Source organism: Actinomadura sp. K4S16, assembly GCF_008327685.1.
Taxonomy (GTDB): Bacteria; Actinomycetota; Actinomycetes; order Streptosporangiales; family Streptosporangiaceae; genus Spirillospora.
Genome location: NZ_BDDE01000030.1, coordinates 1 through 55681, shown reverse-complemented (window position 1 = coordinate 55681; position 55681 = coordinate 1). Strand labels below are relative to the sequence as shown.

The window sequence follows — 55681 nt, the reverse complement described above, 5'->3', positions numbered from 1 at the left end:
CGGCGCGCTCCCGCACCTGCGCCTCTCCTTCGACCAGGTCCGGGCGGTTGCGCTCGGCCAGCCGGCGCGGATCGGGCGCGAACGGGAGGACCGCCGGTTCCAGACCTCCCGCCCCTGGCAGGGGCCGTGCGGCGCCGCCCGGTCGGCCGTGGGGGCGCGGACCGGGCTCGGGCTCGACCACCCCGGCGTCCGCCACCCGCGCAAGGGCGTCGCGCAGGGACCCGGCGGGGGCCACGACCGCGACGCGCGCCATCCGCACCGGCCACAGGCTCTCAGGCCACCTCATCGTAGGCCTCCGCCGATCCGCCGCCGAGCGCCGCCGCCTCCAGCGCGGCGCGGACCCGCCGGACGTCGGCGGCCATCACGGCCACCGCCCCGACGACCGGCTCCATGCCGAACGCGGAGCTGCGCAGCATCGCCTCGCCGTCCCGCTCCAGCCGCCGCCAGCAGCGGATCTCGGCCCGCCAGAGGTCCGCCGCGTCGTCGACGCCCTCAAGGGGCCGGCGGGCGTTCCGGCCCAGGCGGTCGGCCATGGCGGGCAGGGTGGGCGCCTCCAGCGCCGCCCGGCCGAGCAGCCGCGCCGCCCGTCCGGAGGCGTTCTCGGGGAGCTCGCGGCCGTCGCCGAACCGCTCGCCGGCGACGAGCACGGCCGCCGCCCCCGCCGCCCAGGCGCCGGCGCGCGCCCCGAGGCCGGAGACGCGCGAGGCCCACGACAGCCTGAGGAACAGCCGGACGTCGTACGGGTCGGCCGACCCGGGATCGCCCCACGGCGAGGCGGCGAGGCGTTCGCGCACCGCCCCCGCGTCCGGCGCGTCCGCCAGGTGCGGCCACGCGGTGGCGAGCGCCCCGAGCGCGTACGGTTCCTCGGCGGGCCGGTCCTCCAGTCGCTGGAGCAGGCCGTCGACGTTCGCGACCTCGAACCATCCGGCCATGGCCCGCATGGCGGCCACGGCCCGGGGCGGAAGCCAGCCCGCCAGGACGCGCAGATGCCAGAGCAGCGAGCCGGCGACCGCGTGCTGCGCCGCGTCCAGCCCGGGCGCCGCCGGAAGCCGCTTCCCGTAGGGCGTCGCGGCCAGGCCCGCCAGCGCCTCGGCCAGAGAGCCCGCCTGCGCGAGCGCTCTGCCCCGGCCCGGGCCGAGCACGTTCCGCGCGAGCGCCCGGGCGCGGACCTGGCCGGCGACGAAGCCCGCGGTCATGGCGCCGCCCTCGTCTCGTCCAGGAGGCCGCCGACGAACCCCATGGCGCGGGCCACCAGGCCGTCCAGCCGGGTCGCCGCGGCCTCCCGGACCCGTCGGGCCTCGTCCTCCGCGGCGGCCCGCAGGGCCTCTCCCTCCTCCTCGGCGGCCCGCAGCGCCTCGGCCGCGGCCGAGGCCCGGACGCCGGCGGCCGCGGCGCGCGCCCGCTCCACCAGGCCGGCCGCCTCCTCGCGGGCCGCCTCGGTGAGGTCCCGCGCCCGGTCGTGCGCCGCCGCGACGACGCGCCTCCGGTCCTCCTCGGCTTCCGCCAACCGGGCGAAGACCGGTTCCAGCTCGTCCTCCACGGGCCGGCGCTCCGCCGGGGCGGCCGCCGCCGGGCCCGGCGCTCCCGCCGGACGGAACCGCTGCAGAAGGTCGTGGAGTGCCGGCACCCGCGCCTCCCCCTGGACTCGTCTGCTCGGTCTCCCCGCCGGCCTTGAACGCGCCGCACGCCGCCGCGGCCGGATGACTCCCTCCGCAGCACGAAGATCCCCTTCACGCGGCGACACAAACAGCGAGCAGGAGATCACACTCGGCGATCAATGGTGAGGCGTGCCCGGGCGATCACGCCGCCCGGCCGCTGACGCGGTCGTCCGCCGGGGAGCCGACGACGTCCTCGGCGAGGAGGTTCTCCAGTGCCGTCATGTGGCCCCTCTGGGCGGCGTCGAGGAAGACCGCCAGGAAGCGCCGGTAGTCGTCGACGTCGATCGGCTCCCGCCGGGCGCTGCCCAGGTGCCTGCGCGCGCGGCTCACCAGCTGGCGGACGTTGACCGGGCTGACCTGGATGATCTCCGCGATCCGCTCGTAGGGGTAGACGAAGGCCTCGCGCAGGACGTAGGCCGCCCGCTGGGCCGGGGTGAGCCTCTCCAGCAGCACCAGCAGGGCGCGTTCGAGCGCCTCGCCCCGCTCGGCCCCGACGGCGGGATCGTTGCCGGGGTCGACCAGTTCGGGCAGCAGGGAGCCCAGGGAGGTCACGCTGCGGACCCGCGCGGACCGCGCGGTGTTGATGGACAGCCGGGTCGTGATCAAAGCCAGGAACGCCGGCGGGTTGACGATCGTCGCGCGGTCGGAGCCCTGCCAGCGCAGCCAGGTCTCCTGGACGATGTCCTCGGCCTCCGCCGGGTCGGCGAGCACCCGGTAGGCGATGCCGAAGAGGCGCGAACGCACCTCGGTGAACGTCTCGGCGGCCTGGTCGAGGGAGTCCGCCCGGTCTCGTTCCTCAAGAGCAATGCTCATTCCAACCTCACGACGATAGTGTCCGATTCCGCCTGTCAAGCCGTTCTCCGAGTGGCCGTATCCGTGGGTTGCGCTCCTCATGCACTCACCATCTCGTCTAGGGTCGAATGGGGCATGACACAAATGCATGAGATCGCGTAGGTGCAGCTCAGAGCACGAGTAGGAGCTGTCACAGCAGAATTGTCAAGGCAGCACCGAAAGGCTGGAAGCGCACCGCCGATACGGTTCCAGCCTTCCTTTCAGGAATGGTCAGCCCGCGTCGCGCTCCAGGTAGGCGCGCGCCAATTCCACGCGGGAGTTCACGCCGAGTTTGCGGAACGTGTGCATGACGTGAGTGCCGACCGTGGCGGGCGACAGGAAGAGCCGTTCGGCGGCCTGGCGGTTGGTCGCCCCCGTCGCCACGAGCGCGGCGACCCGGCGCTCGGCGGGCGTGAGCGCGTCCCATCCCTGCACTCGGCCCGCCTCGACTGCCCTCTCGGATGCAGCCGCGGGAACTGTCTTCGGCGCCGTCCCGCCGAGAGCGCCCAGGAGGAGGTCGTGCCGGAACGTGAGGGGGTCCGTAGGACGGACGAGACCGGCGTCGACGGCTTCCTGGAGGGCCGCCACGACCTCGGCGAGGGTGCGCCCGGCGAGGTCGGCGAGCTGGCGGGCCTCCAGGTCGCGGCCGAGCGACGACGCGAGCCGGATCACGTCCTGGGCGGGCGGGGACAGGTGGCCCAGCAGGCGTTCCGCGGAGCCGTAGGAGGGGACCGGGGAGCGCCGGCCGGTCAGGTGCGCGACCGCGCCCGTCCGGGTCACGGCGCCCTCGCGGAGGAGTCCGCGGACCGTCCCGGTCACCAGCTCCGGCAAACCCTCGGCCTGCCGGAGCAGGTCGAGGACGTCGCGGCCCGGTTCGGCGCAGAGCAGATCCCGGGCGATCTCGGCGACCGCGTCCTCCGGCAGCCGGTCGAGACGCATCGTCCGGGCGCCCGCGTCGGCGAGCCGGGCGAGCGTCGCCCGCACGTCGGCGCCGGGGGAACCGGTGCGGACGGCGAGCAGCCAGCGGATCGGGAGGGAGCGGAGCCGGGCCGGCAGGATGCGCAGCGCCAGGAGCGTCCCGGCGTCGCACCACTGAAGGTCGTCGATCACGACGAGGAGCGGCCCGTCCAGCGCCGCCTGACGCAACCGGTCCTGCACCGTCCGGACCAGCCAGAAGCGGTGCTCGGGCGACTCGGACAGCGTCCGGAGGTCGGCCGCGCCGGGGAGGGGGGGACCACCGGACGCCAGCGTCCCCAGCAGCGCGCTGAACGGGACGCTCTGCCGCTCCCGCTCCCCCGTCCCCCTGAGAACGCGGATCGCGAGGTGCTCCGCGAAGGTCCGGGCCTCCTCCGCGAGGCGGCTCTTACCGGCTCCCGGGTGTCCCTCGACCAGCAGGACCCCTCCGCGTCCGTCGCGCGACCGCGAGATCCATCCGGCCAGTTCGGCGGCCTCGGCTTCGCGACCCCGCAGCGGCCCCGTCTCGTGCTCGACCGCCATGGCTCCTCCGTTCGGCCTTCCCGGCGGCACCCCACCACCGGCACGATCCACTGTGGCCGGGAGCGCCTCGCGGTCGCATCGGGGAGAGTCCCTTGCCCGCACCCCTGGGGGACCCCCGGGGCACCCGGGGGTCCCCCAGGGAGTGCGCGCGGACCACACCCGGGAGCCATGACCCCGGAGCCCGGGCCGCCACCCAGCACCAATTACCGCCCAGACAGGGCGATCACCAAAGAACTAGCGCTGACCAGCGCGAACGCCCCGGGAGCCGCCTCGAACAAAGCCTGTTCGCACGACTGCCCCCACTCCCGGAGCCGGCGCGCGGCCTCCTGCTACCGGGCCACGGCCCCAACCGGTGACCCCGGGGGCTGCGGCGAGCGCGGCCCTAGGCGTGGCGGACATAGAGGTCGCCAAGGCGCTCGTCGCCAGCGCGCGCGTCAGCTTCCGCCCCCTGGTGCGATCGGCCATCTACCGGGCGACGGCGCCGCGCGCCTGTACGCGAGCGCCCGCGCCCGTCGGGCACCCAATCGGCGCAAGCAGCTCGCGCCCGATCAGGTCGACGAGGCCCTTTGGGTCGGCCTTTTGGGGGCGGGGCCGCCTGCCTCGTGTGACAGGACGAGGCGGGTGAGGTCGACGCGGGAGCGGATGCCCCATTTGGCGAAGATGCTCCGCAGGTGGGTGTTCACCGTGTGCCGCGACAGGAACAGCTGCTCGGCGACCTGGCGGTTGGTCGCGCCCTGCGCCACCAGCCGGGCCACGCGCGCCTCCGCCGCGGTCAGGCCCCATCGGGCCTCGTCCCCGACCTCTCGGAGGCGCGGCGGACGGCGCACGCCGAGCAGGCGCAGCCGCCTCCGCACGCGGGCAGCGTCGCGGGCGGCGCCCGACTCCTCGTACAGGTCGAGGGCGGCGTCCAGGTAGTCCGGCGCGGCGGGGTCGCCGTCCGCGCCGAGGGCGCGTCCCGCGTCCTCGGCCGCGGACGCGTGGACCAGCGGGCGCTCGGCGTCCTTGAGCAGTTTGACGGCGTGCTGAAGCAGGTCGGGGTCGTCGTCGACGATTCCGCGCGCCTGGAGGGCGAGGCCGCGCAGGAGGGGCACCGCCGGGTCGAGCCCTGCCGAGTCGAGTGCGGCGGCGCGGTCCGCGGCGGCGGCCGCGAGGCCGGGCAGCCCGGCGGCCGGCGCGAGGCGCGCGAGCACGACATGGTCGGCCGGGTCGGGCGGAGCGCCGGGCGCCGGGCCCGCGGCGTCCGCCCCCTGCCAGGCGAACTCGACCAGCTCGGCGACGCGGGCGGTGTCGCCGAGGGCGTCGGCTGCCAGCGCGGCCAGCCATGCACCGGTGCGCCGCACCGCCGGCGCCTCGGCGGCCATCATCCGCGCGCCGTCGGCGGCGCAGCGGCGGAGGCCGTCCCGGTCCCCCAAATGCACCGCCGCCCGGCCGAGCGCGTACCGGGCCGTGGCGTCGGCGAAGTCGCCCGCCTCCGGGTCTCCGGCGGAGTCGAGGGCGGCGGCGGCCTCGGCACGGGCGGCGGCGAGCCGGCCCGCGTCGAGCAGGACCCGCGCGCGAGTCATCGACCACGGAAGGGCCGCGGCCGCGTGCCCGAACCGCCGGGCCCCGCGTACGCCCTCATCGGCCTCCCGCAATGCCGCCCCGACCTGCCCCGACGCGGTGAGGAGCAGCGCGCGCCCGCAGGCCTCCGGGGTCCCGGGCACGAGCTCGGCCCGCGCCGGGACGGCGGTGTCCGCCGCCCCGGCGCCCTGGGCGAGACGAACCTCCGCCGCCTGGCGCCTCAGGGAGCGGCGCAGCGCCGAAGGGAGGGCCTCCCAGAGCGCCTCCCGGACCAGGTCGTGCCGGAAGTCCAGGAGAGTGCCCGTTCGGGTGAGGAGTCCCGCGCCGACCGCCTCGTCAGCCACCGCTGCGGTCTCGCCGGCCGAGGCCCCCGTGAGCCCGGCCAGTTCGTCGGCGGTGAAGGCCCGGCCGAACACGGAGGCCGCTTGCAGGCCGTGCCGGGCGGGCGGCGACAGCTGGTCGAACCGGCGCCGGACGAGGTCGAGGAACCGGCGCGGGATCGCCTCGGCGGCCGTCGAGGCGACACCGGCCCGAACCGTGATGAGCCCCTCCTCCCGCATGCCGAGGAGCAGTTCGGCGACCAGTTGCGGTATGCCGTGCGCACGCCGCGCCACGCGCATCACGTCGTCGCCCGGCTCGGCTTGGAGCAGATCGGCCGCCAGTGCCCTGACATCGTGGTCGGACAGCGGCCCGAGGACGATCCGGTAGTCCTCTCCGGGACGCCTCGGCAGTGAGAACGCCTCGTCCGCGCCGCCGGGACCTGGACTCACTGCGAGCACCCAGAGGAGGGGGAGGTCTATCAAGCTCACCCGCAACGTCGCCAGCGCCTCCAGGGTCACCGGATCGCACCACTGCACGTCGTCGAGGCAGACCACCAGCGGCCTTTCAGCCGCACTCCGCGCCAGCCTGTCCCGGATCTCCCGCAGCGTCCATGACCGCAGGTCCGCCGCGCCGACGGCGGGGAGCGCGAGGGGGTCCGGCAGCGGCTCCGGACCGGCGGACAGGGCCTCCAGCAGCGGGCCGAAGGGGACCGGGAGGCCGCCGGGCACCCCGGCCCCGTGCAGGCAGGGCAGGCCCGCGGCGACGGCCAGGGCACGGGTCTCCGCGAGCAGCCGCGACCTCCCCGAACCCGCGGGCCCCTCCACCACGACCACCCCGCCCTCTCTTGCGCCCAGCGCGGCGAGCCGCTCCCCCAGCAGCCCCGCCTCGGCCTCGCGGCCGCGCAACGGAAGGTCGCCCCGCTCCGGAATCGTCCCCTCGACCGTCATGACTCCTCCGTTCGCACTGCCGCGAATGCGCCTCGCCGACACGCCATCGCCGGCAAGAGAAACTGTGGCCGGGCCCGTGTCGCGCTCGCATCGGGGACATGCCCTGGCGCGGGTCCCTGGTGGGGATCCATCCCCCGGGCCCGTGCCTGGTCGGGCCACTCCCGGTACGGGGCACGCGCGTCACTCACGGGTGCGGCCGGTCCGGGCGGAAGACGCCTCGGTCAGGTCGCGATCAAGCCTTCGGTGGTGGATCGGCCGTCGTCCCTCGGGTTCCTGCCCGTGGAGGCGTCGCGCGGCGCCGTGGGCCGTCCGGCACCGCGCGGCGCAGCCGCGGCTCCGCTCACTCCCCGGCGTCGACGGCCTCGATGATGGAGGCGGCGACGGCGTCCGGCTGGGAGGCGGCGACGGCGTGCGAGGCGCCGGCGATCTCCCGGGTCCCCCGCGAGGAGGCGCGGTCGGCCATGAACCGGATCGCCTCGGCGGGGATGTTGCGGTCGCTCCCCCCGAAGACGAACCAGGACGGCTTGGTGCGCCAGGCCGGCTCCGCCGCGCCCAGCCCGTCGGTCAGGGCACGCTCGGTCACCGGGCGCTGGGTCACCGCCATCAGCGCGGCCTCGCCGGCGTCCAGGTCGGCGCAGAACTGGCCGTGGTACTTCTCCTCGTCGATCCGGAACTCGTTGCCCCCGGACGCGACCGGATAGGCCACCAGCGCGTCGCCCAGGGTGCTGCCCGCGAACTTGCCCGACAGCGCCAGGGCGCTCTCGCCGGTGTCGGGCGTGAAGGCGCCGACGTAGACCAGGGAGCGGACGGCCGGGACGCCGGCCGCCGCCTGGCTGATCACCATGCCGGCGTAGGAGTGGCCGACCAGGACGACCGGCCGGTCGAGGCCCAGGATCACGTCCCGGACGTAGGCGGCGTCGCCCGCCAGGTCGCGCAGCGGGTTCGCCGCGGCGACGGCGCGCAGCCCGCGGCCGTGCAGGCGTTCGATCACCCGGTTCCAGCTGGCCGACTCGGCGAAGGCTCCGTGGACGAGGACGACGACGGGATTCTCGGTGGTGCTCATGAGTCTTCCTTTCGGGTCTGCAGCGCGGCCTTGAGGGTCGCGATGGCTTGCGCGGTCGCTGCCCGTGCGGCGTTGGTGTCGCGGACGGGGTTGAGCATCATGAAGTCGTGGAGCGTGCCGTTGTAGCGGACGCTGGTGGTGGGCACGCCGGCCTGGGTGAGGCGGCGGGCGTAGGCCTCGCCCTCGTCGCGCAGCACGTCGTTCTCGTCCACGATCACGAAGGCGGGCGGGAGCCCGGCCAGGTCCTCCAGGGTGGCGCGCAGCGGCGAGGCGGTGATCTCGGCGCGCTCTTCGGGACTGGTGGTGTAGGCGTCCCAGAACCACGCCATCGCCTTGGCGGTCAGGTGCGGGCCGTCGGCGAACTCGCGGTAGCTGCCGGTGTCCTGCGCGGCGTCGGTGACCGGGTAGTACAGCGACTGGTGCACGAAGGACACGTCGCCGCGGCGCTTGGCCAGGATGGCCAGCGCGGCCGCCATGTTCCCCCCGACCGAGTCCCCCGCAACCGCCATGCGGGAGGGGTCCAGGCCCTCGGCCGCGCCGTTGGCGCCGATCCACTGCGCGGCGGCGTACGCCTGCTCGATCGCGACGGGGTAGCGGGCCTCGGGCGAGCGGTCGTACTCCACGAACGCCACCGCGGCGCCCGCCCCGACGGCCAGTTCGCGCACCAGGCGGTCATGGGTGCCGGCGTTGCCCAGCACCCACCCGCCGCCGTGGACGTACAGCACGACCGGCAGCGCACCGGCCGCCCCGATCGGCCGCACCAGGCGGACCCGCACGTCACCCGCCGCAGCCGGCGCCGTGATCCACTTCTCGTCCACCTCGGGCATCTCCACCGGCCCGGCCTGGACCTCGTCCAGGAGCCTCCGGGCGCCCTCCACACCCCGCTCGTACAGCAGCGGCGGCTTGGCGGCCGCCTCGCCGAACTCCTGCGCGGCCGGTTCCAGAATGGGTTTGCTCATGCTCGTCTTCCTTTCTCAGTGGTGCTCCCGTCATCGGCCGGTCGGGGCTCCGGCCCCGTCCCGTCCTCACGGAAGTCGATCTCTCGGTGGGTTCCGTCGCACAGCGGCTTGTTCGCGGAATGGCCGCAGCGGCACAGCGTCATCCGGTTGCGGGTCTCCAGCGGGAGCCCGTCCGCGCGCTCGACCGGGACGCCGCCGGTGACCCACAGCGCGCTGGCCAGGCCGTGCTCCTCCTCCAGGACCGATACGGCCCGCGGGAGGTCCGGCTCGATCGACTCGCCGCCGCGCCGCAGGGCGTAGCTGTAGGACCCGGAGGGGCAGTGGTCGATCCGCCCCATGATGTCGGCGCGCACGTCGCTGTCCTCGGTGTCGGCGAGCATCGCGGCGATCGGCCTGGTGCGTCCGATGCAGAACGCGGCGTGGATGCACAGCTCGCCGACGCGCTGGGCCGAGATGCCGACCCCGTCGTGCACGTGCTGCAGCTCCTTGTACGGGCGGACGTCGGCCGTCTCGGTGCCGTCGAACCCGATCAGGGCGTGGGTCCCGTCGCAGAAGGGCTTCGCGCCCGACCGGCCGCAGCGGCACAGTGCGTAGGTGTCCTCGGTGGCGAGGGTCTCGCCGGTCTGCCAGGTCAGCGCGTCGTCCTCGGCGGAGACGATCTTGCGCTTGCGCCTGAGCGGCACCCTGCCGTAGACGAGGTAGGGGCCGTCCGGGAGCACGACGATCCGCTGCCGGTCGTCGGTGCTCCAGCGCCGGCGCTCGGGCGGGACGTAGGTGAACGTGGGTCCGGCCCTCATGCCCTCCACGTCGGGCATCCGCATGAGGGCCTGCGCCTGCGCCCTGAGCCCGTACATGGTGCCGGTGGCCACCGCGAGCAGCCTCGGGCTGCCGTTGAACGCCTGCTCCAGCAGGTGCAGGACGGCGCAGTAGGTGTGGTCGAACTCCTCCTGGGCCGTGCGGATCGCGCTGCCCGGAGCGTGGTCGGCGAGTCGCGGGTCGCGCCTCATCGGCAGGACGCCCGCGGGGTCCACGGCGATCGCCTCGCCGGTGGGCCCGGACCGCGGGGTGTCGCCCCGCCGGTAGCGCCGCCCGGCTCTGAGCTCCTGGAAGCGGTAGTAGTGGGCGACCTCGTCCCGCTCGGGGTGGTGGACGTCCTGGTCGCCGTCCCAGACCTCGCCGCGGGACGACCCCTCCCCCTCCTCGACGATCTCCCGCAGCGCGGTCAGCGCCGAGGCCAGATCGCCGACCGCGACCAGCCGGCCGGCGGTGTGCCGGAAATGCCCGGCGTGGACCTGGCGGGCCGGGTCCCCGGTGAAGACCTCCCGCTCGCCGAGCCGGTCGCACAGGTGGCGCAGCCCGTCCTCGACCGCGTCGTAGAACTGCCCGATCGTCTCGTAGGCGTCGCCCTCCGGCGGGGCCCCGGGCGGCGCCGGCCGTTCGAGCCTCAGGAACATGTCGAGCGCCTCTGGACCGAACGGAAGCAGCGACAGCACCAGCGAGGGGTCCGCGTGGGGCAGCCGCCGGGGGTGCGGCGGCAGCATCCGCGGCATGTCCAGCCTCGGGCGGCCGCCGACGGCGTTGAGCAGGTTCGCGGCCAGCGCCAGGTGGAGCATCTCCTCGACGAAGACGCCGGCCACCGCCTCGGCGGCCTCGGGGTTGCGCTCGGCGTCGAGCGAATAGAGCGCGCACAGGTACGGCGGCAGGGTGGCGTGCTCCAGCTCGATCGCCCACTGCAGATGCTCACGGAGCTCGTCGAGCGTGGCGATCCTCGCGGACCCGGCGGGCGCCGCGCGATGCCGTCCCTGCGGGGGACGGTTCATGGTGTCTCGGTTCATGGCGTCTCGTCCCGGAGGTCGTCGGTCTCCAGCTCCTGGGCCGCACCGAGCAGGTTGCGGAGCCCGAGCTGTTCGCGCCCCGCGTCGGCCGGGTCGAACAGCCACTCCGAGACCGGCAGGGCCGCGACCTGCTCGGCGTCGCTCGACGCCACCAGGTCCAGCTCGGCCTGGACCTCCGCCTCGAACTCGATTTCGAACTCGTTGTCACCGGTCGGACCGTTCATGGCTCCTCCACGCGTGGCCGGGGCGGACGGCGCCCCGAGCGGACGTCCGTCCGCATGGATCAGTTGCATCGAGATCTGTCCGGTGGCGAACAGACGGGTGAGGCTCCGGCTCTGGCGGACCGCCAGCGCGTGCGCGCGGTCGGCCCCGTGCTCGGCGGCGACCAGCGCGGCGGCCCGTTCGGCGCGGCGCGTCCACGACAGCGGCGCGCCGCCGGGCCGGTCGATCCGCTCGATCACTTCGAAGCCGGTGCCGGCGAGCAGCTCGTCGAGTTCCCGGCGGGTGGGGAACAGGTTGCCCTCCGGGGCCGGGAAGTCCTGCGAGTCCCAGGCGTCCAGCGGGTCGCGGGCCACGACGGCCAGGAGCCCCAGGGGCGCCCCGGGCCGCAGGACCCTGTGGATCTCCCGGAGCACGGCGGCCTTGTCCTGGACGGTGTCCAGCACCCCCAGGCACCAGGCGGCGTCGACGGACCCGCCGCGGAGCGGGATCCGGCCGCCGTCCGCCGTGACGACCGGCAGTCCGAACAGCCGGGCGGCGGCCCGGCAGGCGGCCGGCATCGGGTCCAGCAGGATCGGCCGGACCCCGAACCTCTCGGCCGCCCAGGCCGCCGGACCGCCGGCGCCCGCGCCCACGTCCAGCAGCCTGGTCCCGGCTCCCAGCTCGCACGCCTCCGCCAGCCAGGCCAGCCCCGCCGGGTCCGCGCTGCCGCGGCAGGCCGCCGGGATCGCGTACCCCTCGCCGAGGTGCTCGACGGCGTCGGCGGTCCATCCGGCGACGTCGCCGAACTCCGCGGCCATGGCCGATGCGATCATCGTGAATCCCCCCGTCCGGTCGCCCGCACCGGCATTCGCGCCGGGCCCACCGGGTCTTCGTGCGGTTGTCCGCCGTGCGGCTGTCAGGCGTGCGGTCGTCAAGAACGCCTGGGCGCCCGCAGATGCGCGCGCCGGGCGAGCTCCGCCTCGTCGACCAGGGTCAGCATCGGATCCCCCGGTGCGCAGAGCATCGTGACGACGAATCGGAGCGGCAGGTCCTCGCGGTTGTTGCCGTCCTGGTAGTGGACGACGTCGCCGCCCGGCTCCCAGAACGCCTCGCCCGCGGGTACGGGCCGCTCCGGCTCCCCCTCGATCTCCAGAAGCATCTCCCCCTCCAGTACGTACCCGAAGGCGGGACCCGAGTGCCGGTGCGGCGGTGCGCCGGGGTCGCCGGGCGGGTACTCGATGACCACGGTCATCGCGTGCGCGTCGGCGGGGACGAAGGGCGGCGCGGCCTCCTGGACCATCGTGAGCGCCGTCTGCCACGCGTTGGAGCGCGCCTTCGGCTCCGCGGCGGCCTGCTCGGTACCTGCCATGGGGTGTCTCCTTGACTCGTGGGTGTGCGGCCGGGGCGGGTGTCACGCGGCGGCGCTGCCCGCCAGCCAGTCGGCGTACTTGATCTCGCCGAGGGTCGCGGGGCCTACCGGCACGAGGTCGTGCTCGCGCATCTCGGCCCCGAAGTAGTGCGCATGCGGGTCGGTGACCACCTCGCGCGGGTCGCCCCAGGCCGCGAGGGCGCCGCGGAAGAACTCGTCCATGCGGAACCGCTCGGGGCCGGCGACCTCGGTCCGCCCGTTCAGCGGCGCGCCGGCCGCGGCCCTGCCGACCGCCTGGGCGACCTCGTCGCCCGCGATGGGCTGGAACAGCACCGGGGGCATCCGGACCGCACCGCCGTCGGCGGCCCCGTCGGCGATCCTGCGGGCGAACTCGAAGAACTGCGTCGCGTGCACGATCGAGAACGGGATCCCGGAGTCCTCGATCTGCTTCTCCTGGGCGAGCTTCGCCCGGAAGTAGCCGACGTCGGGCCGCCGCTCGGTGCCCACGACCGACAGCGCGACGTGGTGCCCTACCCCCGCCTCCTTCTCCGCGGCCAGCAGGTTGCCGGTGGAGGTCCTGAAGAAGGACAGCACCGCGGCGTCCTCGAAGGACGGGGAGTTGGACACGTCGACCACCACCGACGCGCCGGTCAGTACCTCGGCGAGTCCTTCGCCGGTGAGCGTGTTGACACCGGTGTCGGGCGCGGCCGGCACCGCCTCGTGGCCGTGCTCGCCCAGCCTCGCCGCGACCTTCGACCCGATCAGGCCGGTACCACCGATGATCACGATCTTCATGCCGCCTCCTGGTGCTCGGGATCCCGGTTCCGCCCGGTCGGCAGCTAAGACAGGGCACCCGCCCGCCCTGTGACAGCTCGCGGGAGAAACCGGCGAAAGCGGCCGCGTGCGGCGTTCGCTGTCACAACCGGGTGCACCGGCCTGTCTTAGCCGCAGGACGGGTCTGTCCCGCCAGGACGGACCCACGGGAAGACGGGAGCGAACCTGTGCCGCCAGAAGGTGCCGGATGCCGGATCCGGGTCCGGATGACCGCGCGCGCCATCGACGAGCCGCACCGCGCCTCGAGCCAGCTCGAGCTGCTGTTCGACCTCACGTTCGTGGTGGCGGTGGCGGCCGTCACCGCCGAGTTCGCGCACGACATCGCCGAGGGGCGCGCCCTGGCCGGGCTCGTGCCTTTCCTCCAGGTCTTCTTCGCGGTGTGGTGGGCGTGGATGAACTTCACCTGGTTCGCCTCGTCGTACGACACCGACGACGTCCCCTACCGGCTGCTGACCATGGTGCAGATGGCCGGCGTCCTGGTCATCGCCGCGGGCGTGCCGGCCGCGGCCGACCACGCCGACTACCGCGCCGTCGCGGCCGGCTACCTGGTCATGCGGGCCGCCCTCGTCGGGCAGTGGCTGCGGGCCGGGGCCGAGGACCCGGCGGGCCGCCGCACCGCGCTGCGCTACGCCCTCGGCATCACCGTCGCGCAGGCGGGCTGGCTGCTCTGGCTCGCCGCCTCGGCGGCGGGCGCCGTCCCCTCGGCGGCCCAGGTGCCGTGCTTCGCCGGCCTCGCCCTCCTGGAGCTCGCGGTGCCGCGGTGGGCGGAGCGCGCCGCCCCCACCGCCTGGCACCCGCACCACATCGCCGAGCGCTACGGCCTGTTCACGATCATCCTCTTCGGGGAGAGCGTCCTCGCCGCGTCCAACGGCCTCGGCGGGGCGCTCGAAGAAAGCGAGATCGGCGGGCCGCTCGTCGTCATCGCGGTATCGGGCCTCGTCCTGCTGTTCTCCCTCTGGTGGCTCTACTTCCTCGCCCCCGCCGGGGACGCGCTCGACGACCGCCGGCACCTGTCCTACCTCTGGGGCTACGGCCACTACGGGATCTTCGCCGGCCTGGCGGCCCTCGGCGCCGGACTCGAGGTGGCCGTCGAGCAGACCGGGCACGGGATCCAGGCGTCGCCGCTCGCGATCTGCTACGCCGTGGCGCTCCCGACCGCGCTGTTCGTCCTGATGCTCTGGACCGTCCACAAGCCCCTTCTGGCCGACCCGGTCCTGCGTCCCGCCGTGGTGCTGTGCGGGACCGCCGCCGTCCTGCTCCTGCCGCCGGCGGCGCCGCGGACCGGAACCGTCGCGGTCGTCGCGGCGATCGCCGCCGTCTGCGTCCTGATGACCGGCACCACCCTGGTCCTCATCCGGAGGGGGGCGTCGACCGGTCGCCGCGCCGACCGCGTCCGGCACCGCTCCCCGATCGGGTCTCCTCGCGAAGGAGCATGAAGAGGCCGGGGATCTGGCTCCAGCCCACCAGGTCCATGAGCTCGGCCAGATGGGGGGCGACCGATCGCAGGACCAGCCGCCGGTCCTGGAGTCCCAGCCGGCACGCTGCTGCGGCCAGGGCCCTGAGCCCGGCGACGTCGATGAAGTCGAGCTTCTCCACGTCCACCCAGACGTCGCCGGACCCGCGGGCCAGGACGCTGGACAGCGCGGTGGTGAAAGCGTCGAGTGTGGCCAAGTCGATCTCTCCGTCGACGACCAGGCGCGGCGGCTCGAAGGTGCCGTCCAGGCGCAGCAGCGCGCTGCGCACCCGCACCCCCTCGCTCGCGAAGCCCGGGCCGCTCCACGTCGGCAGGCGATCCCTGTGGCCGCTCATCCGGTCTGGCGAACGCTCGACGGTCTGGCCGGTCATCGTCGTCTCCATGGTCATGCTCGCTGTCGCTTTGCTGTTTGCACTTTTCTCACCGTCTCCTATCAGGCACCGATTCCGGCGCCCGCCGCCTCTGTTCGCAATGCCGACAGAGCGGCGTGAATTCTGACGAAAGCAAAGGCCGGCGCTCGCTTCCATAGTTGCGCGAAGTCCCACGGTGCCGCCCGTCACCTTCCGAAGCTAAGACAGATCGGCAGCGCGGTCTGTGACAGCTTGAAGGGAAAGCCGAATGGTGGAACAGCCGCCGGCCCTGGATCGCTTCCTTGTCAAACTGGGTGTCACAGCCTGCACGGCAGCCCTGTCTTAAAGGGTGAGGGGATTGGTCCGCGTCCACTCGCCAGGGAGGTAATTCCATGCCGGAGACCCCGTCGATTGCCGCCGAACAAAGGGCGTCGGCCGATGTATGCGCATTGGCGGCGCCCATGTCCGAGGGAGTGGATTTCCCTGCCGATCCGGAGAGCGGACGACAGCCCGCGACAACGGTCGAGGAGTCCCTCGATCCGGCTGCGGCGCAGGCGGCGGTCGCGCCGGAGCCGGCCGGCCGGGAGGCCGAGCGGCTGGCCGTGCTGGAGGAGCGGGACCGCATCGCCAGGGAATTGCACGACACCGTCGTCCGGCGGCTGCTGGCCACCACCATGATCCTGATGAGCGCGACCAAGGCCGCACAGAGGGCGGATGTCGCGTCCCGGCTGCGGCGGGCGGCGGACGAGTTGGACGCCGCCGTCCGGCAGCTCCGCTCGGCGGTCTTCGACATGCGGCCCGCCCCCGAAGACGAGGGCCTGCGCAGCCGGCTGCGAAGGGTGATCGACCACGCGGCCGCCGGTCTCGGTTCCGCGCCCTCGGTGCGGCTGGACGGCCTGCTGGACACCGCCGTGTCCGGCGGGACGGCCGAACACCTCCTGGCCGCCGCGGGCGAGGCGCTGGCCAACGTCGCCCTGCAGCCGCGGGTCACCTCGGTGCAGGTGACCGCCGAGCTCTGCGATCTCGGGGTGGCGCTGCGCGTGGAGGACGACGGAGCCGGCGTCCCCGACGGCAGGCGGCTCGGCGGCCTCGGCTCCCTGGCAGGCCGGGCGGCGGAGCTCGGCGGCTTCTTCCGAGCGCGCCCCCGCCCAGGAGGCGGAACGACCCTGCTGTGGTGGGTCCCTCCCGACGCCGCGGACGGCCGGAGCGAGAGCCGTTCCCCCCGGTCAGAGCCGGGTCACTGCTCCCAGAAGTAGCTGACCCGGACGCGCAGGTCGGCGCTCCATTCGATGTTCGCCCAGACCTGGACGCCCCCCTGGTACGGCCGGACGTTGTGGACGGTCATGCGGGCCGCTCCGATGAACGGGGCGTCGGCGTTGTCGACCTCCACGATGGAGGCGGTGACGCGCGTGTCGGGGGTGAACAGGTTCGAGGTGGCGTTGAGGATCACCTGGCCGTGCGCGACGAAGATGACGGTGGCGGAGAGAACGGCCGCGACGGAGCGCTCGGAGGGTGTCTCCATGCTCGAGTCGATCGTTTGCAGGTCCATATGCCCCTTTCTCTGCGGACTATATGGACAGTGTGCACCTGATCTATTACATAGCGTTATCTCGTGGGAGCCATAAGCGCCTTCCGAGGGACGAGACGTCCACCGGAAGGCGCCTTTCAGGTCCGCGCCGTCAGCGCAGGAGGGGGTGGCGGCGGATCACGGGGAGCCGTCCCCAGACCCGCCCGAGCCCGAGCGTGGTGCCGGCGTCGGCGAGCGCGGCGGCGACCAGCGTCGAGGCATAGATCCAGTGCATGTCCATGAAGGGGTTGGCGTCCGGCCACAGGGAGGCCGCCCACAGCATGGCGAGCAGCACGGTGCCGCCGATCGCGGCGAGCCGGAGGCAGATCCCGAGGAGGAGCGCGACGCCGAGGCCGCCGAGCCCGAACATGAAGAGGGCATCGACCCAGACCTTCCCCGCCATCGCGTGGAAGACCTCCTTGAACGGGCCGTCGGCATGGCCGAGGAAGCCCTTGGACGGCGAGACGCCGGACAGCCAGCCCTTCTCGGCGGGCTTGCCGAGGCCGAGGAGCTTGTCGGCGAAGGCCCAGATGAAGATCCAGCCCAGGAAGAGCCGTCCGGCGGCGAGGGCGTAGCGGGCGGGATGCTCGGCTGTCGCGGCCGAAGGGGGCCGCACAGGGGTCTCAACGGACATGGGAGAGGTCCTTGGGGCGGGGGGTATTGATAGTTAAGTTTCCTATTAATTAGCTTCCGGAGTCAAGAGGCCGCCGGGGCCTCAGTCGGCCGCGTTCCATAGGTCCGGGCCGAACACCTCGTAGTGGATGCGCTCGTCCGAGACTCCGGCGGCGGCCAGTCCGCGCCGGATCTCCCGCATGAACGGGATCGGCCCGCACATGAAGACGCGCGCCTTGCGCGGAAGCGGGAGCACGGCGACGTCGATCCGGCCGGGCCGGATGCCCTCGCCCTCGGCCCCGCCGGTGTCCTCGTACCAGGTCAGCTGCTGGAAGTCGGCCATCCGGGCGCCCGCGTCGGCGATCTGCCGCCGCAGCGCGTGCGTGCGCGGGCTCCGGTCGGCGTGCACGGCGAGGACGCGGCGGCCCGGCTCCACGGCGGCCAGATGGTCGACCATCGCGGCGACGGGGGTGATGCCGATGCCGGCGCTGACCAGGACCAGCGGATCGCCGTCGGCCTCCATCACCACGTCCCCGAACGGCGGGGACACCTCCAGCACGTCCCCTGCCTCGACGTGCTCGAACAGGAACGTCGAGACGGCGCCGTCGGGCGCGGGGCCGTCGCCGCGGACCCGCCGCAGCGTGATCTGGACCGTGTCCCCCGCCGTCCGCGACAGCGTGTACTGGCGGGGCTGGCGCAACCCGTCCGGGAGCGTGACCGCGACGGAGACGTACTGGCCGGGCCGGTGCGCGGGCACCGCGCCGCCGTCCGCGGGGGCGAGGACGAGCGAGACCGTGTCCTCCGCCTCGTCCCGCCGCTCCGTGACCCGCCACGGCCGGTACGGCGCGGCCGGATCGCATGCGGCCTCCTGGTACAGCCGGGCCTCCTCCGCGATGAGCAGCGTCGCGAACAGCCAGTACACCTCGGACCAGGCCGCGTGCACCTCCGGCGTCACCGCGTCGCCGAGCACCTTGGCGACCGCGTCCATCAGGTGGCGTCCCACGATGGTGTACTGCTCGGGACGGATGCCGAGCGAGGCGTGCTTGTGCGCGATGCGGGACAGGATCTGCTGGAACGGGATGGCCGACTCCTCGGCGACCAGGTGCTGGGCGAACGCGGCCACCGAGCCCGCCAGCGCCCGGCGCTGCTCGCCGTTGGCCTGGTTGCCCTGGTTGAACAGGTGCCGCAGCTCGGGGTGCGCGGCGAACATGGCGGAGTAGAACTCGCCGGTGATCGCGGTGCCGTTGGCGGCGACGGCGGGCAGCGTGGCCCGCACGGTCTCGGCGTGGTCGGAAGAGAGCATCAGAGACCTTCCTCTGCGGGGGACGCGGCGGCGGGCGCCGGCCGCGTCAGGGAGAGCGGGACCGGTTCGAGGGGATCGGTCGCCAACTCGCCCAGTCGCACCTGGTTCAGCGAAGCCAGGAAGGCCTCCTGCGCCGTCCGCAGCGCCCCGCGCAGGCGGCAGCCGCCGCGCAGGGGGCAGGGCGGACTGTCGCATTCGACCGCCTCCCCGGGACCTTCCAGCTCTCGGACGATCTCACCGACCGGGGTTTCGGTCACCCCGTCGGCGAGGACGACGCCGCCGCCCCGGCCGCGGGTCGTCCTGACGAACCCGGCGCGCCGGAGCCGCTGCACGATCTTCGCCATGTGCTGCGGCGGGACGCGCAGGCGCTCGGCCAGCTCGGCGGCGGACCGCCGCTCGTTCCGCGCGGCCAGCAGCATCAGCACGCGCAGGCCCAGATCGGTCGACTGAGTCAGGTGCACGGCTTGATCGTAGTTGAATCGGAATTCCAGAGTCTGATTTAGGCGTGTGGGGATCACCACAGGGTTTTCCGTGGGCCGTTTCAGCTGGTCCGGCGTATTTCGGGCAGGTTTGGGGGGCAGATTCGGGCCCCCCGAGCCGGGTAGGGACCTCGCGAGAGTCACGGCGGGGGAAATCGTGAAACAGCATGAGCCTTCTCGGGATGGCCGTCGCGGTCGTGGCGGCCTGCCTCATCGGCCTGGGGTTCGTGGCGCAGCAGCACGCGGCGTTCCAGGAGCCGCTGGGGCGGATCCTGCATCCGCGCCTGCTGCTGGACCTGCTGCACAGCCGGCTGTGGTTGGGCGGGATCGGCCTGATGATCGCGGGCCAGCTCGTCTTCGCGTTCGCGCTGAACCTCGTCGGCGTCGCGCAGGCCACGCCGGTGCTCACCCTGAACCTCGTCTTCGCACTGATCGCCGCGCATGTGATCTACCGGGAGCCGCTCGGCGCCAGGACGCTGCTGGGGTCGCTGACGCTGACCGGCGGGGTCGCGCTGTTCCTGTTCATCGGGCGGCCGCACGGAGGCACGCCGCCCGGCGAGCTGTCCTTCCGCTGGGTGGGCGGGGCGGTCGTGCTGGGCCTCGCCATGGTGGTCGCGCTGGGCGGAGGCCACAAGGACCTCCGCGTGCGCGCGATGCTGCTCGCCTCGGCCGCCGGACTCCTCTACGGCCTCCAGGACACGCTGACCCGCAGCGTCGTGCTGCTGTTCGACAAGGGGGTCGGCGGCGCCTTCACGACGTGGCAGCCCTACGGCCTGGTGGGCATCGGCGCGCTCGCCCTGCTCTTCGCGCAGAGCGCCTTCGACGCCGCGCCGCTGCGCATCTCGCTGCCGGCCAGCACGGCGGCCGAGCCGCTGACCGGGATAGCGCTGGGAATCGTGGTCTTCGGCGAGAAGGTCCGGCTGTCCACGATTGACCTGGCCCTGGGGGCGCTGGGGCTGGCGGGCATGGTCGCGGGCATCGTCGTCCTCGGCCGGTCGCCGTATCTCGGGAAGCCGGAGGAGCTGGCATCGCGGGACGGGGGCGGACGCTCATGATCGCCATCATCCTGAGCCTGCTGGCCGCCGCGTCCAACGCCCTGGCGTCGGTGCTCCAGCGCCGGGCCACCGTGGCCGCGCCGGAGGCCGACGCCTTCAAACCGTCCCTCATCCTCGACCTGCTGCGGCAGCCGCTGTGGCTCGGCGGGGTCGGCGCGCTCATCGCCGCGTTCCTCCTCCAGGCCGCCGCGCTGTCGATGGCGGGGCTGGCGCTGGTCCAGCCGCTGCTGGCCGCCGAGCTGCCGTTCACCATGATCATCATCGCCTGGCTGCCGCCGCGCGGGCTGCGCCGGGTGCCGTGGGCGGGCGTCGCGGCACTCACCGCGGGCCTGGCCGGGTTCCTCGTCGCGGCGGCCCCCAGCGGAGGCAAGGGCGTTCCGGGCACCGGCGAGTGGATCGTCGCGACGGCCGCCACGGTCGGCTGCGCCGCCGTCCTGGTGACGGTGGCGTGGCCCATGCGCGGACCGTTCCGCGGGGTGCTGCTGGGCGTGACGACGTCCCTGGGCTTCGCGCTGACCGCCGCGTTCATGAGGACGGCCACCCGCGCCTTCTCCGACGGCGTCGTGACCTCCTGGGAGCTCTACGCGATGGCCGCGGCGGGGGTCACCAGCCTGTTCCTGCTCCAGAACGCGCTGCAGAGCGGCACCCTGGTGGCCGTGCAGCCCGCCCTGACGGTCACCGACCCCGTCGCCAGCATCCTGCTGGGCGTCGGCCTCTTCGGCGAGCACCTCCGGACCGGCGGGTGGATCGCCATGGAGGCCGTGGGCATCGTGCTGGTCGCGCTCGGCAGCGTGCTCATCACCCGCTCCCCCCTGCTGCACGGAGAGCGCGCCGTCACCCCAGCGCGGCGCGGATGACGTGCTCGGCCCGGACGGCGTCGAACAGCGTCCCCACCCGCTGCGCCCAGGCCTTGCGCACCTGCTCGCTCCCCAGGAGGTCCAACGTCTCGACGAGTCCGGCGGGCGACCGCGCGAACGCGCTCAGCCCCGCCCGTGCCATCGCCTCGGCGCCGTCGCGGCCGTGGCCGGGGATGGGCCGGTAGGAGACCACCGGCAGCCCGCACGCGAACGCCTCCCGGCACGTCTGGCCCGCCGCGTTGTCGACCAGCGCGTACGCGCCCGCCATCAGCCCTGGCATGTCGTCCCGCCAGCCGAGGGCGTACCCGATCCCGCCCTCCCGGATCCGGGCGCGCAGCCGCCCGTTCCGTCCGCACAGCACGACCGGCAGGTACCGGCCGGACGCCGCGAGCCCGCGGGCCGTCTCGGTCACCCGGCCGACGCCCCAGGCCCCCGCCGAGACCAGCACGACCCGTTCCCCTGGCCGCGCGCCGGCCTCGGCCCGGAGCCGTCCGCCGTCGTGCGCGCGCAGGAACCCCGGCCGCACCACGGGCGCGACCCGCTCGGCCGGACGCCCCGTCCGCTCCGCCACCGAGCGCGCCGAGGCCTCGTCCGGGCACAGGTAGCGGTCGTTGCCCGGGTGCAGCCACATCCGGTGGGCGGCGAAGTCGGTCACCAGGACGAGCGACGGCGCGTCCAGCCGCCCCCTCAGGCGCATCAGCCCCGCGGCCTGCGCCGCGACATGGAAAGTCGACACCACGGCGTCCGGGGGCGGTCCCGGCAGCCGCCGCTCGAGCCCCCTGGCGATCAGCGCCGTCAGCGGCGACGCGGGCGGCGGGCGCGGCGACACGAAGAACGCCTGGTAGACCCCCTCGTACAGCCACGGCGCCCCGCGGAGCATCGCCTCGTACATCCTCCTCAGCCCGTGCCCGAGCCGCAGGGGAACGAGCTCCAGCACGTCGAGGACGCACACCTCCACGCCCCGCCGCGCGACCCGGCGCGCCAGCTCCCCCGCGACGGCGTCGTGGCCCGCGCCCATGGCCGCCGTGAGAATGAGGAGTCGTTTGCCCATGCGATTCGATCCCCCTGTGAGACTGGTCCCATGTCGCACCTGACCAGGGGACTCGCCGCGGCCCTCCTGGCGCACGCCCTGCCCGCCGCGACCTGGCTTCCTCCGGTCCGCCGCCTGACGCCCCGCCTCGCCGGCCGCGGCGGCGCCCGCCATGTCGCGCTCACCCTCGACGACGGGCCCGATGCCCGCTCCACGCCCCTCTTCCTGGACGAGCTGGCCCGTCTCGGCTGCAACGCGACCTTCTTCGTCCTCGGCACGATGCTCCAGCGCAGCCCTGCCCTCGGGCTGCGCATCGTCGCCGAGGGACACGAGATCGCCGTCCACGGATGGCACCACGACAACCCCCTCGGGACCCGCCCCGGCCGTGTCGCCGCCGGGATTCACCGCACCGTCCGCCTCATCGAGGACGTCTGCGGCGTCTCCCCCGCCTGGTACCGCCCCCCGTACGGCGCCCTCAGTGCCGAGGCTCTCGTCGCAGCCCGCCGCGCCGGACTCCGGCCCGTCCTGTGGACGGCTTGGGGCAAGGACTGGACGGCCTCCGCGACGCCCCGTTCCGTGCTCGCCGCTCTTTCGCCGGGCCTGGTCGGCGGCGCGACGCTCCTGCTGCACGACAGCGACGCCACCTCGGCGCCGGGCGCCTGGAGAGCGTCCCTCGGCGCCCTCCCGGACGTGGTGGCGACCTGTCGCGCCACCGGCCTGGCCGTCGGCCCGCTGCGCGATCACGAGGTCCACTCGTCAAGGGCGTCACCTGATCACTCTTAACCAGCCGATGTCGCTCCATGCCGCCGACGCTCCGATCGTCCCAGTTCAGGGGCCGTGCGGCCGGAGCCCAGGGCGGTCCGGCGCCGACGATGCGGCACCGGACCGGCGACATGCCTCACTGCCGCGCTGAAGCGGCCTCAGGGGAAGGCGCACGGACAAGGGTCTCCTTCGGACGGGCCAGGGGGCCGCGCGGAAGGAGCGTGCCGCAGACGACGGCGCCGACCGCGAAGATGCCGGCACACCACCAGAACACCGTGGTGTAGCCGTGGATCGCCGCGAGCTGGAGCACCTGCGGCGTCGGCCGTCCGTGCAGATGGTCGGCCAGGTAGCCGGTGGTGGCGCTCGCCGCGACGGAGTTGAGCAGCGCGGTGCCGATCGAGCCGCCGAGCTGCTGCCCGGTGTTGATGCTCGCCGAGGCCACCCCCGCGTCGCGCGGCGCCACGCCGAAGGTCCCGCTGGCGGCCGCCATGCCGAAGATCAGGCCCATCCCGGCGCCGATCACCATGAGCGGGCCGAGCAGCGCGGACGCGTAGCCCGAGTCCGCGCCGATCCTCGTCAGCCAGACCATTCCGGCCGCGCTGAGGAGCATGCCGGCGACGACCATCGGCCTGGGGCCGAACCGCGGCATCAGCCTGGTGTTCCCCAGGGCGGCCGAGGTGCCGCTGAGAAGCACCATGGGCAGCATGGCCAGGCCCGACCTGACGGCCGAGAACCCCAGGGAGACCTGCATGTAGTAGACCAGGAACAGGAAGACGCCGAACGTCGCCGCCCCGCTGATCAGGATGGTGAGGTAGGCGCCGGCGCGGACGCGGTCGAGCACGATGCGGGGCGGCAGCAAGGGGTGCGCGCTGCGCCCCTGCCAACCGGCGAACACGCCCAGCAGCGCCGCGCCGGCCACGAGGAACCCCCAGGTCGAGGGCGTGCGCCAGCCGTGCGACGCCGCGTTGGAGAGCCCGTAGACCAGGCAGAGCATCCCGCCGGACACCGCCGCCACGCCCGGGACGTCCAGCCGGCCGCCCGGCGTCCGCTCCTGCCTGCCCACCAGCAGCACGCCCCCGGTGATCGCGACCGCGGCGAACACCAGGTTGACGTACATGCACCACCGCCAGGACAGGTAGGAGGTCAGCGCGCCGCCGAGCAGCAGCCCGAGGCCCCCGCCCGCGGCCGCGACCGCGCCGTAGACGCCGAACGCCCGCGCCCGCTCCTTCGGGTCCCTGAACGTCGTGGCCAGCAGCGACAGGGCGGACGGGGCCAGCAGGGCCCCGAAGACCCCCTGGCAGGCCCGCGCCGCCACCAGCATCGAGAAGTCCGCCGCCGCGCCGCCGGCGGCGGAGGCGGCCGCGAAGCCGACGAGCCCGGTGAGGAAGGTCGCCTTGCGTCCGACCAGGTCGGCCAGCCGCCCGCAGAACAGCAGCAGGCTCCCGAACGACAGCGCGTACGCCGTCACCACCCACTGCCTGTCGGCGGCCGAGAAGTCCAGCGCGCGCTGCGCCGACGGCAGCGCGAGGTTCATCACGGTCAGGTCGAGGACGACCATGAGCTGCGCCACGGCGATGACGGCGAGGATCGGCCACCGCCTCGGATCCCGGGCCGCCGGCTCGTCCGCGGCCCCGGCCGCCGGGGCCGCACTGCGTGTTGCCACAATCATCTCCTTGTCACGTCGACCGGCTCGAGGGTCGCCACGCCGGGTGACGACGTCGCCGGGTTCCCCGCCGCCGCGACGGCGGGTCCGTCTCAGAAGCCCGACGACACGACCTCCCGAAATGTCAGGCGGCCTGACGATTCGGGGCGATATCTCGTCGGAGTGGTGAGGGCACATCCGACCCAGGGAGCCACCGGACCATGACCGAGCACGCGGAAGCACCACACGACCGCCCCGACGCGGGCCTGAGCGCGATCATCAGTGAGCGGCGCCGGCTGACCGGTCTGGCCTACCGGCTCCTCGGCTCCCTGGCCGACGCCGAGGACGTCGTGCAGGAGACCTACGCCCGCTGGTACGCCCTGTCCCCCGCCCGGCAGGAGGCCATCGCCTCCCCCGGCGCCTGGCTGTCGAAGGTCGCGAGCCGCATCTGCCTGGACGTGCTCGGCTCGGCGCGCGCGAGGCGGGAGCGCTACGTGGGCGAGTGGATCCCCGAGCCGGTGCCCGAAGCGGGGCACTGGATCAGCGGCCGGCCGGGCGCGGCCCCGCCCGATCCGGCCGACCGGGTCACCCTCGACGAGTCGGTCAGCATGGCCTTCCTCGTCGTACTCGAATCGATGACCCCGGCCGAGCGCGTCGCGCTCGTCCTGCACGACGTCTTCCGCTACCCCTTCGCCGAGATCGCCGAGATCACCGGCCGCACCCCGGCCGCGTGCCGCGAACTGGCCTCCTCGGCCCGCCGCCGCATACGCGCCTCCGGGCCGCCCGCGACCCCGGCGGCCCGCCGCGCCACCGTCGTGCGGGGCTTCCGGCAGGCGATGGAGGCCGGCGACGTCGACGCCCTCATCGGCCTCCTCGACCCGGCCGCCGTCCTCACCGCCGACGGCGGCGGCGTGGTCAAGACCGCGCTCCGCCCGCTCGAGGGCGGCGAGCTGATCGCGCACCGGTGCGTCGAGATCGCCCGCCGGGTGCCCGGCGTGACGCTCCTGGAGCGCACCGTCAACGGCCAGCCCGGCCTGATCGCCCAGCAGCACGGCCGCACCGTGACCGTCTACGCCTTCGACATCGCCGACGACCGCATCACCCGCATCTGGGCAATACGAAACCCCAACAAACTCCGCCCCTGGACCGCCCTTTGAGCCGTGCCCGCCCCGGTCGGGGCCTGATCACTCCTCTCCGCCAGGACGTCTACCAGCGCTCCTTTACCAGACATTCCCTCGGTCAATATGCTTGCGCCCCCGGTGTCGAGGCGGGTCGTCCCGGGGCACTGGCGAAGGAAGAAGGCATGGCCGAGCCGGAGGGCACGTTCAGCAACGAGCGGATCAAGCATCTGGAGTTCATCCAGGCCGTTGTGACCCGGCTGGGAAACGGGTCGTTCCTCATCAAGGGATGGACGCTGACGGTCGTCTCCGCATTCCTCGGAGTTTCCATCAGCACGCTGAAATGGCAGGTGGCGCTGACCGCTCTCGTCCCGGCCGCCGGCTTCTGGCTCCTCGACTCCTACTTCCTCCGCCAGGAACGCCTGTTCCGCAGGCTTTACGACGACGTCCGCGACCCCGGCGCCCCTGTCGAGCCGTTCTCGATGGACACGACGCCCTACATCGGGGACACGGGGTGGCGACCCGTTCTGACGTCCAGGACCATCCTCGGGTTCTACGGGGTCCTGGCGCTCGTCTCAGTGATCGTTTCCCTCGTCACGCTGGGGCGGTGACCACCGTTCCAGGGGTCGCTCCGCGTCTCTGGCCCGCGTGCGGCGCGGGTCACGCCTCGTCGCCTGACTCCAGCCGCTCCAGTTCCTCCTTGAAGCGCTTGACGAGCCGCTTCTCGAGCGGCCGCGAGTCGGCGTAGGGGATGTAGGTCCAGCCCCTCACATCGACATGCGCCTTGCTTCCCTCCTTGAGGAGGGTGACCACCGTCTTCCCCTTCCCCCGGGCGTAGCCGAGCTCGAAGTAGACGTTGGGCCTCTCCATGGTCAGGTCGGCGACGACGAACAGCGCCTTGTCGATCTTTTCGAGGATCCGCTCGCTGATGACGTAGTCGGCGTCGTCGTCGCTGATCGGCCTGGCCGACAGCCCCGCCTTCTTCGCCGCGCGCTTGATCGCCTCGATCGTCGGCTTCATGGCCTCGTCGAAACTGATCACGATGAAGACGTCGCGGTTGGGCGGTGCCCCGGCGCCGGGGACGGGGTCCGGCTCCCGGCCGGGCGCGCCCGAGGCGGCCACCGCGGCCGGCCGCGGGTCGGCGGACCGGGCGGCCGCGCGGATGGACCTGACGAGTTCGTCCATCCCGTGCTCCTCGTCCGCGCCGAGCGTGATGGTGCCCGTCGCCCGGAGCGCAGGGGCCAGGTCGGCGTGCTCCGCGCCGTCGATGAGCACGGGGATGACCCTCCGGTTGCTGCCCATCGCCGCCGTCCAGCTGGAGTGCACCTCCGCCGAGGTGCTGCCGGCCGGCGAGAGGAGGACCACCACCGCGTCGGCCAGCCGGAGCTGCTCGTCCGTGGGCGGCGGCCATCCCTCGTCCGCGCCGCGGCCCGTCGGCCAGACCTTGATGCCGCGGGCCCGCAGCCTGGAGGCGACGCGCCCCGCGGTCGCGAGGTCTCCCGCGGAGCAGACGATGAGCGCGTTCAGGACGGCCGCCTCCCTGACTCACGAATACGGGCGATGTTGATCGGATAATTCGGCACGCGCATATCGGCGGTGTTTCCCGTCCATGTTATGTGGATTCTGCGACTCGCACCGAGCGGCAGGGGCGTTGTGTCCGGGTGTGGCCGCCGCTCATGAAGGCGCGGAAGGGAGAATCCCGACCGCCCCTCTATGCCGGATGACGCACTGCCCACCGGCACCGGTGGGGAAAATAACCGTGGGATGTGAAACGGCGGGAGGCGGCATGAGTGTCCTGCAGCGGCTCTCCATAGACGAACATTTGTTCGATGTCATGGCTTCGGGAGTACCCGACGACGAAGTCACGGCTTTCGTCGTCAAGGCGTCCTACGGCATCAATGTGATGCTGCTCCGAAAGATCGCCGGGCATCCGAACGCCTCGGCCGCCTTCGCGGACCTCGCGGAAATGTACGCCCGCGACGCCGCAGCGGTCCGCGAAATCCTCCGCTATCCGGCGGTGGGCGCGTGGGCGCGGGCGGCCGTGGGGCTGGCCGGAGGTCCCGACTCCCCCGCGGCGCCCGACGCCCTCCACGCCGTCGCCGTCGCCGCGGCGATCCGGACCGGAACAGACCACCGCGCACGCCTGCGCGCCAGGTGCGGCCTGGTCATGATCCCTTCCGTGGGCATGGCCAGGGTGGAGGGCGACTGGTGCACGGCGGTCGTCCGCGGTTCGCGCTGCGAGATAGCGGGCGTCCCGGTGCCGAGCGACCCCAGCATGGACGGGAGGGCGTGGTGGGGGCTCCGCCGGATCCGCCCCTTTCCGGGCGGTCTGTGCCTCCTGGTGGACGATCTGGACCCGTATCGCTTCCCCGAGCAGGCAGGGGGACGCCTCGATCCGCAAGCCGCGGCGGCCTGGACGGGGACCATCGGCCGGGCATGGACGATCCTCGCCCGCGACCACTCCGGGCACGCCGCCGAGACGCGGCACATCATGACCGTGCTCACTCCCCTGGCCGCACGCAGGAACGCGACGTCACGGACGGCCTTCGGAGCGCTCGCCGCCGGCCCGCCGGCGAGCCCCCTGCACCTCGCCGAGACGCTGGTGCACGAGACCCAGCACGCGAAGCTCGCCGTCCTGCTGGACCTGGTGGAACTCGTGCGGGACGACGCGCACCGCCTCTACCGCACCCGCTGGAGAAGCGATCCGCGGCCTCTGGGCGGCCTCCTCCAGGGCGCCTACGCCCACCTCGGGGTCGCCGGGTTCTGGCGGCGCCGCTTCGAGGTCACGGGCTGCGCGAGTGCGCGGGTCCGCGCGCAGCGGGTGGCGTCGGCGGTGGCCGAGACCGCCGGGGTCCTCCAGGCCAGCGGGGCGCTGACCGCGCTCGGGCACCGCTTCGTCGGCGGCGTCGCCGCCGCCGCGGCCGAGATCAGGTGGGTCACAGCGGGACAGGATCGAAGTCATACTCGATGCGCCGGCCCAACCCCATCGACCGCACCCACGGGCTGTCCCTGCCGACACGCTCGCTGAGCCGCTCGCCGACCTCGCCCGCCTCCGCGCCGTCGGCCGAGGCCGCCGCCTCGTCGAGCGCGAGATTGATCTGCGCGACGGCCCGCATCGGATGGTCGGCGCCGAGCTGGCCGGTGATGAGCGTGCACGTCCGGCCGCCGAGGTCGGCCGCCTCGGCCGGACGGCCGGCCGCGGCGAGGGCCGCGGCCTTTCCGAGGGCACTGATCAAGGTGAGGTGGTGCGTCTCGCCGAGCTTGGCGGTGAGCGCGTCCACCGAGGCCTTGTTGAGCTCCAGGGCCTTGCCGGCGTCCCCGGTGAGGCGCAGCAGAATGCCGAGGTTGCAGCCCGCGGCATGGGTGTAGGGGTGATCGTCCGTGTAGACGCGAGGGTAGGCCTCGTACGCCGTCCTCGTGAGTTCCAGGGCCTCCTCCAGCCGCTCCGCCTCCCGCAGGCAGTTGGCGCTGAGCAGCATCGCCGCGAGCGTGTCGGGGTGGTGCTCGCCCTGCGCCCGGCAGGTCCGCTCGAGGATCTCGGCAGCGAAGTCCACGGCGCCCGCCGTGCCGCCCTCCGTCAACCGGATGGCGATCCCGAGGTCCTTCGCGCAGCGCAGGGTGATCGGATGGTCGGGCCCCAGGTCCCTCTCGTCGATCGAGCGCAACTCCTCCCCCATGAACAGCGCCCTCTCGAAGTCCCCGCTCAGCCGGATGGCCCTGATCTGGTTGTTGCGCACGATGCGCACCATCGCGTTGCCGTCGCCCTCGCGTGCGCGCATGCGGGTGTACACCTGCTCCAGCAGGGCCCCGGCATCCGCGTACCGGCTACTGAGGATGAGGTCGAGGCCGAGATTGTTCTGCGCGCGCAGCGTCCGCGGATCTTCGGGGCCGAAGGCCAGCAGATGCCTGTCGACGGACTGCTCGGAAAGGGAGAGGGCGCCCTCGAAGTCGCCCTCCGCCCGCAGATCGATGGTGTGGCTGTTCGCCAGCCGGTACATCTCGTCCTGCAGGCGCAGCCTCTCCTCCGGGTCAGAGGGCTCGGGCAGCGCCTCAGCCTCCTCCAGCACCGTCCGGTTCAGCGCGGACGCGTCCGCGAACCGGCCGAAGGCGCGCAGGGCGAACGCCAGGTGCCGCCGGACGGCCAGCAGGTCGAGCGACCCGGGGCCGGACGCCGCGCGCCAGTGCTCGTAGCACTCCTCGGCGAGGCCGATGGCCTCCGGCGCCCGCCCCGACTCGTACAGGTAGCGGATGATGCTGCGCATCAGGTAGCGGACGCGCGGGTCCGTGCTCCGTGCCGCCCTCGTGGGCCCGATGTGCGGGATCAGGTGCCGGTAGGACGGCCAGAGGGCGCTGTTGTCGGGATTCTTCGGGTCGGCCTCCGCCAGCAGGAGATGGACCTGCTCGGTCAGGCGCCGGCTCTCCTGCGGGGGGACGGTCTCCCGGATCCAGTGCTGGAGCACCCGGTGCATCTCGAAAGTCCGGTCCATGGGGTTCACCGGGAGCAGGGAGAACCGGTTGAGGTCCCGTATCGCGCGGTTGAACCTCATCGGGTCCGCCAGGATCTCCTTCAGCGGGCTGTCCAGCGCGTCCGCACCGCCCATCAGGATCGCCCTCGATATCGGGTCGGGGCCGAAATGCGCGATGAGCTTGGCGATCTGCTGGGCGTCGGGGGTGAGCCGGCTCAGCGCCAGGAACCAGGAGGCGTTGATCCGGGCCTCCTTCTGCGGAGTGCCCTGCAGGAGCAGTTCGCCCATCCTCGCGTTGAAGAGGTCGAGGTATTCGTCCACGGACAGGCCGGTCGCACGGTTCCACCCGCTGGCGTGCTCGAGCAGGATCGGCAGATGGCCGAGCGCGGCCGCCAGGCGCTCGGCCTCTTCCGGCCCCACGTCCGGCATTCTCTTGCTCAGGAATTCGATGCTCTCCGAGGGATCGAAGACCTGGACCCCGAGGGAGCGGACGTCCGGCGTCCAGTCGAGGTTCTGCGAAGTGATGATCACTTGGCCGGGTCCGTCCGGGGTCCAGGCGAGGGTGGCCTCGGGGTCCACGGCGTTGTCGTACACCAGCAGCCAGCGGGACACCGGGTTCCCGGAGTTCAGCGCGTCCAGGACCTGGCGCGCCGTGTTCTCGACCAGCCCGCCCGGCGGAACGGAGTCGGTGGGGGAAGGGACGGGGACCGGTTCCAGGCCGAGTCGCGGGGCGAGCGCGGCCAGGGCGGCGGCGATCAGCGCGGGCTGCTCCGCCTTGATCCACCAGACGAGATCGAACCGCTCCCGGTGGCGGTGCGCGTACTCGACGGCCAACTGCGTCTTGCCCACCCCGCCGAAGCCGTGCAGGGCCGTCGCTCCGCCCGCCACCGCCCTCGAAGGCTCCTCATCGGGGACGACGAGGGTCACATGGCCGGATTCGGCCGACAGGCGAGCGAGCAGGTCCGCCCGGCCGGTGAAGGACCGGTTGCGCCGGGGGACCTCTCCCCAGATCTGGGGGCCTTCGTACTCGGCTGTCGCCATTTGTCCTCCCCGGAGGTCGACAATATTGCTCATTCTAGGCAAGAAGAGGCCATCGGGCTCCCGGACCGCGCGCTTTTGGTGCATGATGAAGGGGCCGGACCGAACGGGGCCAAGGTGACGCGACCACGACGTTTCGAGAGTCAGATCTTTGATCTGACGGATATCGATCTGTCCGAGGTGATCAATGTTCCGGAATCGGAGCTCGAAAGGTCGCTCGGCTGGCTCATGCGCCAACGGGAACGGGTCCCCGACCCGCTGTTCGGCGGTTCCACCGGCGAGTGGGATGGTGATGAGATCTAGAGGCGGAGCAGAGCGGACTTGCCGATCAGGCACCCCGGTACAGGACCCCCCGTCGTGACCGGTATGGGAGAATCCCCGCCGGGGCGGGAGCCGCCATTTCCCGGATCGCGCCCTTACCGCCCTGACGAGGCCGCCTTCTTCCACGGGAGGAGCGAGGAGACCCGGAGCCTGGCCGCCCTCTGGGGCACGTCCCGGGTCACGGTCCTCCACGGCGCCCCGGGCACCGGCAAGACGTCGCTCCTGGAGGCCGGGGCCTATCCCCTACTGCGTGAGACGGCCCACGACGTGCTGCCTCCCGGGCGCCTGGCCCGCCACGCGGACCACCCCAGCGGTGCGCTGCCGGAGAGCGGGCGGCCCGCCTACTCGCTGCTCCGCGGCTGGCTGCCGGAGATGCCGCCGACCGCGGTGGCCGACACCACCGTCGGCCGGTACCTCGACGAACTCGCCTACCGCCCCGGCCCGGTCCTCCTCGCCGTCGACCAGGCGGAGCGGCTGTTCGGCGGCTGCGATCAGGACGGCCACCGCGCGCTGCTGGACGATTTACGGGAGACGGTCCGGCGCCATCCCTCGCTGCACGTGCTCTTCAGCGTCCGGTCCGGTCATGAGAACGAGATCGCCGAGGCGTTCGCCTTCGCCGGGACGGCGGAGTTCGAGCTGACCGGCCTGCCGGCGCCCCGTGCCGCGGGCGCGGTCGGTGCGGCGCTGGAGTCCGCCGGGCGACGGAGATCGCTGTCACGCGCCGCCGTCGGCGCGCTCGCCCGGGCCCTCGGCCCGGCGCCCGAGACCGGAGAGCACGCCGAAGAGGGGGAGCCCGCCTCGGACGGTGCCGGGGTGGTCCATCCGCCCGTTCTCCAGCATGTGGCGGCAGGCCTGTGGCGCGCCTGGCCGGAGGCCCCGTTCCTCGGACCGGAGCGCATCACCAGGAGCCTGGTCAGCGACTGGATCGCGGAGGGCATCTGGAAGGACATCGCCTGGGCCGCCGCCCTCACGTCCGATGACCCCCAGACGATCGCGGAGCGGTTGGCATCGCTGGGCCGTGAGCCCACCACGCCCCCGCTCCCCCAGGACGTCGCGGATGTACTGACGGACAGGCACGTCCTGCTCCCCGCCCGGAACGGGCTCTTCACCACCGCCTCGCCGCGCCTGGCCGAGCCGATCGACGCATTGAGCCGGCGGGCGCCGTCCTTGCCGAGCCCCTCCTTCCGAGCCGGGGATTGGGTGGCCGCGGCGGCCCACGCGCTCGACCGGTGCGACACCCGCCTGGCCCGGCGGGCCGCCCTGACCGCGCTCGACCTGGCCGAAGGCATGGGACAGGGCCTCCAGGCCCGGATCCTGCTCGGCGACGCCGCCTACGAGGCCGGTGATCCGGCCGAAGCAGAGCACTTCTACGCGGAAGCGGCGGTCCTGGCCGAGGCGCACCGGGCCGGAACCCTCGTCGGCGCCCTGCTGGCATCGGTCGGCAGGATCCAGATGGCTCGCGGCGAGACCGGTGAGGCCATCCAGTCGCTGTCCTGGGCCTCGGCCCGGCTGCCGGGCGACGGGCTCGTCAGCCGGGAACTGCACCGGGCCTTCGCCCGCATGAGCGGCGGCTGGGCGGCGCGCCACTCCGTGTGAAGGGAAGCCGCCGCGGTCGGCGGGCGCCCCCGGCGGTCACCAGGGGGCGCGGGCGCCGGGGGGCAGATGGCGCGGCAACGCCAGATCGATCGCATAGGCCCGCCGCCAGCTTCTGATCTCCTCGAGCCCGGTCCGGCTCTCGAAGAAGCGTTCCGCCGTCGTTCCCTCGGGGAGCTCCTCGCCGTCTTCCGCCACCAGTTCGGCCCGGACGAAGGGGCGCCGGCCGGCCAGGGCCGCCGCGACATGCCGATGGCCGCGCACGACGAAGAACCGGGTGCCGGAGCGGCCGACACCGATCTCCGACGCGTCCGGGGCGGAGTGCGCCGGGAGGTCTAGGTACGCGTCGGGGCGGTCGGGGTGCCGTTCCGTCGGATAGAGCCTGGCCGGATGCAGCAGCAGCGCCGGCCCGCCGCCCTCCTGCCTCGACAGCGCGTCCACCACGATGTCAGCGGCCCGCTCGGGGCTGATCTCCGTCGTGTCGAGAACCAGGTCGTAGTTCCGGAGGCGGGCCTTGTCGACGTGGTAGCGCCGCAGGAAGCGCTGCCGCTCGCTCTCACTGCGCTCTTCGAGGTGCCGCCGGGCCTCGGCCTCGGAGGCGTACCGCTCGACGGCTCCCGCGCCCCGCCCCATCACCCGGCGGGCGGCCACCTTCGGATCGACGATGAAATGCGCTTTGAACGCGTCCGTGAAGAAATGCCACCCCAACCGGCTGTCGACGATCACCGGTTCGGCGGAGGCGGCCATCTCCCGCTGGATCCGGTCCACATGGTCGTCGATCGACGGGTCCCGTTCCGACTGCCGGTTGAACTGCAGGGACGTCATTCCGCGCTGGGCCGCCATCCGGCGGTGGACGTCGCCCATGGTGACGGTGGGCAGCCCGAGGCGCTCGGCCAGAATTCGGGCGACGGTGCTCTTACCGCTGCCCAGATCTCCGTTGATGGTGATCGACCTCGGCGCGTCCATCATTTCTGCCCCCGCAAGCAATACCGTCGATAGCGGCGGGAAAGTCGCGACACACGGAGCCATAGCGACGTAGTGCCGCATATCTCAAAGATTACGCCCCCTCATGATAGCCAGGACAATGGACGCCGTCCCGGCTTTTCCGACCGATGGGGTCGGCCTCTCCGACGTGCACGGTCTTCGCACCGGCGCGTAAGGGTGCCCGCAAGCGGTGATGCGCCTTTATCGAGCACGTTCGCTCGAGGCGCCGTCGCGGGTGAATGCGGCTTGGGCGGCGGTGGATTGGGTTCGGGATTCTTCGGTGGCGGTCCAGCGGGCCGTTCTGCGGAGGGCGTCGAACTCGTGCTGGAGGGTGGTGGCGGAGGTGGTGCGGCAGTCGGTGCTGATGGTGACCGGCACGCCTTCGGCCAGCAGGGGGGCCGCGGGGTGGGCGTGGAGACTCGGTACGGCGCCTGTCTGGACGTTGCTGGTGGGGCACATCTCCAGGGCGATCCCGTCGGTGCGCAGGCGGTCGCGGAGTGCGGTGTCGGCGGTGCATCGGACCCCGTGGCCGATGCGGTGGGCGCCGAGGACGTCGATGGCCTCCCACATGCTCTCCGGCCCTGCGGCCTCACCGGCGTGGACGGTGCAGGGCAGGCCGGCGGCGTGGGCCAGTTCGAAGGCGGCCTTGTGGGAGCGGGCGGGGTAGAGGGTCTCGTCCCCGGCGAGATCGAGACCGGCGACCAGGCCGCGGTGGCGCACGGCGGTCTCGGCCACGGCGAGGCTTTCGTCCGGAGTCTGGTGGCGCAGGCAGCACAGCAGCAGGCCCGTCCCTACGCCGGTGGCGGCGCGTCCTTGGGCAAGGCCCTCGGCGACCGCGCGGACCGCGTCGTCGAGGGTCATCCCGCGGCGGTGGTGCAGCTGCGGCGCGAAGCGGACCTCGCCGTACACGACACCGTCGTCGAGCCAGTCCTCGACGAGTTCACGGGCGGCGCGGGTGAGAGCCTCGGGCGTCTGGAGCACTTGGAGTGGGGTGTCGATGTAGGCGAGGTAGGCGGTCAGGGTGCGGCAGTGGGCGGGGGCGATGACGAGGTCGTCGACGGGCCGGTCCAGTTCGACGCCCTGCCGGCGGGCGAGGTCGGCGACGGTGGACGGGCGGACGGAGCCGTCAAGGTGGCAGTGGAGTTCGTAGCGCGGTAGCGGCGCTGCATGAGTGCTCATCGCGAGGTCCAGATCACCGGGTGGAGGAGGCGGGAGTGAGTATCTAAACGTTTAGACAGGCAGAATGCAAGGCGTCATGACGAAGCGAGCAGCAGGCAGGCCGGCGACGCTGGCGGACGTGGCCCGCGCGGCCGGAACCTCGACGGCGGTCGTCAGCTACGTGCTGAACGACGGGCCCCGGCCGGTCGCGCCCGCCACCCGGGAGCGGGTGCTGGCCGCCGCCGCCGATCTGGAGTACCGGCCCAACCGCATCGCCCGGGCCCTGCGCTCCCGCACGAGCGGCGTGGTCGGCCTGGTGCTGGCCGACGCCTCCAACCCGTACTTCGCCGCGCTGGGGCGGCACATCGAGCACCTTCTAGGGCAACGGGAGAAGCTCTCCCTGACCGGGAACGCGGGCTACTCGCCGGAGCGCCAGGAGCATCTGGTCGACCGGTTCCTCGCGGCACAGGTCGACGGGCTCGTCATCGTCTCCGCCGACGGCGGGCCCGACGCCGCCGTCCATGCCCGGCGCGCGGGGGTCCGCGCCGTCTACGTCCACCACGGGCCGCAGGAGCCGCAGGCCCCCGTGGTGCACGCCGACAACACCGCCGCCGTGCACGAGGCCGTCGAGCACCTCCGGTCCCACGGGCATACCGAGATCGCCTTCCTCGCCGGGCCGGACGACGCCGGGCCGGTCGGCGAGCGCCGCGCCGCCTGGGAACGCGCCGGAGCGGGCACCGACGCCCCCCTTCTGCGGTCGGAGTACACCCGCGCCGCGGCGGCCGCCCTCGTCCAGCGCTTGATCGGCGACGGCGCCCTGCCCGCGGCGCTGGTCTGCGCCACCGACGAGCAGGCCATCGGGGTCCTCGCGGCCGCCCATGCCGCCGGACGGCGCGTCCCCGGTGATCTCGCCGTCGTCAGCCTCGACGGCACCCCCGACACCGCCTACACCGCCCCGGCGCTCACCGTGACCGAGCAGCCCCTCCAGGCGATGGCCCACCAGGCCGTGAGCCTGCTTCTCGACGACCGCGCCACCACACGGCCCCTGCGCGCCGCGCTGATCATCCGCCGCAGCTGCGGCTGCCCCCTGACTCCCCCACGCCGCGGTTGAAGCCGCCGTGTGTGCGCGAGCACGTCGGGCGTCAGTCCTTCTGCCTGCTGAGGGCCTTGCGGATGGCGTCGCGGGCGCGGTCGGCGGCGGCCGCGAACGGTCCGGCCACCAGGTTGGCCGTGGCGGACTCGAACCCGACGTGCGGATGGGTGGGCGCCACGGCCTCGGCGGCCTTGACGGCGGTCGCCATCCTGCGCAGGTCGTGCTCGGAGGCGTGTTCGCGGAGCTGCGGGAACTCCGCTTCCTCCTCGTGCCGGGCGTGGTCCATGACGGACAGGCGCAGGTCGCCGAGCCGCTGGAGGAAGTCGGGACTGGTCGGGCCGAAGTAGTCGAGGTCCGACAGGAGCTGCTTGGCCTGGTTCTCCTCGGCCAGGCGCGCGTCGACCACCTCCCGGCCGCCCTCGATATGGCGGCGGGCGTAGGGATGCACGACCTCCTCCTCGGCCGTCTCGTGGACGGCCAGCAGCCGGCGCAGCCGCTCGAAGGCGGCGGTCCGCTCGTGCCCGGCGGCGGCCTCCACCTGGTCGAACAGCTGCCGGATCTCGGCGTGCTGCCGCAGCAGCAGGTCGACGACGTCGTGGGCCGCCGCTTCCGATCGCTCGCTCACTCTCGCCCCCGCAGAGTCGACGGTGGTGGCGAATAGGACCTGCCCCCGCTGCGGAATCAAAACACTCGGGCCTGCGCGAACGTCACCGCCGTCACCCGGTCGATCACCGGTGGGAGGCACACGCTGCGGCTGCACGCGCCGTACGAGACGACGATCTCCGCTGCGGGACCCGTCCGGCGCACCGGGAGCGAGATCGTCACCGGTCCGTCCGGGTAGACCGGGAGCCGCGTGTCCAGGAGCGGCAGATCCAGCCAGCGCACCGCCTCATCGGCGCGGGGTGCGCCGGTGGCCTCCAGGCCCGCCCGCACGCCCACCCGCGTCGGGACGCCGAGCCCGCCGGACGGCAGATCGAGGCTGTAGATGTGGAAACCGGGCCGGGTCGGGCGGAAGGTCACCTCCACCGCACGCGTCGAGGCGGCGATCGTCACATCCACCTCCCCCTCCGTGAACCGGGCGGCCGCCGACTCCTGAGCCGGCCCGCACCCGGTGAGGAGTACGGCGGCGAGCAGGAGGGCCCGTCTCACTTCCAGCGCCGGAGGAATGCGACGACGTTCTCGGACAGCAACCGGTCGCCGGCGGAGGCCGGATAGAGGCTCTTGTTGCCGGCCGTCCGCACTTCACCCTCGGGCGAGAGGACGACCAGGGCGGGGATCCCGGTGCGCTTCAGGTCCACCCCGTACTTCCTGGCCAGGTCCAGATGCCGGTCGATCCGGCCGACATCGACACTCACCAGGTGATATTGGTCGAGAAGAGGCCGCACGGTCTGGAGGTGGAAGAAGTACTGCAGCGTCGCGCATTCGCCGCACCACCCCGCACCGAAATCGAGGAGTACGGGGCGTCCGTCCGCCTTGGCCCCCGCGAGCGCGGCCGCGATCTCGGCCCGGGGGTCGGCCTTCCGGTCGTACGCGCGCGGCGACTTCGTGGGCGAGGCCGGGGCCGGTCCGGTCGTCGCGACGGTCTCGGGGCGCTCGACCCCGTCGGCTCCCCCGGCCGGTCCGCAGGCGGCGGCCAGCAGCGGCATGGCCAGGAGCAGACGTAATCTGACGGCGGACATACCCCATTGTCCCAGCAACAGGGGAAATTGTCGCTGGAACGGCCGCAGTCAGTCGACCATCAGCCAGCCGCGCACTTCCGCTTCGTGGTCGATGAAGCGGTCGCCGGAGACGTCGATGACGACGCGGTCGATGGTGCCTCCGGTGAACCGGAACGGCGGCCGGTAGTCGGGGGTGACGGGTGAGCCCTCGGCGCGGCCCACGCAGAGCCCGTCCCCGACGGGGCAGAAGTAGCTGGGCTGGGTGACGAGGCGGGCGCCGGCCATCCGCTGCTCGTTCACGTAGAGGGTGAGGTCTCCGGTGGTGCCGGGCATCTCGGGGTCGGTGCTGCGGCCCTCGGCCCTGAACTCGGCCGTGAACGTGTGCCTGCCCGGCTCGATGGCCAGGTCGGCCGTCACGACCTGCAGGCGGCTGCCCACCCAGTTGTAGACGTAGGTCAGGCGGCCGTCCTTGATGTAGAGGCTGTGCCCGCCGGAGACGCCGCCATGGACGAACAGGACGCCCTCGACCTCGTCCGAGCGGACGTCGACCCCGGCGACGATCGTGTACGACCGGCCGTTGGTCATGACGGCGGACTGCTCCGGCACCGGCGCGCAGTCGGGGTAGTAGACGTACCGGTCCCGGGCCGGGGTGCCCTGCGGGCGCTCGGACAGGGTCTGTTCGAGTGCGGTGCGGTCGTCCAGCGGAAGGCCGTTGTAGATGCCGGCGTGGTAGTGCCACAGGCCCTTGAGCCGTTCGAGCCGCTCGGGCTCCCGGTCGGCCAGGTTCCTGGACTGGGCGCGGTCCCGGGTGAGGTCGTAGATCTCCCACACGTCCTCCTCGAACCTGCCCCAGCCGCTCAGCGGCGGGTGGACGGTGCAGGCCAGCCACCCGTCGTGGTAGATCGCCCGCTGCCCCAGCATCGCGTAGAACTGCGTGAGCTTGCCCGGTGCGGACGGGTCGGTGATCGAGGCCGCGAAGCTCTGCCCCTCGATCGGGCTCTGCGGGCGGCCCTTCAGCACTTCCGGCGGTTCGATGCCCAGCAGGTCGTAGAGCGTCGGGGTCACGTCCACGGCGTGGACGTACTGGTGGCGCACCTCGCCCCGGGCCTTGATCCTGGCGGGCCAAGCCACCAGGCACATGTCCGCGACGCCGCCCTCGTAGCCGGCCCAGCGCTTCCAGTACGGGAACGGGGTGTCGAACGCCCACGCCCACCCGGTGTTGTAGTGGTTGTAGGACGAAGGGGTACCGAGTTCGTCGATGTGCTCGAGAACCGACTCCGCGGGGGTCGGCAGGCCGTTGAAGAACCGCCACTCGTTGAAGGTGCCGTCCGGTCCGCCCTCGCCGCTTCCGCCGTTGTCGGAGACGGCCACGATGATGGTGTTGTCGAGCTCGCCGGCCGCCTCCAGGAAGTCGATCACCCGGCCGAGCTGCTCGTCGCTGTAGGAGACGTAGCCGGCGAAGACCTCGGCCATCCGCACGAACAACCGGCGCTCGCCCTCGCTCAGCGAGTCCCACGGCCGGACGGTGTCGAGTCGCGGCCACGGCTGCCCGGCAGGTCCCGTGGCCTCCGGCTCGCCGTGCGGATTGATCGCGGACAGTTCGGTGTCCTCGGGCAGCAGGCCGATCTGCTTCTGGCGGCGCAGGATCTCGGGCCGGATCGCCTCGTACCCCTCGTCGAACACGCCCCTGTACCGGTCGGCCCACTCCTTGTACACGTGATGCGGCGCGTGGGCGGCGTCGAGCGCCAGGTACATGAAGAACGGCTTGTCGGGCTGGACCGCCTTGGCGTCGCGGATGAACTGGATGGCCTTGTCGGACAGGTCCTTGGCGATGTGGTAGCCCTCCTCGGGCGTCCCGGGCGTGCCGATCTGGTGGTTGTCGTGGACCAGGCTCGGATACCAGGAGCTCGACTCGCCGTTGAGGAAGCCGTAGAACCGCTCGAACCCGCACCCGAGCGGCCAGCGGCCCTTGTAGGCGGCCATGCTGGTCTCCCACCCCGGGGTCAGGTGCCATTTGCCGACGCAGTAGGTGTTGTAGCCGTGCTCGGCGAGGACTTCGGAGACGAACCCGTTCTCGACCGGGATGCGGGTGGAGATCCCGGGGAACCCGGCGCTGAACTCGGCGACCGTGGCCATCCCGTTCGAGGTCGCGTTGCGTCCGTTCAGCAGCGAGGCCCTGCTCGGCGAGCACAGCGCGGTGGTGTGGAAGTTGGAGTAGCGCAGGCCGAGGTTCGCGATCCGGGTCATCGTCGGCGTCTTCACCGGGCCGCCGTAGCAGTCCATCGTCCCGTACCCGACGTCGTCCCACACGATCACCAGGACGTTCGGGGAGCCCTTGGACGCCCACGGCGACAGGAACGGCTCCCAGTCCGGCTCCGAATCGCGGATGTCCAGGGCGATCCTGCCCTTGAAGCCCTTCGCCATGACGTCTCTCCCCCGCAGCCCGATGCGCAGCAGCGCGCGTGGCCCGATGCGTACCGGCCGGTGCCGCCGTGAAAGGCGGCGCCGGTCGCGTTCACCGGTGTGCCTGTGCCGCGTTCGTTCCCGCCACGGGAAGGGGCACCCTACGCCCCTCCTCAAGGGATCCCGATGGAACGGTCACTTTCCGGCGGGGCCGTCCGCCGAGGGGCCCGCGTCAATCCGTCTGCCGGGTGATCTTCCGGGGCGGATGTCCGGCCCGATGGTGGATCACAGGGATGAGCGCCGCGGCCGAGAATTCGGGGGACCAATCCGCACCCCGCGCGGGAATGCACCGATCCCCTGAAGGGAAGCGCATGCGCCTCAGACGAAGGATCCTCGCGGTCGGCGTGGCCGGGGCGGCCCTCGTACCCGCTTTAAGCGTCACCGCTCTGGCCGAGCCGGGGACCGCCGGCGTCCGGGCAGGCGACACGACGAGCCCGGTCGAGAAGAAGCGCGTCGACCGCGTGCCCGCCCCGAAGCCCGCCTGGTACAAGTGCTACGGCTACGCCGAATGCGCGACCGTCCGGCTGCCTCTCGACTACGACGACCCGAAGGGCGCGACCACCGAGGTCGCCGTCCTCAGGGTGAAGGCGCGGAACGCCAAGAAGCGGATCGGCAGCCTGTTCGTGAACCCGGGCGGGCCCGGCGGCCAGGGCACCGCCATCGCGTACCAGGCTCCCGACTTCCTCGGCAAGGACGTCCTCGACCGCTTCGACATCGTCGGCTTCGACCCGCGCGGCATCGGGTTCAGCTCCAACGTCGCGTGCTTCAAGTCGACCAGGGACCAGAGCCTCGCCTTGGCCGGGATGGACGTGGCGTTCCCCGTCGGGGCGAAGCAGGAGGCGGCCTACATCAAGTCGGCGAAGGCGCTCGGCAAGGGCTGCTCCACGACCGGGAAGAAGCTGGCGGGCGCGATGTCCTCCGCCGAGGCGGCCCGCGACATGGACGTCCTGCGCCGCGCGGTCGGCGACAAGAAGCTGTCCTACCTGGGCTTCAGCTACGGGACGGCGATCGGCCAGTACTACGCGAACATGTTCCCCGACCGGGTTCGCGCCGTCGCCGTGGACGGCGTCATCGACCCCGTCTCCTGGGTCGGCACCCGGAAGACCGCGGGCCAGATCCTGGACGACCGGCTGCGGTCCGCCGACGGCGCCTACAAGGCGCTGAGGGAGATCCTCGTCCGCTGCGGCAAGGCGGGCAAGGCCAAGTGCACGTTCGCGGCCTACGGGGATCCCGTCAAGAACTTCGACGTGCTCGCCAAGCGGCTGAAGGCCAAGCCGGCCGACATCGAGGGCGACAAGATCACCTACGCCGACTTCGTCGGCGGCGCGCTCGGCATGCTGTACGACCCGAGCGGCTACGAGATCATCGACGCGATGGCCACCGACCTGTGGAAGGCGACCTCGTCCTCCTCGACGGCGGCGCAGAAGGCCGAGGCGCGCAAGGCCCTCGCCAAGCGCATCGCGGAGCGCCGGGCCGAGGTCGAGCGGAGGAAGGAGGCCGCGGCCAAGGTCTCGGCCAAGGACTTCCCCTACTACAACGACCTTGAGGCGTTCAGCGGCGTCACGTGCACCGACGGCCTGCACCCGAAGAAGGCGGGGAGCTGGCCCGCGCAGACGGCCGCGTCGGACAAGCGGGCGCCCTACTTCGGGCGCGCATGGGGCTGGGGCAGCGTCCAGTGCGCCGGCGACGCCTGGAAGGTCCGCGACGAGGACGCCTACACCGGTCCCTTCAACCGGCGTACGAGCGCTCCGGTCCTGTTCGTCGGGAACTACTACGACCCCGCCACGAACTACAAGGAGGCGGTCTCGTCCAGCAAGATGCTGCCCAACAGCCGGCTGCTGTCCAGCAACAGCTGGGGCCACACCGCCTACGGAACCTCGGACTGCGTGACGAAGGCGGTCGAGGGCTACCTCGTCCGCGTGGCGCTGCCGCCCGCGGGCAAGGTGTGCGTCGGGGACGTCCAGCCGTTCGCGGGGAACCCCGGACAGGCGCTCGGCACCAGAGGGCCGGCGGACGCGAGCGCGATGGCGACGCAGGTGAGCGCCGCCGGGAACGGCGCGAAGCTGCCGCCGGTGGCGACGCGGGTGCCGTCGTCCGTCCTGCTCGGCACGCGGTGAACTGACCGCCCGTGACGCCGGGCGGGCCCGCCTCGGGCCCGCCCGGCGTTCGCGTCAGCCGAGCGGGTCCGAGGGGGGATCGCCGCCTTCCTCCCCGGGGGCGCCGTCCCCGGCCTCCTGCACGATCCGCCGGATGACCGAGACGGTGCGGGCCAGATGGGGTTCCGTGCGGTCGGTCCGGTAGGCGACCGCGAGGTCGACGCTCATGGCGGGGCGCACCAGGGGCCGGAACACGACCCCTTCGAGGGCCAGGGCCGTCACCGGTTCCGGGACGACGGCAATGCCGAGGCCGCCCGCGACGAGGGTGACCAGGGTGGAGGTCTCGCCGACCTCGTGGCGGATCCTGGGCTCGACGCCGGCCTCGCGGAAGAGCCCGAGCACGACGTCGTACATCACCGAGCGGCGGTCCGCGGAATGCACGATGAGGTCGGCGCCCGCCATGTCGGCGACCCCCAGCTCCGGCAGCCCGGCCAGGCGGTGGTCGCCGGGGACGGCGACGACCAGCCGGTCCCGGCGCAGCGGCAGGACCGTGAGCGAGAGATCGCCGATCGGCGGCCGCAGCAGCGCCAGGTCGACGGCGCCGGCCCGCAGGGCCGCGGCCTGGTCCGGGACCAGCATCTCGCCGCGGAAGGAGAAGTCGACCCCGGGCAGTTCCAGGGAGAGGCCGCGGGACAGCGCGGGCAGCAGGCTGTAGGTCGCCGAGCCTACGCAGCCGATCGCGAGATGGCCGACCGCGCCGGCGGCCACCCGGCGGGCCTCGCGGGCCGCCTCGTCAACCTCGCCGAGGATGCTCCGGGCCCGTGCCAGGTAGCCGCGGCCCGCGTCGGTCAGCTCCACCCGGCGCGTGGTCCGGTGCAGCAGTTCCACGCCGAGGTCGGCCTCCAGTTGGCGGATCGCCTGCGACAGCGGCGGCTGGGCCATGGCGAGCCGCTCGGCGGCGCGTCCGAAGTGGAGCTCCTCCGCGACGGCGACGAAGTACCGCAGGTGGCGTAGATCCATATGGATTGAGTCTCAATAAGAGTGAATATTGATACTTCACTGTATCAAGGCAGGCCACCTAGCCTCGAAGCCATGACCTCCTTTCTCTACTCCGCCGTACGAACCCCGTTCGGACGGTTCAACGGCGCCCTGGCGGGTGTACGGCCGGACGACCTCGCGGCGGGCGTGATCACCGCGCTGCTGGACCGGGCGCCCCGGCTGGACCCGGCCGCGATCGGCGAAGTCGTCTGGGGCAACGCGAACGGAGCGGGAGAGGAGAACCGCAACGTCGGCAGGATGGCCGCGCTGCTGGCCGGGCTGCCGACGAGCGTGCCGGGCACGACGGTGAACCGGCTGTGCGGCTCCAGCCTCGACGCGGCGATGGGCGCCTCCCGGACGATCGAGTCGGGGGACGCCGACATCGTCGTGGCCGGCGGAGTCGAGTCGATGACCCGGGCGCCGTGGGTGCTGCCGAAGCCGGCCAGGGGCTTCCCGGCCGGGGACCTCGCCGCGGTCTCCACCACGCTCGGCTGGCGGCTGGTGAACCCGCGCATGCCGGAGGAGTGGACCGTCTCGCTCGGCGAGGCGAACGAGCGGCTCGGGGAGAAGTACGCCGTCGGCCGCGAGCGCCAGGACGCGTTCGCCCTGCGCTCCCACCGGCTGGCGGCGGCCGCCTGGGACGAGGGCTTCTACGACGGCCTCGTCGTCCCCGCCGGGGAACTGCGCCGCGACGAGGGCATCCGCGCGGACACCTCCCTGGAGAAGCTGGCCGGCCTCAAGCCGAGCTTCCGCGCAGACGGCACCATCACCGCCGGCAACGCCTCCCCGCTGAACGACGGCGCCGCCGCCCTGCTGCTCGGCTCGGCCGAAGCGGCCGACCGGATCGGCCTCGATCCCCTCGCCCGCATCGCCGGGCGGGGCGCGTTCGCGCTCGATCCGCAGGACTTCGGCTACGCCCCGGTCGAGGCGGCCGAACGGGCCCTCGCCCGGGCCGGGATCGGCTGGGACCGGGTCGGCGCGGTCGAGCTGAACGAGGCCTTCGCCGTGCAGTCGCTCGTCTGCGTCGACGCCTGGGGCATCGATCCGGAGATCGTCAACACCCGGGGCGGCGCGATAGCGATCGGCCACCCGCTGGGGGCGAGCGGCGCCCGCGTCCTCGGCACGCTCGCGAAGGTGCTCCGCGAGCGCCGGGAGCGCTGGGGCGTCGCCGCGATCTGCATCGGCGTCGGGCAGGGCCTCGCCGTCGTGCTGGAGAACACGGATCTGGAGAACACCGCCATGGGGAGCACGGGGGCCGGAGCATGAGCCGCACCGAGATCCTCGAAAGCGTCGACGAGGCCGTCCGCGGGATCGAGGACGGCAGCACCGTCCTGGTCGGCGGCTTCGGCTTCGCGGGAATGCCGTTCGACCTCATCGACGGGCTGATCCGGCAGGGCGCGACGGACCTCACCATCGTGTCCAACAACGCCGGCAACGGGGACGTCGGGCTGGCCGCGCTGCTGAAGGCCGGGCGCGTGCGGAAGGTGCTCTGCTCCTTCCCCCGGCAGCGCGACTCCCACGTCTTCGACGGGCTCTACCGGGCCGGGAAGATCGAGCTGGAGGTCGTGCCGCAGGGCAACCTCGCCGAGCGGATGCGGGCGGCGGGCGCGGGCATCGGCGCCTTCTACTGCCCGACCGGCGCGGGCACCTCCCTGGCCGAGGGCAAGGAGACCCGGACCATCGACGGGCGCGTCCACGTCCTGGAGTACCCGATCAAGGGCGACGTCGCCCTGATCAGCGCCCACCGCGCCGATCCGATGGGCAACCTCGTCTACCGCAAGACCGCGCGGAACTTCGGCCCCGTCATGGCCGCGGCCGCGACCACCACGATCGTGCAGGTGTCCGACGTGGTCCCGGTCGGCGCCCTCGACCCGGAGGCGGTCGTCACGCCCGGCATCTACGTCGACCGCGTGGTGCGCGTCGAGCAACGGCACTACACCGTCCAAGGAGCGCGCTGACATGCCCCGCACCACCGGTCCCCTCACCCCGGACGAGCTCGCGGAGGTCGTCGCCCGCGACATCCCGGCCGGCTCCTACGTCAACCTCGGCATCGGGAGGCCGACCAAGGTCGCCGACCATCTCCCCGACGGCTCGGGCATCGTGCTGCACACCGAGAACGGCATGCTCAACATGGGCCCCGCCGCCGTCGGCGAGCAGGTCGACCCCGATCTCACGAACGCCGGCAAGGTCCCGGTGACCGAGCTCCCCGGAGCCTCGTACTTCCACCACGCCGACTCCTTCGCCATGATGCGCGGCGGCCATCTCGACGTGTGCGTGCTCGGCGCGTTCCAGGTCTCGGCCACCGGCGACCTCGCCAACTGGCACACCGGCGCTCCCGACGCCATCCCGGCCGTCGGCGGCGCGATGGACCTGGCCATCGGCGCCAAGCAGGTCTTCGTGATGATGACGCTCTTCGACAAGGAGGGCCGGTCCAAGCTGGTACCCGCCTGCACCTACCCGCTGACCGGGGTCGGCTGCGTCAGCAGGGTCTACACCGACGTCGCCGTCATCGACGTGGGCCCGGACGGGGCGGCGGTCCGCGAGACCTTCGGGGTCACCGTCGAGGAGCTCCGCGACCGCCTCCCGGTCCCCCTCAGGACCGCGTCGCGCGACTGAAAGACCCCGTCCCTTTACATTGTAGATTTCTAGATCGAGGACGTTCCGCCTCCAACGGCGCTCAGCCCTGGGCGGGGAACGGGCCGGCGCGGCCGAGCAGGGCCGGGACAGGCTTGCCGAGGCGTTCGCCGAGCCAGGCCGCCGTCTCCGCGACCGCGGCCATCCGGACCCCGGTGTCGACGCCCGACCGGTCCAGCGCGTACAGCAGGTCCTCGGTGGCGATGTTGCCGGTGGCGGCGGGGGCGAACGGGCAGCCGCCGAAGCCGCCGGCGCTGGCGTCCAGGGCGCTCACCCCGCAGTCGAGGGCCGTGAGGGCGTTGGCGTAGCCGGTGTTGCGGGTGTTGTGGAAGTGGCAGCGCAGCGGGACTCCGGGGGCGGCCTCGGCGGCGCCCGCCAGCAGCGTGCGGACCTGGGCCGGGACGCCGACACCGATCGTGTCGGCCACGGCGATCTCGTCGGGCTCGCTTTCGGCGACCCGCCGGACCAGGTCGAGCACGCGGTCCGCGGGGACCTCGCCCTCGAAGGGGCAGCCGAAGGCCGCGGCGATCGTCACGGTCCGGCGGAGGCCGGCGGCGCGGGCGTCCGCGGCGACGGCGGCCCAGGCGGCGACGCCCTCCTCGACGGTGCAGCCCTGGTTGCGGCGGCTGAACTCGTCGGTGGCCACCACGACGACGTTGACCTCGTCCACACCGGCGGCCAGCGCGCGGTCGAGCCCGCGCCTGTTGAGGACCAGCCCCGCATAGCTGACACCGTCCGGCCTGGGGAGCCGCTCCATCACCGCCTCGGCGTCGGCCATCTGCGGCACCCGCTTCGGGTTCACGAAGCTGACCGCCTCGATCCGCCGCAGCCCCGCCGCGACGCTGCGTTCGATGAGCCGCACCTTGTCGGCGGTCGCGAGGACCGCGGACTCGTTCTGCAGCCCGTCCCGGGGCGCCACCTCGATGAGTTCGACCATGAGCATCCTTTGTATGCAATCTGACGTCACCTGCAGGATTCTCCTGGGGACTCTCTTGTGTCAAGGGACACATTGTGTCTATGTTGCATGCAATCAACCGAAGGAGGTCGGGATGGTCCGTGCCGTGGACCGTGTCTACACACGGCTGCGCGCCGACATCCTGGACGGCGTCCACCCGCCCGGGGCACGACTCGGCGAGGCCGAACTGGCCGAGGCCACCGGCTCCAGCCGGACGCCCGTCCGGGAGGCGCTGCGGCGGCTGGAGGTCGAGGGCCTGGTCGAGGTGCTGCCGCACCGCGGCGCGCGGGTCCCGGACTGGACGCCCGAGGACCTGGAGGAGATCTACGACCTGCGGATGCTGCTGGAGGGCGCCGCCGCACGGCGCGCCGCCACCCGAGTCACCGCCTCGGACGCGGACCGGATGGACGAGCTGTGCCGGCTGATGGACGAGGCCGTCGAGCCGGGCGCCGGCCAGGACCTGGACCGCGTCGCCGAGCTCAACGCCGAGTTCCACGACGTCATCCGCGCCGCCGCGGCCAGCGGCCGGCTCGTGTCCATGCTCAACGCGGTGGTGCAGCTCCCCCTCGTCATGCGGACCTTCCACCGCTACTCCCCCGCCGACCTGGCCCGCAGCTCCGCACACCACCGCGAGCTGGCCGCGGCCCTGCGCGCCCACGACGGCACGTGGGCCGAGTCGGTGATGCGGGCGCACGTGCTCGCCGCGAAGGCGGTGCTGCTGCGCGCCGCCCGCACCCCCGACGACCCGAACGACCACACGGAAACGAGGACCGGCTAGATGTCAACGCACGACGGCGCCGCGCCGGACGCCCGGGGCCCGCTCGCCGACCTCCGCGTCGTGGAGATGGGGCAGCTGCTCGCCGGACCGTTCTGCGGCCAGCTGCTCGGCGACTTCGGCGCCGAAGTGATCAAGCTGGAGTCGCCCGGCGCCGGCGACCCGATGCGCCAGTGGGGCCGCGAGAAGCCGCACGGCAAGTCCCTGTGGTGGCCCGTGGTCGCCCGCAACAAGAAGTCGGTGACCTGCGACCTGCGCACCCCCGAGGGCCAGGACCTCGCCCGGCGGATCATCGACCGCGCCGACATCGTGGTCGAGAACTTCCGGCCCGGCACGCTGGAGCGCTGGGGGATGGACTTCGACCGCCTCCGCGAGACGAACCCCGGCCTGATCCTGGTCCGCGTGTCCGGGTTCGGGCAGACCGGCCCCTACGCGCCCCGGGCGGGGTACGGGTCGATCGGCGAGGCGATGGGCGGCATCCGCTACGTGACCGGCGATCCCGGCGGCGCGCCCGCCCGCGCCGGGATCTCGCTCGGCGACTCCCTGGCCGCGGTGTTCGCCACGATCGGCGCGCTCGTCGCCGTCCACCACCGGACCGCCACCGGACGCGGCCAGGTCGTCGACTCGGCGATCTACGAGGCGGTGCTGGCGATGATGGAGTCGCTGCTGCCGGAGTGGGCGGTCGCCGGGTACCAGCGCGAGCGGACCGGTTCGGTGCTGCCCAACGTCTCCCCCAGCAACGTCTACCCGACGGCGTCGGGCGAGATGATCCTCATCGCCGCCAACCAGGACACCGTGTTCGGACGGCTCGCCAAGACGATGGGCCGGCCCGAGCTGAGCGCCGACCCGCGGTTCGCCGGGCACGCCGACCGGGGCCGGCACATGGCCGAGCTGGACGAGATCATCTCGGCCTGGTCGGCCCGGATCGAGACCGGGGACCTGCTGGAGCGGCTGCACGCCGGCGGCGTCCCGGCCGGCCGGATCTACACCGCCAAGGACATGTTCGACGATCCCCACTTCGCCGCCCGCGAGGCGATCGTGCGCCTGGTCCACCCGGACTTCGGCGAGCTCCCGATGCACAACGCGTTCCCCAGGCTCAGCGAGACCCCGGGGTCGGTGCGGCGGCCCGGCCCCGAGCTCGGCGAGCACAACCGGGAGGTCTACGGCGGCCTCCTGGACCTTCGAGAAGACGAGATCGCCGCGCTGTCCGAGCGCGGCGTCATCTGAGCACAGCACCGGGAGAGCAGATGGGTTATCGACTGGGCGTCGATGTGGGCGGCACGTTCACCGACGTGCTGCTCGTCGACGAGCAGACCGGCGTCAGCCACCGCGCCAAGACGGCCTCCACTCCGGCGGACCAGTCGGAGGGCGTGCTCAACGGCATCCGCAAGGTGTGCCGCGACGCCGGCATCGAGATGAGCGAGGTGGCGCACGTCCTGCACGGCACCACCGTGGCGACCAACGCGATCCTCCAGGGCCGGGGCGCGCGGGTCGGGCTGGTGACGACCGAGGGGTTCCGGCAGGTCCTGCAGATCGGCCGGTCGTTCGTCCCCGGCGGCCTCGCCGGCTGGATCATCTGGCCGAAGCCGGAGCCGCTGGCCCGGCTGGAGCACACCGTGGAGATCCCGGGCCGGATCGCCGCGGACGGCACGGTCGTCGCCCCGCTGGACGAGGAGCGCGCGCGTGCGGAGCTGCGGCGGCTCCGCGGGGCCGGCATCGAGGCGCTGACGGTCTCGCTGATCAACTCCTACGCCAACGACGAGCACGAGCGGCGGGTGGCGGAGCTGGCCGGCGAGGAGCTGCCCGGAGTGCCGGTGTCGCTGTCCAGCCACGTCCTGCCGGAGATGCGGGAGTACGAGCGCACCGTCACCACCGTGGCGAACAGCTACGTCCAGCCCGAGGTGTCCCGCTATGTACGCAACCTGGACCGGTCCCTGAGCGGAAGCGGGATCGAGGCGCCGCTGTCGGTGCTGCGCAGCGACGGCGGGCTGACCAAGGCCGCCAAGGCGGCCGAGGACCCGGTGTCGCTGCTGCTGTCCGGCCCGGCCGGCGGGGTGACGGGGGCGGTCTGGTTCGCCGAGCAGGCCGGGTTCCCCGACTTCCTCACCTTCGACATGGGCGGCACGTCCACGGACGTGGCGCTGGTGCTCGGCGGGCGTCCCCGGATCGGCCGGGAGACCACCGTCGGCGACCTCACCGTCCGCGCCACCAGCGTGGACGTCCGCACGGTCGGCGCCGGAGGAGGCTCGATCGCGCACGTCCCCGAGCTGACCAGGGCTCTGCGGGTCGGCCCCCAGTCCGCGGGCGCCGACCCGGGCCCGGCGGCCTACGGGTCGGGCGGCACCGAGCCGACGGTCACCGACGCCAACGTCGTGCTCGGCTACCTGCCGACGCGGCTCGCCGGCGGGGAGATCGCGCTGGACGCCGAGGCCGCCCGCAAGGCGCTGCGCTCCATCGCCGACGCGATGGGGCTGCCGAGCGTCGAGGCGGCGGCGGCCGGCGTGATCGACATCGTCAACGAGAACATGCTCGGCGCGCTCCGCCTGATCAGCGTCCGGCAGGGCTACGACCCCCGCGACTTCGCGCTGATGTCGTTCGGCGGCGCCGGCCCGCTGCACGCCAACGCGCTCGGCCGGCTGACCGGCTCCTGGCCGGTGATCGTGCCGCCGTCGCCGGGCGTCCTGTGCGCCTACGGGGACGCGACCACCTGCCCCCGCGACGAGAGCGCCCGCACGATGGTGCGCCGCTTCTCCACCCTCGACGACGACGAACTGCGAACCGCGCTCGCCGAGCTGGCCGACGCCGCCGCCGCGCGGCTGGAGGCGGAGGGCGTGCCGCGCGAGAGCCAGACCGCGACGTACCAGATCGACCTGCGCTACCACGGGCAGGGCTTCGAGATCCCGGTCGAGGTGGACCGCGCGACCGTCGACGGCGACCTGCTGGCCGAGCTCGGCGCCGCCTTCGACGCCGAGCACGAGCGGCTGTTCTCCTTCCTGCTCGACAACGAGCGCGAGGTGATCAACCTGCGGGTCACGGTGAGCGGGCCGCGCCCGGAGGTCGCCTGGCGCGTCCTGCCGGAAGGGACGGGCGACCCGTCCGCCGCCCTGATCCGCGAGACCGAGGTGTGGATGGACGGCGCGACGACGTCCGCCCGCATCTACGACCGTTCCAAGCTGCTCTCCGGTGACGTCGTGGCCGGGCCGGCCGTGGTGGTCGAGATGGACTCCACCACGCTCGTGCTGGCCGGGCACGCCGCGACCGTGCACCCCAGCGGCAGCCTGCTGATCCGTCCGCTGAACGAGGAGGGCTGATGGCCGAGATCCTGCAGACCGAGACCGCGCCGGTCGGACGGGTCGACGTCGACCCGGTGACCCTGGACATCATCGAGAACGCGCTGCGCAACGCCCGGCACGAGATGGACGAGGTGCTGTTCCGCACCGCGCTGTCGCCGGGCATCCGCGAGCAGCACGACGAGTTCCCGCTGATCGCCGATCCGGCGGGGAAGATGGTCGTCGGCCAGTTCGGGCTCTCGGTCCCCGACTTCCTGGAGAACTTCGACGGGACGATCGGCGAGGGCGACATCCTGATGACGTCCGACCCGTACGCGTGCGGCGCGGCGATCAGCCACGCCAACGACTGGCTGCTGGTGGTGCCGATCTTCCACGAGGGCCGGCTGGTCGGCTGGTCCTCGATGTTCGGCCACATGTCGGACGTGGGCGGCAAGACGCCCAGCTCGATGCCCGCCGACGCCCGCACCATCTACGAGGAGGGCGTGGTCGTACCGCCGTTCAAGCTGTACGAGGGCGGCGTGCTGAACGAGTCGGCGCTGCGCATCATCCTCAACCAGGTGCGCATGCCCGACTGGAACCGCGCCGACCTGAACGGCCTGGTCGCCGCGTGCACCACGGCGGCCCGGCGGGTCTCCGAGCTGTGCGCGCGGTTCGGCGTCGAGACCTACCTGTCCGCGCTGGACGCCCTGCTCGACCGCAACTACCAGGCCATGAAGGTGCTGCTGGCCACCCTCTTCGAGGAGGGCCGGACGCTGGAGTTCGCCGACTACATCTGCGACGACGGCTGCGGGTACGGCCCGTACGAGCTGAAGATCTCGCTGACCCGGACCGGCGAGAAGATCCATCTGGACTTCTCGCACGCGGCCCCGCAGGCCGTCGGGCCGGTGAACTACTTCATCAACGAGAACCTCGTCCGGATGTTCTTCGGCATCTACGTGATCACCGTCGCGGACCCGCAGATCCTCTGGAACGACGGCTTCTACCCGCTGATCGACGTGACGATCCCCGAGGACTCGTTCTGGAAGCCGCGCCACCCCGCCGCGCTGAACGCCCGCAACCACGGCATCGGCCGGGTGTTCGACCTGTTCGGCGGGCTGCTCGGCCAGACCAACCCGGAGATCCTCAACGCGGCCGGCTTCTCGTCCTCGCCGCACTTCATGTACTCGGGGCACTACGCCTCGGGGCCGCGCGAGGGCGAGTGGTTCCAGCTGTACTCGATCGGGTTCGGCGGCGTGCCGGGACGCCCCGTAGGGGACGGCCCTGACGGGCACTCGCTGTGGCCCTCGTTCGTCAACATCCCCTGCGAGTACCTGGAGTCGTACTACCCGCTGCGCATCGAGCGGTGGGAGACGATCGCCGACTCCGGCGGCGCGGGCCTGCACCGGGGCGGCAACGGGGTCGACGTCGCGTACTGCTTCGAGGAGCCCGGCACGATCGCGATCCACGACGACCGCTGGCTCACCTACCCGTGGGGGGTGAACGGCGGACGTCCGGGCGCGCGGGGCCGCAAGTGGATCGAGCGGGCCGACGGCACCCGCGAGGTGCTGCCCAGCAAGATCCACGACGTTCCGGTCCGGCCCGGCGACGTCCTGCACTTCGTGACCTGGGGCGGCGGCGGATGGGGCGACCCCCTGGCCCGCTCGGCCGAGCTCGTCGCGCTGGAGGTGAAGCGCGGCCTGGTCACCGCGGACGGCGCCCGCGACGGCTACGGCGTGGTCTGCACCGGCGAGGGCGTCCTCGACGAGGAGGACACCGAGGCGCTGCGGGCGAGGATGGCCGCCGAGCGGACCGGGATCCCGGTGTTCGACATGGGCCCGCCGCTGGAGCAGATCCTCGCCCGCTGCGAGGAGGAGACGGGCCTCCCCGCCCCGCGCCCGCCGGTCGACGTCCGGTCCGCCGCCGCATTGGGCGACCGCCGGTGAGCGACCTCGCCGCCGACTACCGCGCCTCGGGCTTCGGCCGCGGCCTCGGCTGCGGCCGGTCGCCCGCGGTGCTGGTGGTGGACCTCGTCCGCGCCTACCTGGTGGACGGGTCGCCGCTGCGCGCCCCGGTCGAGGACGCGGCGGCCGCCGCCGTGGCCCTGATCGGCGCGGGCCGGGCGGCCGGGCTGCCGGTGCTGTTCACCCGGGTGGAGTACCGGCCGGGCGGCGCGGACGGCGGGCTGTTCCGGCTCAAGGTGCCCGCGCTGCGCGTGTTCGAGGAAGGGAGCCCCCTCGGCGACTTCGCCGAGGGGGCGGCCCCTCGTCCCGGCGAGACCGTGGTCACCAAGCAGTACGCCAGCGCGTTCCACGGCACGTCGCTGGCGGCCACCCTGACCGCGTCCGGCATCGACACCGTGCTGATCTGCGGGCTCACCACCAGCGGCTGCATCCGCGCCACCGCGACCGACGCGTTGCAGCACGGGTTCCGGCCGCTGGTGGTGGACGAGGCCTGCGGCGACCGGGACCGCCGCCTCCACGAGGCCAACCTGCTGGACCTCGGCGCCAAGTACGCCGACGTCCTGCCCCTCGACGAGGCGCTCACCACCGTGCGCGGCTTCTCACCGCGCGGTGGGGAAGGCCATTGAGGACGCCCCGTCGGTCGCGACGGGGGCGGGCCAGCGGGAGGTGACGGCCTTGGCGCGCGTGTAGAAGCGCACCCCTTCGGCCCCGTGGACGTGGGTGTCCCCGAACAGGGACGCCTTCCAGCCGCCGAAGGAGTAGAACGCCATCGGCACCGGGATGGGGACGTTCACCCCGATCATCCCGACGTGCACGGCGCGCTGGAACCGCCGCGCCGCCTCCCCCGACGAGGTGAAGACCGCCGTCCCGTTGCCGTAGGGGTTGGCGTTGATCAGCGCGATCGCCTCGTCGAGCGTCTCGGCGCGCAGCACCAGCAGGACCGGCCCGAAGATCTCCTCCTGGTAGGCCGCCATGTCGGTGGCGGCGCCGTCGAGCAGGCACGGGCCGACGAAGTATCCGGGGCCGTCCAGGCCGCGCCCGTCCACGACGAGCTTCGCACCGGCCCGCTCCGCCTCCTCGACGTGCCCGGTGACGCGCTCCCGCGCCGCCTCGCTGATCAGCGGGCCCATCTCGCTCGCCGGGTCGGCGCCCGGCCCCACCCTGATCGCGCGGGCCCGCTCGGCGAGCCGCTCGACCAGCGGGTCCCCGGCGGCGCCGACGGCGACCGTCACGGAGACGGCCATGCAGCGCTGCCCCGCCGATCCGTACGCCGCCGCCGTGATCTGGTCCGCGGCCAGGTCGAGGTCGGCGTCGGGCAGGACGACCGCGTGGTTCTTCGCGCCGCCGAGGGCCTGCACCCGCTTGCCCGCGGCGCTCGCCGCCTCGTGGACGTGCCGCGCCACGGGCGTGGACCCGACGAACGACACCGCCGCCACGCCGGGGTGCGTGATCAGCGCGTCGGCGGTGACGTGGTCGCCGTGCAGCACGTTGAACACCCCGTCCGGCAGCCCCGCCTGCGCGTACAGTTCGGCGACCAGGTTGGACGCGGAGGGCACGCGCTCGCTCGGCTTCAGCACGAACGTGTTGCCGCACGCGATGGCGATCGGGTGCATCCACAGCGGGACCATCACCGGGAAGTTGAACGGGACGACTCCCGCGCACACGCCGAGCGGCTGCCGGAAGGAGAACGCGTCCACTCCGGACGACACCTGGTCGGAGAACTCGCCCTTGAGCACCTGCGCGATCCCGCAAGCGAACTCGACGACCTCGCGCCCTCGCACGACCTCTCCGCGCGCGTCGTCCAGGACCTTGCCGTGCTCGGCGGTGACCAGGCGGGCCAGCTCGTCCTCGTGCCGCTCCAGCAGGTCGCGCAGCGCGAACATGATCCGCGCGCGCCGGCTGAGCGACACCTCGGACCACGTCTCGAACGCTCGCGCCGCGGCTCCCACCGCCGCGTCCACCTCGGCGCGGCGCCCGAGGACGACCTCGCCGGACTGCCGGCCCGTCGCCGGGTCGTGCACGGCCGCCGTGGTGCTCCCGCCCACCGGGACACCACCGATCCAGTGCTGGATAGAACGCATCGGGTTCCTTTCACAGGTAACGGCGCTGGGCCTTCTTGTCGTCTTCGTAGCGGGCGCGCGCCTGCCGGGTCTGCTCCAGCGCCGACACCTCGGCGACCGGGACGTCCCACCAGGCCTCGCTGTCAGGCGCCGCTGCCAGGGGATCGGTCTCCACGTGGACGACCGTCGTCCGGGGTGAGGCGACCGCCTGGCGGAGCGCCTTCCTGAAACCGTCGGCATCGTCGGCGCGGATGACGTCGGCGCCGAGGCTGGCGGCGTTGGCGGCGAGGTCGACGGGGATGGGGTCGCCGTCCAGGCCGGTGGGGGTGCGCAGGCGGTGGCGGGTGCCGAAGCGCTGGGCGCCGACCGATTCGGACAGGTTGCCGATGGAGGCGTAGCCGTGGTTCTGGACCAGGACGACGACGAGTTTGACGCCTTCGGCGGCGGCGGTGGTGAGTTCCTGGGCCATCATCAGGTAGGAGCCGTCGCCGACCATGACGAACACTTCGCGGTCGGGCGCGGCCATCTTCACCCCGAGCCCCCCGGCGATCTCGTAGCCCATGCAGGAGTAGCCGTACTCGACGTGGTAGCCCTTGGGGTCGCGGGCCCGCCACAGCTTGTGCAGGTCGCCGGGCATCGACCCGGCCGCGCACACCACCACGTCCCGCGGACCGGCCTCGGCGTTGACGATGCCGATGACCTCCGCCTGGGCCGGCGGCGTTCCCCGCCGCCCCGCGAACGCGGCGTCGACGACGCCGTTCCACCGCCGCGCCCGCTCGCGCGCCTCGTCGCGAC

The 55681-nt window shown here is 73.1% G+C and carries 51 protein-coding genes (1 of these 51 cut by a window edge); 20 read left to right on the top strand and 31 right to left on the bottom strand.

The features are described from left to right. The 12 genes from K4S16_RS46665 to K4S16_RS41365 all read right to left on the bottom strand — a co-directional run. Nucleotides 1-286, bottom strand: partial view of a V-type ATPase 116kDa subunit family protein gene (locus K4S16_RS46665; protein WP_149264589.1) — the 5' end (the start) only. 1136 nt of this gene lie to the left of the window's left edge; 286 of the gene's 1422 nt are visible here — the first part of the coding sequence; the start codon lies at nt 284-286; the stop codon falls past the left edge of the window. After that, complete coding sequence (locus K4S16_RS44790) at nt 273-1196, bottom strand: hypothetical protein (protein ID WP_160161221.1); 924 nt, start codon at nt 1194-1196, stop codon at nt 273-275. Before K4S16_RS44790 ends, K4S16_RS46665 begins: the two co-directional genes overlap by 14 nt. After that, complete coding sequence (locus K4S16_RS44785; protein ID WP_160161220.1) at nt 1193-1627, bottom strand: hypothetical protein; 435 nt, start codon at nt 1625-1627, stop codon at nt 1193-1195. The genes K4S16_RS44790 and K4S16_RS44785 overlap by 4 nt, the downstream gene beginning before the upstream one ends. 172 nt (nt 1628-1799) lie before the next feature. After that, nucleotides 1800-2471: a sigma-70 family RNA polymerase sigma factor gene (locus K4S16_RS41405; protein ID WP_149264588.1), complete on the bottom strand. Its 672-nt coding sequence runs from the start codon at nt 2469-2471 to the stop codon at nt 1800-1802. A 249-nt stretch (nt 2472-2720) separates the two neighbouring features. After that, on the bottom strand, nt 2721-3986 hold the full coding sequence (locus K4S16_RS41400; protein WP_149264587.1) for a LuxR family transcriptional regulator: 1266 nt from the start codon (nt 3984-3986) through the stop codon (nt 2721-2723). A 548-nt stretch (nt 3987-4534) separates the two neighbouring features. Further along, nucleotides 4535-6814, bottom strand: a complete 2280-nt coding sequence (locus K4S16_RS46660; RefSeq protein WP_149264586.1) for a LuxR C-terminal-related transcriptional regulator — start codon at nt 6812-6814, stop codon at nt 4535-4537. Between the two features lie 340 nt (nt 6815-7154). Beyond that, a complete protein-coding gene (locus K4S16_RS41390; protein ID WP_149264585.1) occupies nt 7155-7877 on the bottom strand; it encodes an alpha/beta fold hydrolase in 723 nt (240 codons plus the stop codon). After that, nucleotides 7874-8836: an alpha/beta hydrolase gene (locus K4S16_RS41385; RefSeq protein ID WP_149264584.1), complete on the bottom strand. Its 963-nt coding sequence runs from the start codon at nt 8834-8836 to the stop codon at nt 7874-7876. Before K4S16_RS41385 ends, K4S16_RS41390 begins: the two co-directional genes overlap by 4 nt. Then, a complete protein-coding gene (locus K4S16_RS41380) occupies nt 8833-10671 on the bottom strand; it encodes a ferritin-like domain-containing protein (protein WP_149264583.1) in 1839 nt (612 codons plus the stop codon). The genes K4S16_RS41385 and K4S16_RS41380 overlap by 4 nt, the downstream gene beginning before the upstream one ends. Next, a complete protein-coding gene (locus K4S16_RS41375; protein ID WP_149264582.1) occupies nt 10668-11705 on the bottom strand; it encodes a class I SAM-dependent methyltransferase in 1038 nt (345 codons plus the stop codon). Before K4S16_RS41375 ends, K4S16_RS41380 begins: the two co-directional genes overlap by 4 nt. Before the next feature lie 98 nt (nt 11706-11803). Beyond that, entirely contained in the window at nt 11804-12241 is a 438-nt protein-coding gene (locus tag K4S16_RS41370) for a cupin domain-containing protein (protein ID WP_149264581.1), read from the bottom strand. A gap of 42 nt (nt 12242-12283) precedes the next feature. Beyond that, nucleotides 12284-13036, bottom strand: coding sequence for an SDR family oxidoreductase (locus tag K4S16_RS41365; protein WP_149264580.1), 753 nt, complete (start codon nt 13034-13036; stop codon nt 12284-12286). Nucleotides 13037-13281: 245 nt separating this feature from the next. Here K4S16_RS41365 and K4S16_RS41360 point away from each other — a divergent pair, with 245 nt between their 5' ends. Continuing rightward, on the top strand, nt 13282-14511 hold the full coding sequence (locus tag K4S16_RS41360; protein ID WP_149264579.1) for a low temperature requirement protein A: 1230 nt from the start codon (nt 13282-13284) through the stop codon (nt 14509-14511). Here K4S16_RS41360 and K4S16_RS41355 read toward each other — a convergent pair. Next, nucleotides 14426-14932, bottom strand: a complete 507-nt coding sequence (locus tag K4S16_RS41355) for an STAS domain-containing protein (RefSeq protein ID WP_160161219.1) — start codon at nt 14930-14932, stop codon at nt 14426-14428. The two genes, K4S16_RS41360 and K4S16_RS41355, sit on opposite strands and share 86 nt — an antisense overlap. 428 nt (nt 14933-15360) lie before the next feature. On the opposite strand from K4S16_RS41355, the gene K4S16_RS41350 reads away from it, so the two are divergent. Further along, nucleotides 15361-16155 carry a sensor histidine kinase gene (locus K4S16_RS41350; protein WP_160161218.1) on the top strand — a complete coding sequence of 265 codons (795 nt, stop codon included), beginning with the start codon at nt 15361-15363 and terminating at the stop codon, nt 16153-16155. On the opposite strand, the gene K4S16_RS41345 is transcribed toward K4S16_RS41350, so the two are convergent. The 4 genes from K4S16_RS41345 to K4S16_RS41330 all read right to left on the bottom strand — a co-directional run bounded on the left by K4S16_RS41345 (nt 16137) and on the right by K4S16_RS41330 (nt 18842). Next, nucleotides 16137-16421: a hypothetical protein gene (locus tag K4S16_RS41345; RefSeq protein ID WP_149264576.1), complete on the bottom strand. Its 285-nt coding sequence runs from the start codon at nt 16419-16421 to the stop codon at nt 16137-16139. The two genes, K4S16_RS41350 and K4S16_RS41345, sit on opposite strands and share 19 nt — an antisense overlap. Before the next feature lie 157 nt (nt 16422-16578). After that, the gene (locus tag K4S16_RS41340) at nt 16579-17100 is read right to left on the bottom strand and encodes a DoxX family membrane protein (protein WP_149264575.1); all 522 of its coding nucleotides are present in this window, start codon (nt 17098-17100) and stop codon (nt 16579-16581) included. Nucleotides 17101-17181: 81 nt separating this feature from the next. Continuing rightward, nucleotides 17182-18381 carry a globin domain-containing protein gene (locus K4S16_RS41335; protein ID WP_149264574.1) on the bottom strand — a complete coding sequence of 400 codons (1200 nt, stop codon included), beginning with the start codon at nt 18379-18381 and terminating at the stop codon, nt 17182-17184. Then, a complete protein-coding gene (locus K4S16_RS41330) occupies nt 18381-18842 on the bottom strand; it encodes an Rrf2 family transcriptional regulator (protein WP_149264573.1) in 462 nt (153 codons plus the stop codon). Before K4S16_RS41330 ends, K4S16_RS41335 begins: the two co-directional genes overlap by 1 nt. Nucleotides 18843-19027: 185 nt before the next feature. On the opposite strand from K4S16_RS41330, the gene K4S16_RS41325 reads away from it, so the two are divergent. Together K4S16_RS41325 and K4S16_RS41320 are read left to right on the top strand one after the other, a co-directional pair. Continuing rightward, nucleotides 19028-19915: a DMT family transporter gene (locus K4S16_RS41325; RefSeq protein ID WP_149264572.1), complete on the top strand. Its 888-nt coding sequence runs from the start codon at nt 19028-19030 to the stop codon at nt 19913-19915. Then, nucleotides 19912-20772: a DMT family transporter gene (locus tag K4S16_RS41320; RefSeq protein WP_149264571.1), complete on the top strand. Its 861-nt coding sequence runs from the start codon at nt 19912-19914 to the stop codon at nt 20770-20772. Before K4S16_RS41325 ends, K4S16_RS41320 begins: the two co-directional genes overlap by 4 nt. On the opposite strand, the gene K4S16_RS41315 is transcribed toward K4S16_RS41320, so the two are convergent. Next, complete coding sequence (locus K4S16_RS41315) at nt 20750-21823, bottom strand: hypothetical protein (RefSeq protein WP_149264570.1); 1074 nt, start codon at nt 21821-21823, stop codon at nt 20750-20752. The two genes, K4S16_RS41320 and K4S16_RS41315, sit on opposite strands and share 23 nt — an antisense overlap. A gap of 30 nt (nt 21824-21853) precedes the next feature. On the opposite strand from K4S16_RS41315, the gene K4S16_RS41310 reads away from it, so the two are divergent. Then, a complete protein-coding gene (locus K4S16_RS41310) occupies nt 21854-22585 on the top strand; it encodes a polysaccharide deacetylase family protein (RefSeq protein WP_149264569.1) in 732 nt (243 codons plus the stop codon). A 115-nt stretch (nt 22586-22700) separates the two neighbouring features. On the opposite strand, the gene K4S16_RS41305 is transcribed toward K4S16_RS41310, so the two are convergent. Continuing rightward, complete coding sequence (locus K4S16_RS41305; RefSeq protein WP_200842420.1) at nt 22701-24227, bottom strand: MFS transporter; 1527 nt, start codon at nt 24225-24227, stop codon at nt 22701-22703. Nucleotides 24228-24427: 200 nt separating this feature from the next. On the opposite strand from K4S16_RS41305, the gene sigJ reads away from it, so the two are divergent. Both sigJ and K4S16_RS41295 read left to right on the top strand, forming a co-directional pair. After that, nucleotides 24428-25363 (top strand): RNA polymerase sigma factor SigJ, encoded by a 936-nt coding sequence (gene sigJ / locus K4S16_RS41300; RefSeq protein WP_149264568.1) that lies wholly within the window; start codon nt 24428-24430, stop codon nt 25361-25363. Between the two features lie 146 nt (nt 25364-25509). Then, a complete protein-coding gene (locus tag K4S16_RS41295) occupies nt 25510-25935 on the top strand; it encodes a hypothetical protein (RefSeq protein WP_149264567.1) in 426 nt (141 codons plus the stop codon). A 49-nt stretch (nt 25936-25984) separates the two neighbouring features. On the opposite strand, the gene K4S16_RS41290 is transcribed toward K4S16_RS41295, so the two are convergent. Continuing rightward, entirely contained in the window at nt 25985-26788 is an 804-nt protein-coding gene (locus K4S16_RS41290; RefSeq protein WP_353820991.1) for a TIR domain-containing protein, read from the bottom strand. A gap of 370 nt (nt 26789-27158) precedes the next feature. Here K4S16_RS41290 and K4S16_RS41285 point away from each other — a divergent pair, with 370 nt between their 5' ends. Beyond that, nucleotides 27159-28352 carry an HEXXH motif-containing putative peptide modification protein gene (locus tag K4S16_RS41285; protein WP_160161217.1) on the top strand — a complete coding sequence of 398 codons (1194 nt, stop codon included), beginning with the start codon at nt 27159-27161 and terminating at the stop codon, nt 28350-28352. On the opposite strand, the gene fxsT is transcribed toward K4S16_RS41285, so the two are convergent. Further along, nucleotides 28261-30831, bottom strand: a complete 2571-nt coding sequence (fxsT, locus tag K4S16_RS41280) for an FxSxx-COOH system tetratricopeptide repeat protein (protein ID WP_149264564.1) — start codon at nt 30829-30831, stop codon at nt 28261-28263. The genes K4S16_RS41285 and fxsT overlap by 92 nt on opposite strands. On the opposite strand from fxsT, the gene K4S16_RS41275 reads away from it, so the two are divergent. Both K4S16_RS41275 and K4S16_RS41270 read left to right on the top strand, forming a co-directional pair. Further along, nucleotides 30832-31131 (top strand): hypothetical protein, encoded by a 300-nt coding sequence (locus tag K4S16_RS41275; protein ID WP_149264563.1) that lies wholly within the window; start codon nt 30832-30834, stop codon nt 31129-31131. Nucleotides 31132-31194: 63 nt separating this feature from the next. After that, a complete protein-coding gene (locus tag K4S16_RS41270) occupies nt 31195-32745 on the top strand; it encodes an ATP-binding protein (RefSeq protein WP_235037415.1) in 1551 nt (516 codons plus the stop codon). A 36-nt stretch (nt 32746-32781) separates the two neighbouring features. Here the strand turns inward: K4S16_RS41270 and cmk are convergent, their stop codons facing one another. Both cmk and add read right to left on the bottom strand, forming a co-directional pair. Beyond that, a complete protein-coding gene (gene cmk / locus K4S16_RS41265; RefSeq protein ID WP_160161216.1) occupies nt 32782-33708 on the bottom strand; it encodes a (d)CMP kinase in 927 nt (308 codons plus the stop codon). 219 nt (nt 33709-33927) lie between these two features. Beyond that, complete coding sequence (gene add / locus K4S16_RS41260; RefSeq protein WP_149264560.1) at nt 33928-34905, bottom strand: adenosine deaminase; 978 nt, start codon at nt 34903-34905, stop codon at nt 33928-33930. Nucleotides 34906-34981: 76 nt separating this feature from the next. Between add and K4S16_RS41255 the strand changes: the two genes are divergently transcribed. Continuing rightward, a complete protein-coding gene (locus K4S16_RS41255) occupies nt 34982-35995 on the top strand; it encodes a LacI family DNA-binding transcriptional regulator (protein ID WP_149264559.1) in 1014 nt (337 codons plus the stop codon). A gap of 31 nt (nt 35996-36026) precedes the next feature. Here K4S16_RS41255 and K4S16_RS41250 read toward each other — a convergent pair whose 3' ends face one another. From K4S16_RS41250 to K4S16_RS41235, 4 genes are all read right to left on the bottom strand, one after another. Beyond that, nucleotides 36027-36602 (bottom strand): hemerythrin domain-containing protein, encoded by a 576-nt coding sequence (locus K4S16_RS41250; protein ID WP_149264558.1) that lies wholly within the window; start codon nt 36600-36602, stop codon nt 36027-36029. 56 nt (nt 36603-36658) lie between these two features. Continuing rightward, the gene (locus K4S16_RS41245; protein WP_160161215.1) at nt 36659-37036 is read right to left on the bottom strand and encodes a hypothetical protein; all 378 of its coding nucleotides are present in this window, start codon (nt 37034-37036) and stop codon (nt 36659-36661) included. 86 nt (nt 37037-37122) lie between these two features. Further along, a complete protein-coding gene (locus K4S16_RS41240; RefSeq protein WP_149264556.1) occupies nt 37123-37656 on the bottom strand; it encodes a co-chaperone YbbN in 534 nt (177 codons plus the stop codon). Between the two features lie 48 nt (nt 37657-37704). Continuing rightward, nucleotides 37705-40059 carry an arylsulfatase gene (locus K4S16_RS41235; RefSeq protein WP_149264555.1) on the bottom strand — a complete coding sequence of 785 codons (2355 nt, stop codon included), beginning with the start codon at nt 40057-40059 and terminating at the stop codon, nt 37705-37707. Nucleotides 40060-40409: 350 nt separating this feature from the next. Between K4S16_RS41235 and K4S16_RS41230 the strand changes: the two genes are divergently transcribed. Beyond that, nucleotides 40410-42215 (top strand): alpha/beta fold hydrolase, encoded by a 1806-nt coding sequence (locus K4S16_RS41230; RefSeq protein WP_149264554.1) that lies wholly within the window; start codon nt 40410-40412, stop codon nt 42213-42215. A 54-nt stretch (nt 42216-42269) separates the two neighbouring features. On the opposite strand, the gene K4S16_RS41225 is transcribed toward K4S16_RS41230, so the two are convergent. Next, on the bottom strand, nt 42270-43214 hold the full coding sequence (locus K4S16_RS41225) for a LysR substrate-binding domain-containing protein (protein WP_149264553.1): 945 nt from the start codon (nt 43212-43214) through the stop codon (nt 42270-42272). Between the two features lie 72 nt (nt 43215-43286). Between K4S16_RS41225 and K4S16_RS41220 the strand changes: the two genes are divergently transcribed. The 3 genes from K4S16_RS41220 to K4S16_RS41210 are packed head-to-tail and all read left to right on the top strand — an operon-like array spanning nt 43287 to nt 45848. Continuing rightward, on the top strand, nt 43287-44498 hold the full coding sequence (locus K4S16_RS41220; RefSeq protein ID WP_149264552.1) for a thiolase family protein: 1212 nt from the start codon (nt 43287-43289) through the stop codon (nt 44496-44498). Continuing rightward, nucleotides 44495-45190, top strand: coding sequence for a 3-oxoacid CoA-transferase subunit A (locus K4S16_RS41215; RefSeq protein ID WP_149264551.1), 696 nt, complete (start codon nt 44495-44497; stop codon nt 45188-45190). Before K4S16_RS41220 ends, K4S16_RS41215 begins: the two co-directional genes overlap by 4 nt. Nucleotide 45191: 1 nt before the next feature. Next, complete coding sequence (locus K4S16_RS41210; RefSeq protein ID WP_149264550.1) at nt 45192-45848, top strand: 3-oxoacid CoA-transferase subunit B; 657 nt, start codon at nt 45192-45194, stop codon at nt 45846-45848. 61 nt (nt 45849-45909) lie between these two features. Here the strand turns inward: K4S16_RS41210 and K4S16_RS41205 are convergent, their stop codons facing one another. Continuing rightward, nucleotides 45910-46803, bottom strand: coding sequence for a hydroxymethylglutaryl-CoA lyase (locus K4S16_RS41205; protein WP_235037407.1), 894 nt, complete (start codon nt 46801-46803; stop codon nt 45910-45912). Between the two features lie 112 nt (nt 46804-46915). Between K4S16_RS41205 and K4S16_RS41200 the strand changes: the two genes are divergently transcribed. Genes K4S16_RS41200 through K4S16_RS41180 form a run of 5 tightly spaced genes read left to right on the top strand, consistent with a single transcriptional unit; the run spans nt 46916 to nt 53452 of the window. Continuing rightward, entirely contained in the window at nt 46916-47599 is a 684-nt protein-coding gene (locus K4S16_RS41200; RefSeq protein WP_149264548.1) for a GntR family transcriptional regulator, read from the top strand. Further along, on the top strand, nt 47600-48823 hold the full coding sequence (locus K4S16_RS41195) for a CaiB/BaiF CoA-transferase family protein (protein ID WP_149264547.1): 1224 nt from the start codon (nt 47600-47602) through the stop codon (nt 48821-48823). A 20-nt stretch (nt 48824-48843) separates the two neighbouring features. Next, the gene (locus K4S16_RS41190; RefSeq protein WP_149264546.1) at nt 48844-50907 is read left to right on the top strand and encodes a hydantoinase/oxoprolinase family protein; all 2064 of its coding nucleotides are present in this window, start codon (nt 48844-48846) and stop codon (nt 50905-50907) included. Further along, nucleotides 50907-52808, top strand: coding sequence for a hydantoinase B/oxoprolinase family protein (locus K4S16_RS41185; protein ID WP_149264545.1), 1902 nt, complete (start codon nt 50907-50909; stop codon nt 52806-52808). Before K4S16_RS41190 ends, K4S16_RS41185 begins: the two co-directional genes overlap by 1 nt. Further along, entirely contained in the window at nt 52805-53452 is a 648-nt protein-coding gene (locus K4S16_RS41180) for an isochorismatase family protein (RefSeq protein ID WP_149264544.1), read from the top strand. Before K4S16_RS41185 ends, K4S16_RS41180 begins: the two co-directional genes overlap by 4 nt. On the opposite strand, the gene K4S16_RS41175 is transcribed toward K4S16_RS41180, so the two are convergent. Both K4S16_RS41175 and K4S16_RS41170 read right to left on the bottom strand, forming a co-directional pair. Next, the gene (locus tag K4S16_RS41175; protein ID WP_149264543.1) at nt 53426-54907 is read right to left on the bottom strand and encodes a CoA-acylating methylmalonate-semialdehyde dehydrogenase; all 1482 of its coding nucleotides are present in this window, start codon (nt 54905-54907) and stop codon (nt 53426-53428) included. The two genes, K4S16_RS41180 and K4S16_RS41175, sit on opposite strands and share 27 nt — an antisense overlap. Before the next feature lie 10 nt (nt 54908-54917). Then, a partial coding sequence (locus K4S16_RS41170; protein WP_235037406.1) for a thiamine pyrophosphate-dependent enzyme occupies nt 54918-55681 on the bottom strand: 764 nt, incomplete at its 5' end.

Excerpts from the sequence above, each read along its gene's own strand:
- K4S16_RS44790 (WP_160161221.1), bottom strand. The coding sequence starts at position 1,196 with ATGACCGCGGGCTTCGTCGCCGGCCAGGTCCGCGCCCGGGCGCTCGCG.
- K4S16_RS41405 (WP_149264588.1), bottom strand. The coding sequence starts at position 2,471 with ATGAGCATTGCTCTTGAGGAACGAGACCGGGCGGACTCCCTCGACCAG.
- K4S16_RS41400 (WP_149264587.1), bottom strand. The coding sequence starts at position 3,986 with ATGGCGGTCGAGCACGAGACGGGGCCGCTGCGGGGTCGCGAAGCCGAG.
- K4S16_RS46660 (WP_149264586.1), bottom strand. The coding sequence starts at position 6,814 with ATGACGGTCGAGGGGACGATTCCGGAGCGGGGCGACCTTCCGTTGCGC.
- K4S16_RS41390 (WP_149264585.1), bottom strand. The coding sequence starts at position 7,877 with ATGAGCACCACCGAGAATCCCGTCGTCGTCCTCGTCCACGGAGCCTTC.
- K4S16_RS41385 (WP_149264584.1), bottom strand. The coding sequence starts at position 8,836 with ATGAGCAAACCCATTCTGGAACCGGCCGCGCAGGAGTTCGGCGAGGCG.
- K4S16_RS41380 (WP_149264583.1), bottom strand. The coding sequence starts at position 10,671 with ATGAACCGAGACACCATGAACCGTCCCCCGCAGGGACGGCATCGCGCG.
- K4S16_RS41375 (WP_149264582.1), bottom strand. The coding sequence starts at position 11,705 with ATGATCGCATCGGCCATGGCCGCGGAGTTCGGCGACGTCGCCGGATGG.
- K4S16_RS41370 (WP_149264581.1), bottom strand. The coding sequence starts at position 12,241 with ATGGCAGGTACCGAGCAGGCCGCCGCGGAGCCGAAGGCGCGCTCCAAC.
- K4S16_RS41365 (WP_149264580.1), bottom strand. The coding sequence starts at position 13,036 with ATGAAGATCGTGATCATCGGTGGTACCGGCCTGATCGGGTCGAAGGTC.
- K4S16_RS41360 (WP_149264579.1), top strand. The coding sequence starts at position 13,282 with ATGACCGCGCGCGCCATCGACGAGCCGCACCGCGCCTCGAGCCAGCTC.
- K4S16_RS41355 (WP_160161219.1), bottom strand. The coding sequence starts at position 14,932 with ATGGAGACGACGATGACCGGCCAGACCGTCGAGCGTTCGCCAGACCGG.
- K4S16_RS41350 (WP_160161218.1), top strand. The coding sequence starts at position 15,361 with ATGTCCGAGGGAGTGGATTTCCCTGCCGATCCGGAGAGCGGACGACAG.
- K4S16_RS41345 (WP_149264576.1), bottom strand. The coding sequence starts at position 16,421 with ATGGAGACACCCTCCGAGCGCTCCGTCGCGGCCGTTCTCTCCGCCACC.
- K4S16_RS41340 (WP_149264575.1), bottom strand. The coding sequence starts at position 17,100 with ATGTCCGTTGAGACCCCTGTGCGGCCCCCTTCGGCCGCGACAGCCGAG.
- K4S16_RS41335 (WP_149264574.1), bottom strand. The coding sequence starts at position 18,381 with ATGCTCTCTTCCGACCACGCCGAGACCGTGCGGGCCACGCTGCCCGCC.
- K4S16_RS41325 (WP_149264572.1), top strand. The coding sequence starts at position 19,028 with ATGAGCCTTCTCGGGATGGCCGTCGCGGTCGTGGCGGCCTGCCTCATC.
- K4S16_RS41320 (WP_149264571.1), top strand. The coding sequence starts at position 19,912 with ATGATCGCCATCATCCTGAGCCTGCTGGCCGCCGCGTCCAACGCCCTG.
- K4S16_RS41315 (WP_149264570.1), bottom strand. The coding sequence starts at position 21,823 with ATGGGCAAACGACTCCTCATTCTCACGGCGGCCATGGGCGCGGGCCAC.
- K4S16_RS41310 (WP_149264569.1), top strand. The coding sequence starts at position 21,854 with ATGTCGCACCTGACCAGGGGACTCGCCGCGGCCCTCCTGGCGCACGCC.
- sigJ (WP_149264568.1), top strand. The coding sequence starts at position 24,428 with ATGACCGAGCACGCGGAAGCACCACACGACCGCCCCGACGCGGGCCTG.
- K4S16_RS41295 (WP_149264567.1), top strand. The coding sequence starts at position 25,510 with ATGGCCGAGCCGGAGGGCACGTTCAGCAACGAGCGGATCAAGCATCTG.
- K4S16_RS41285 (WP_160161217.1), top strand. The coding sequence starts at position 27,159 with ATGGCTTCGGGAGTACCCGACGACGAAGTCACGGCTTTCGTCGTCAAG.
- fxsT (WP_149264564.1), bottom strand. The coding sequence starts at position 30,831 with ATGGCGACAGCCGAGTACGAAGGCCCCCAGATCTGGGGAGAGGTCCCC.
- K4S16_RS41270 (WP_235037415.1), top strand. The coding sequence starts at position 31,195 with ATGGGAGAATCCCCGCCGGGGCGGGAGCCGCCATTTCCCGGATCGCGC.
- cmk (WP_160161216.1), bottom strand. The coding sequence starts at position 33,708 with ATGGACGCGCCGAGGTCGATCACCATCAACGGAGATCTGGGCAGCGGT.
- add (WP_149264560.1), bottom strand. The coding sequence starts at position 34,905 with ATGAGCACTCATGCAGCGCCGCTACCGCGCTACGAACTCCACTGCCAC.
- K4S16_RS41255 (WP_149264559.1), top strand. The coding sequence starts at position 34,982 with ATGACGAAGCGAGCAGCAGGCAGGCCGGCGACGCTGGCGGACGTGGCC.
- K4S16_RS41240 (WP_149264556.1), bottom strand. The coding sequence starts at position 37,656 with ATGTCCGCCGTCAGATTACGTCTGCTCCTGGCCATGCCGCTGCTGGCC.
- K4S16_RS41235 (WP_149264555.1), bottom strand. The coding sequence starts at position 40,059 with ATGGCGAAGGGCTTCAAGGGCAGGATCGCCCTGGACATCCGCGATTCG.
- K4S16_RS41230 (WP_149264554.1), top strand. The coding sequence starts at position 40,410 with ATGCGCCTCAGACGAAGGATCCTCGCGGTCGGCGTGGCCGGGGCGGCC.
- K4S16_RS41225 (WP_149264553.1), bottom strand. The coding sequence starts at position 43,214 with ATGGATCTACGCCACCTGCGGTACTTCGTCGCCGTCGCGGAGGAGCTC.
- K4S16_RS41220 (WP_149264552.1), top strand. The coding sequence starts at position 43,287 with ATGACCTCCTTTCTCTACTCCGCCGTACGAACCCCGTTCGGACGGTTC.
- K4S16_RS41215 (WP_149264551.1), top strand. The coding sequence starts at position 44,495 with ATGAGCCGCACCGAGATCCTCGAAAGCGTCGACGAGGCCGTCCGCGGG.
- K4S16_RS41210 (WP_149264550.1), top strand. The coding sequence starts at position 45,192 with ATGCCCCGCACCACCGGTCCCCTCACCCCGGACGAGCTCGCGGAGGTC.
- K4S16_RS41205 (WP_235037407.1), bottom strand. The coding sequence starts at position 46,803 with ATGGTCGAACTCATCGAGGTGGCGCCCCGGGACGGGCTGCAGAACGAG.
- K4S16_RS41200 (WP_149264548.1), top strand. The coding sequence starts at position 46,916 with ATGGTCCGTGCCGTGGACCGTGTCTACACACGGCTGCGCGCCGACATC.
- K4S16_RS41195 (WP_149264547.1), top strand. The coding sequence starts at position 47,600 with ATGTCAACGCACGACGGCGCCGCGCCGGACGCCCGGGGCCCGCTCGCC.
- K4S16_RS41190 (WP_149264546.1), top strand. The coding sequence starts at position 48,844 with ATGGGTTATCGACTGGGCGTCGATGTGGGCGGCACGTTCACCGACGTG.
- K4S16_RS41185 (WP_149264545.1), top strand. The coding sequence starts at position 50,907 with ATGGCCGAGATCCTGCAGACCGAGACCGCGCCGGTCGGACGGGTCGAC.
- K4S16_RS41175 (WP_149264543.1), bottom strand. The coding sequence starts at position 54,907 with ATGCGTTCTATCCAGCACTGGATCGGTGGTGTCCCGGTGGGCGGGAGC.